Origin of the sequence: Marinobacter oulmenensis, from assembly GCF_014201735.1 — a bacterium.
Taxonomy (GTDB): Bacteria; Pseudomonadota; Gammaproteobacteria; order Pseudomonadales; family Oleiphilaceae; genus Marinobacter; species Marinobacter oulmenensis.
This window is the reverse complement of sequence record NZ_JACHFE010000004.1, coordinates 290,373-348,043: the sequence shown is the minus strand read 5'-3', so window position 1 is coordinate 348,043 and position 57,671 is coordinate 290,373. Positions and strand designations below refer to the sequence as shown.

General features: G+C 60.7%; 51 protein-coding genes (1 of these 51 only partly in view). 32 read left to right on the top strand and 19 right to left on the bottom strand.

What is annotated here, in order from left to right:
- Nucleotides 1-2,489, bottom strand: partial view of an ATP-binding protein gene (locus HNR38_RS09890; RefSeq protein ID WP_183703098.1) — the 5' portion only. 379 nt of this gene lie to the left of the window's left edge; 2,489 of the gene's 2,868 nt are visible here — the first part of the coding sequence; its start codon is at nt 2,487-2,489; its stop codon lies off the left edge, out of view.
- 217 nt (nt 2,490-2,706) lie between these two features.
- On the opposite strand from HNR38_RS09890, the gene cysM reads away from it, so the two are divergent.
- From cysM to HNR38_RS09865, 5 genes are all read left to right on the top strand, one after another.
- A complete protein-coding gene (cysM, locus tag HNR38_RS09885; RefSeq protein ID WP_183703096.1) occupies nt 2,707-3,600 on the top strand; it encodes a cysteine synthase CysM in 894 nt (297 codons plus the stop codon).
- 28 nt (nt 3,601-3,628) lie between these two features.
- Nucleotides 3,629-4,981: a 23S rRNA (uracil(1939)-C(5))-methyltransferase RlmD gene (gene rlmD, locus HNR38_RS09880; protein ID WP_183703093.1), complete on the top strand. Its 1,353-nt coding sequence runs from the start codon at nt 3,629-3,631 to the stop codon at nt 4,979-4,981.
- 20 nt (nt 4,982-5,001) lie between these two features.
- Nucleotides 5,002-7,239 (top strand): GTP diphosphokinase, encoded by a 2,238-nt coding sequence (gene relA, locus HNR38_RS09875; protein ID WP_183703074.1) that lies wholly within the window; start codon nt 5,002-5,004, stop codon nt 7,237-7,239.
- The gene (gene mazG / locus HNR38_RS09870) at nt 7,236-8,075 is read left to right on the top strand and encodes a nucleoside triphosphate pyrophosphohydrolase (protein WP_183703071.1); all 840 of its coding nucleotides are present in this window, start codon (nt 7,236-7,238) and stop codon (nt 8,073-8,075) included. Before relA ends, mazG begins: the two co-directional genes overlap by 4 nt.
- Before the next feature lie 134 nt (nt 8,076-8,209).
- Nucleotides 8,210-8,554: a pilin assembly protein gene (locus HNR38_RS09865; RefSeq protein WP_183703068.1), complete on the top strand. Its 345-nt coding sequence runs from the start codon at nt 8,210-8,212 to the stop codon at nt 8,552-8,554.
- A gap of 90 nt (nt 8,555-8,644) precedes the next feature.
- On the opposite strand, the gene HNR38_RS09860 is transcribed toward HNR38_RS09865, so the two are convergent.
- The gene (locus HNR38_RS09860; RefSeq protein ID WP_183703065.1) at nt 8,645-8,866 is read right to left on the bottom strand and encodes a hypothetical protein; all 222 of its coding nucleotides are present in this window, start codon (nt 8,864-8,866) and stop codon (nt 8,645-8,647) included.
- A gap of 102 nt (nt 8,867-8,968) precedes the next feature.
- Between HNR38_RS09860 and ppc the strand changes: the two genes are divergently transcribed.
- From ppc to HNR38_RS09830, 6 genes are all read left to right on the top strand, one after another.
- Nucleotides 8,969-11,614 carry a phosphoenolpyruvate carboxylase gene (gene ppc, locus HNR38_RS09855; protein ID WP_183703062.1) on the top strand — a complete coding sequence of 882 codons (2,646 nt, stop codon included), beginning with the start codon at nt 8,969-8,971 and terminating at the stop codon, nt 11,612-11,614.
- 66 nt (nt 11,615-11,680) lie between these two features.
- On the top strand, nt 11,681-13,051 hold the full coding sequence (locus HNR38_RS09850; RefSeq protein WP_183703059.1) for an HDOD domain-containing protein: 1,371 nt from the start codon (nt 11,681-11,683) through the stop codon (nt 13,049-13,051).
- A 227-nt stretch (nt 13,052-13,278) separates the two neighbouring features.
- Nucleotides 13,279-13,932: an adenylate kinase gene (adk, locus tag HNR38_RS09845; protein ID WP_183703056.1), complete on the top strand. Its 654-nt coding sequence runs from the start codon at nt 13,279-13,281 to the stop codon at nt 13,930-13,932.
- Between the two features lie 27 nt (nt 13,933-13,959).
- Entirely contained in the window at nt 13,960-14,667 is a 708-nt protein-coding gene (gene tsaB, locus HNR38_RS09840; RefSeq protein ID WP_183703053.1) for a tRNA (adenosine(37)-N6)-threonylcarbamoyltransferase complex dimerization subunit type 1 TsaB, read from the top strand.
- Between the two features lie 86 nt (nt 14,668-14,753).
- A complete protein-coding gene (locus HNR38_RS09835; RefSeq protein WP_183703050.1) occupies nt 14,754-15,128 on the top strand; it encodes a UDP pyrophosphate phosphatase in 375 nt (124 codons plus the stop codon).
- 8 nt (nt 15,129-15,136) lie between these two features.
- On the top strand, nt 15,137-15,946 hold the full coding sequence (locus HNR38_RS09830) for a class I SAM-dependent methyltransferase (RefSeq protein ID WP_343068279.1): 810 nt from the start codon (nt 15,137-15,139) through the stop codon (nt 15,944-15,946).
- A 9-nt stretch (nt 15,947-15,955) separates the two neighbouring features.
- Here the strand turns inward: HNR38_RS09830 and plsB are convergent, their stop codons facing one another.
- Nucleotides 15,956-18,427, bottom strand: a complete 2,472-nt coding sequence (gene plsB, locus HNR38_RS09825; RefSeq protein ID WP_183703047.1) for a glycerol-3-phosphate 1-O-acyltransferase PlsB — start codon at nt 18,425-18,427, stop codon at nt 15,956-15,958.
- 141 nt (nt 18,428-18,568) lie between these two features.
- Between plsB and nudC the strand changes: the two genes are divergently transcribed.
- From nudC to HNR38_RS09805, 4 genes are all read left to right on the top strand, one after another.
- A complete protein-coding gene (nudC, locus tag HNR38_RS09820; protein WP_183703031.1) occupies nt 18,569-19,402 on the top strand; it encodes an NAD(+) diphosphatase in 834 nt (277 codons plus the stop codon).
- A complete protein-coding gene (gene murI / locus HNR38_RS09815) occupies nt 19,395-20,222 on the top strand; it encodes a glutamate racemase (protein ID WP_183703028.1) in 828 nt (275 codons plus the stop codon). The genes nudC and murI overlap by 8 nt, the downstream gene beginning before the upstream one ends.
- A 206-nt stretch (nt 20,223-20,428) precedes the next feature.
- A complete protein-coding gene (acs, locus tag HNR38_RS09810) occupies nt 20,429-22,378 on the top strand; it encodes an acetate--CoA ligase (protein WP_183703024.1) in 1,950 nt (649 codons plus the stop codon).
- A gap of 42 nt (nt 22,379-22,420) precedes the next feature.
- Nucleotides 22,421-23,086, top strand: a complete 666-nt coding sequence (locus tag HNR38_RS09805; RefSeq protein WP_183703021.1) for a LuxR C-terminal-related transcriptional regulator — start codon at nt 22,421-22,423, stop codon at nt 23,084-23,086.
- Between the two features lie 64 nt (nt 23,087-23,150).
- Here HNR38_RS09805 and HNR38_RS09800 read toward each other — a convergent pair whose 3' ends face one another.
- Nucleotides 23,151-24,134: a D-2-hydroxyacid dehydrogenase gene (locus tag HNR38_RS09800; protein WP_183703018.1), complete on the bottom strand. Its 984-nt coding sequence runs from the start codon at nt 24,132-24,134 to the stop codon at nt 23,151-23,153.
- 148 nt (nt 24,135-24,282) lie between these two features.
- On the opposite strand from HNR38_RS09800, the gene HNR38_RS09795 reads away from it, so the two are divergent.
- Together HNR38_RS09795 and HNR38_RS09790 are read left to right on the top strand one after the other, a co-directional pair.
- The gene (locus HNR38_RS09795; RefSeq protein WP_183703015.1) at nt 24,283-25,509 is read left to right on the top strand and encodes a pyridoxal phosphate-dependent aminotransferase; all 1,227 of its coding nucleotides are present in this window, start codon (nt 24,283-24,285) and stop codon (nt 25,507-25,509) included.
- A gap of 45 nt (nt 25,510-25,554) precedes the next feature.
- Entirely contained in the window at nt 25,555-26,130 is a 576-nt protein-coding gene (locus tag HNR38_RS09790; RefSeq protein WP_183703013.1) for a YceB family lipoprotein, read from the top strand.
- 9 nt (nt 26,131-26,139) lie between these two features.
- Here HNR38_RS09790 and HNR38_RS09785 read toward each other — a convergent pair whose 3' ends face one another.
- On the bottom strand, nt 26,140-27,294 hold the full coding sequence (locus tag HNR38_RS09785; protein ID WP_183703008.1) for an isocitrate/isopropylmalate dehydrogenase family protein: 1,155 nt from the start codon (nt 27,292-27,294) through the stop codon (nt 26,140-26,142).
- 186 nt (nt 27,295-27,480) lie between these two features.
- Here HNR38_RS09785 and HNR38_RS09780 point away from each other — a divergent pair, with 186 nt between their 5' ends.
- The gene (locus HNR38_RS09780; protein WP_183703005.1) at nt 27,481-28,245 is read left to right on the top strand and encodes an EAL domain-containing protein; all 765 of its coding nucleotides are present in this window, start codon (nt 27,481-27,483) and stop codon (nt 28,243-28,245) included.
- A gap of 25 nt (nt 28,246-28,270) precedes the next feature.
- Complete coding sequence (locus HNR38_RS09775) at nt 28,271-28,627, top strand: hypothetical protein (protein WP_183703003.1); 357 nt, start codon at nt 28,271-28,273, stop codon at nt 28,625-28,627.
- A gap of 16 nt (nt 28,628-28,643) precedes the next feature.
- Here the strand turns inward: HNR38_RS09775 and HNR38_RS09770 are convergent, their stop codons facing one another.
- Complete coding sequence (locus HNR38_RS09770) at nt 28,644-29,537, bottom strand: LysR family transcriptional regulator (RefSeq protein WP_183703000.1); 894 nt, start codon at nt 29,535-29,537, stop codon at nt 28,644-28,646.
- Between the two features lie 151 nt (nt 29,538-29,688).
- Here HNR38_RS09770 and HNR38_RS09765 point away from each other — a divergent pair, with 151 nt between their 5' ends.
- From HNR38_RS09765 to HNR38_RS09745, 5 genes are read left to right on the top strand one after another with little or no spacing between them, the layout of a single operon-like run.
- The gene (locus HNR38_RS09765; RefSeq protein ID WP_183702997.1) at nt 29,689-30,897 is read left to right on the top strand and encodes an acyl-CoA dehydrogenase family protein; all 1,209 of its coding nucleotides are present in this window, start codon (nt 29,689-29,691) and stop codon (nt 30,895-30,897) included.
- 12 nt (nt 30,898-30,909) lie between these two features.
- Nucleotides 30,910-31,728: an SDR family oxidoreductase gene (locus HNR38_RS09760; protein WP_183702994.1), complete on the top strand. Its 819-nt coding sequence runs from the start codon at nt 30,910-30,912 to the stop codon at nt 31,726-31,728.
- A 42-nt stretch (nt 31,729-31,770) separates the two neighbouring features.
- Nucleotides 31,771-32,835, top strand: coding sequence for a phosphotransferase family protein (locus tag HNR38_RS09755; RefSeq protein ID WP_183702980.1), 1,065 nt, complete (start codon nt 31,771-31,773; stop codon nt 32,833-32,835).
- Nucleotides 32,835-33,524 (top strand): histidine phosphatase family protein, encoded by a 690-nt coding sequence (locus HNR38_RS09750; protein WP_183702977.1) that lies wholly within the window; start codon nt 32,835-32,837, stop codon nt 33,522-33,524. The genes HNR38_RS09755 and HNR38_RS09750 overlap by 1 nt, the downstream gene beginning before the upstream one ends.
- 15 nt (nt 33,525-33,539) lie before the next feature.
- Nucleotides 33,540-34,310: an SDR family oxidoreductase gene (locus HNR38_RS09745; protein ID WP_183702974.1), complete on the top strand. Its 771-nt coding sequence runs from the start codon at nt 33,540-33,542 to the stop codon at nt 34,308-34,310.
- Between the two features lie 11 nt (nt 34,311-34,321).
- On the opposite strand, the gene HNR38_RS09740 is transcribed toward HNR38_RS09745, so the two are convergent.
- Nucleotides 34,322-35,167, bottom strand: coding sequence for a DUF6279 family lipoprotein (locus HNR38_RS09740; RefSeq protein ID WP_183702971.1), 846 nt, complete (start codon nt 35,165-35,167; stop codon nt 34,322-34,324).
- A gap of 114 nt (nt 35,168-35,281) precedes the next feature.
- Here HNR38_RS09740 and HNR38_RS09735 point away from each other — a divergent pair, with 114 nt between their 5' ends.
- A complete protein-coding gene (locus HNR38_RS09735; protein WP_183702968.1) occupies nt 35,282-35,533 on the top strand; it encodes a DUF2798 domain-containing protein in 252 nt (83 codons plus the stop codon).
- Between the two features lie 9 nt (nt 35,534-35,542).
- On the opposite strand, the gene dacB is transcribed toward HNR38_RS09735, so the two are convergent.
- Complete coding sequence (dacB, locus tag HNR38_RS09730; RefSeq protein ID WP_379919141.1) at nt 35,543-37,111, bottom strand: D-alanyl-D-alanine carboxypeptidase/D-alanyl-D-alanine endopeptidase; 1,569 nt, start codon at nt 37,109-37,111, stop codon at nt 35,543-35,545.
- A 196-nt stretch (nt 37,112-37,307) separates the two neighbouring features.
- Between dacB and HNR38_RS09725 the strand changes: the two genes are divergently transcribed.
- A complete protein-coding gene (locus HNR38_RS09725) occupies nt 37,308-37,721 on the top strand; it encodes a GFA family protein (RefSeq protein WP_183702965.1) in 414 nt (137 codons plus the stop codon).
- Between the two features lie 287 nt (nt 37,722-38,008).
- On the opposite strand, the gene HNR38_RS09720 is transcribed toward HNR38_RS09725, so the two are convergent.
- From HNR38_RS09720 to HNR38_RS09695, 6 genes are all read right to left on the bottom strand, one after another.
- Nucleotides 38,009-39,130, bottom strand: coding sequence for a PQQ-dependent sugar dehydrogenase (locus tag HNR38_RS09720; protein ID WP_183702962.1), 1,122 nt, complete (start codon nt 39,128-39,130; stop codon nt 38,009-38,011).
- Between the two features lie 278 nt (nt 39,131-39,408).
- The gene (gene fhuB, locus HNR38_RS09715) at nt 39,409-41,439 is read right to left on the bottom strand and encodes a Fe(3+)-hydroxamate ABC transporter permease FhuB (protein ID WP_183702959.1); all 2,031 of its coding nucleotides are present in this window, start codon (nt 41,437-41,439) and stop codon (nt 39,409-39,411) included.
- Nucleotides 41,429-42,370, bottom strand: coding sequence for an ABC transporter substrate-binding protein (locus HNR38_RS09710; protein WP_183702956.1), 942 nt, complete (start codon nt 42,368-42,370; stop codon nt 41,429-41,431). Before HNR38_RS09710 ends, fhuB begins: the two co-directional genes overlap by 11 nt.
- Complete coding sequence (locus tag HNR38_RS09705) at nt 42,360-43,133, bottom strand: ABC transporter ATP-binding protein (RefSeq protein ID WP_183702953.1); 774 nt, start codon at nt 43,131-43,133, stop codon at nt 42,360-42,362. Before HNR38_RS09705 ends, HNR38_RS09710 begins: the two co-directional genes overlap by 11 nt.
- Nucleotides 43,134-43,220: 87 nt before the next feature.
- Nucleotides 43,221-45,008 carry an ABC transporter ATP-binding protein gene (locus HNR38_RS09700; protein WP_183702937.1) on the bottom strand — a complete coding sequence of 596 codons (1,788 nt, stop codon included), beginning with the start codon at nt 45,006-45,008 and terminating at the stop codon, nt 43,221-43,223.
- Between the two features lie 82 nt (nt 45,009-45,090).
- A complete protein-coding gene (locus HNR38_RS09695; protein ID WP_183702934.1) occupies nt 45,091-45,543 on the bottom strand; it encodes a YaiI/YqxD family protein in 453 nt (150 codons plus the stop codon).
- Between the two features lie 301 nt (nt 45,544-45,844).
- On the opposite strand from HNR38_RS09695, the gene HNR38_RS09690 reads away from it, so the two are divergent.
- The 5 genes from HNR38_RS09690 (at nt 45,845) to HNR38_RS09670 (ending at nt 50,253) form a co-directional block, all read left to right on the top strand.
- A complete protein-coding gene (locus tag HNR38_RS09690) occupies nt 45,845-46,183 on the top strand; it encodes a zinc ribbon domain-containing protein YjdM (RefSeq protein ID WP_183702931.1) in 339 nt (112 codons plus the stop codon).
- A 273-nt stretch (nt 46,184-46,456) separates the two neighbouring features.
- Nucleotides 46,457-47,542: a pyruvate dehydrogenase (acetyl-transferring) E1 component subunit alpha gene (gene pdhA, locus HNR38_RS09685; protein WP_183702928.1), complete on the top strand. Its 1,086-nt coding sequence runs from the start codon at nt 46,457-46,459 to the stop codon at nt 47,540-47,542.
- Nucleotides 47,532-48,524 (top strand): alpha-ketoacid dehydrogenase subunit beta, encoded by a 993-nt coding sequence (locus HNR38_RS09680; RefSeq protein ID WP_183702925.1) that lies wholly within the window; start codon nt 47,532-47,534, stop codon nt 48,522-48,524. The genes pdhA and HNR38_RS09680 overlap by 11 nt, the downstream gene beginning before the upstream one ends.
- 9 nt (nt 48,525-48,533) lie before the next feature.
- Nucleotides 48,534-49,655 (top strand): dihydrolipoamide acetyltransferase family protein, encoded by a 1,122-nt coding sequence (locus HNR38_RS09675; protein ID WP_183702922.1) that lies wholly within the window; start codon nt 48,534-48,536, stop codon nt 49,653-49,655.
- 91 nt (nt 49,656-49,746) lie between these two features.
- Complete coding sequence (locus HNR38_RS09670; protein WP_183702919.1) at nt 49,747-50,253, top strand: copper chaperone PCu(A)C; 507 nt, start codon at nt 49,747-49,749, stop codon at nt 50,251-50,253.
- 64 nt (nt 50,254-50,317) lie between these two features.
- On the opposite strand, the gene HNR38_RS09665 is transcribed toward HNR38_RS09670, so the two are convergent.
- From HNR38_RS09665 to HNR38_RS09645, 5 genes are read right to left on the bottom strand one after another with little or no spacing between them, the layout of a single operon-like run.
- Nucleotides 50,318-50,650: a hypothetical protein gene (locus tag HNR38_RS09665; RefSeq protein ID WP_183702916.1), complete on the bottom strand. Its 333-nt coding sequence runs from the start codon at nt 50,648-50,650 to the stop codon at nt 50,318-50,320.
- A 3-nt stretch (nt 50,651-50,653) separates the two neighbouring features.
- On the bottom strand, nt 50,654-51,307 hold the full coding sequence (locus tag HNR38_RS09660) for a response regulator transcription factor (RefSeq protein ID WP_183702913.1): 654 nt from the start codon (nt 51,305-51,307) through the stop codon (nt 50,654-50,656).
- On the bottom strand, nt 51,304-52,737 hold the full coding sequence (locus HNR38_RS09655) for an HlyD family type I secretion periplasmic adaptor subunit (RefSeq protein ID WP_183702910.1): 1,434 nt from the start codon (nt 52,735-52,737) through the stop codon (nt 51,304-51,306). Before HNR38_RS09655 ends, HNR38_RS09660 begins: the two co-directional genes overlap by 4 nt.
- Nucleotides 52,734-54,887, bottom strand: coding sequence for a type I secretion system permease/ATPase (locus HNR38_RS09650; protein ID WP_343068277.1), 2,154 nt, complete (start codon nt 54,885-54,887; stop codon nt 52,734-52,736). Before HNR38_RS09650 ends, HNR38_RS09655 begins: the two co-directional genes overlap by 4 nt.
- A gap of 49 nt (nt 54,888-54,936) precedes the next feature.
- A complete protein-coding gene (locus HNR38_RS09645) occupies nt 54,937-56,307 on the bottom strand; it encodes a TolC family outer membrane protein (protein WP_183702907.1) in 1,371 nt (456 codons plus the stop codon).
- A gap of 143 nt (nt 56,308-56,450) precedes the next feature.
- On the opposite strand from HNR38_RS09645, the gene HNR38_RS09640 reads away from it, so the two are divergent.
- A partial coding sequence (locus HNR38_RS09640; protein WP_183702904.1) for a retention module-containing protein occupies nt 56,451-57,671 on the top strand: 1,221 nt, incomplete at its 3' end.

Below are 57,671 nucleotides of genomic sequence, written 5' to 3'. Positions count from 1 at the left end.
CTGCGGTTCGAGGGACGGTGGGCCCGGTCCGACTCCCGGTTATTGCCATTGTTATCCCGGCTGTTTTCGCCGGTGACATCAACGCCGGTATGTTCTTGCACCAGTGCGGCCAACTGGGCACTGCTGATGGGCTTGGTGATGTAACCATCGAATCCCTGTCGGCGCAGTTGCTGTTGCTCTTCGGAGAGGGTGTGGGCGGTCAGGGCGATGATTGTGGTCCGATGTTCGGGGGTGTCCAGTTCACGAACACGGGCCGTGGTTTCGACGCCGTCCATGCCGGGCATCTGCAGGTCCATGAAAATCAGGTCGAACGGCTGCTTGCGGACATGGGACAGAGCCTCAAATCCGCTGGTTGCGCCAACCGGATCCAGTCGATAGTCCCGCAGCAGGGTCAGCACCAGCTTGAGATTGGCGTCGTTATCGTCCACCGCCAGTATGCGGGGGGCATTCTGTCTGGACGGTGGCGGCAGTCGCTGGGGCTGAGGGGGCGGCAACGCAGCGCCGCCGGGGCTGCCATGGATCAGCAGCATCAGTTCGCTGTACAGCGGCTCCCGGCACACCGGCTTTACCAGGTGACCACTGGCCAGGCCCGTGAGCGGGATATCCTGGGTTTCCAGGGTAGGGGTCAGCAACAGCGTGCGGCAGTCCCGTTCAACCTCCAGGGTGTGCAGTAACCGGTAATACTGCCGGGACGTCTGCAGGTGCCGGGTGATGCCAATGATGGCCACGGCGTAGCCTCTCCGGTTGCGTTGGGCCTCTTCGACTTTTTCCTGCAGGGCTTCGGGCGAGGCGGCCCGCTCCAGTGAAACGCCCCAATCGCGTAACAGGTGCTCGAGGGCCAGGCCGCTGGTTTTCTGGTTTTCCAGATAGATTACCCGTTCGCCCTGCAGTTCCTCGCGGGCATCGATAGCCTGGGTGCTGACGGTGACCTCTGTTACCAGCGTGAACCAGAAAGTAGACCCTTTGCCCAGCTCGCTTTCCAGGCCGATGCTGCCGCCCATTTCCTCCACCAGACGCTTGGAAATGGCCAGGCCCAGGCCGGTGCCACCGTATTGCCGGGCCGTGGAGGGGTCGGCCTGGCTGAAGGCATTGAACAGGGACTGCTGCTGTGCCCGGGACAGCCCCACGCCGGAGTCTGTGATGCTGAGTCTCAGGGTGACCCGATTGCTTTGTTCATCTTCCTCCTCGAGGCTCGCCCGCAGGACCACTTCGCCCGTCTGGGTGAACTTGATGGCGTTGTTGATCAGGTTGGTGATGACCTGCTTCACCCGCAGGGGATCCCCCATGATGTTGTCCGGGACATCCTGGTAAACCAGTGGCACCAGGTCCAGCCCCTTGGCGTGGGCAGAGGGGGCCAGCATCACCATGACCTCCTCAATGATGGAGCGGAGCTGGAAGGGGGTCCGGTCGAGGATCAGTTTGCCGGCCTCGATCTTGGAGAAGTCGAGAATGTCGTTGATGATGGTGAGCAGGATCTCCGAGGACTTGCGGATGGTGTTCAGGTGATCCTGCTGCTGGCGCGGCAGCGGACTCTTCTGCAGCAGTTCGGTGAAACCGATGATGCCATTGAGCGGGGTGCGGATCTCGTGGGACATGTTGGCCAGGAATTCCGACTTGATACGACTGGCCTCGAGCGCCTCCTTGCGGGCGAAATCCAGCTCAATGTTCTGGATCTCGATGGTTTCCAGGGTTTCGCGCAGGTCCTCGGTGGCCTGATCAATGTTCTGCTGCATTTCCGCCTGGGCTTTGCTCAGCTCCGAGGCCATGTCGTTCAGGCCGGATTCCAGTTGTTCGAACTCGGGGCCGGCGGCGGTGTAGACCCGGGTGTCGAGTTTGCCTTCCCGGAAACGCGCTACGGCCTCGGTCAGCTGGAAAATGGGATCGGTGAAGGAACGGCTCAGGCGCAGGGCGATGGCCAGGCTCAGCAGCACGCCGCCGATCACCAGAAGCAGGGAAATCAGCAGGGCCTTGTAGGTTTCTTTCTGGGTCCGCAGGTGGGACATCTCCACCGCTGTCCAGCCCAGGGGGGCGCTCTGGCTGGTTCCTGAAGAGCGGGCGCCGGGGTCCAGTACCGAATCAATCATCAGGTCCTGGAGGAACACCGGGGTAATGAACAACGTACTGTCGCCCCGGGCAAACCGGACGGCCCGGTCGGCTTTCAGGTCTTCCGGTGGCAGCGTGTCCGCGCGGCTGGGCCCGGTATGCAGCAGACGGTCGCCGTCGCTGGTATAGAAGGTGATGGAGCGCACGTCCTGTTCTTCAAGCAGGGCGTTGGACAGGTTGGTCAGCAGGCTGCGGTTGCCGGTGAACAGCCCATATTCGGAACCGGCAGCCAGTTGGCGTGAAAGCGATTCGCCACGGTCCTTGAGCAGGCTCTCGATGTTGTTGACCCAGCTGTAAGTGAAAAACAGGCCGAGTAAAAGCGTGATCAGCAAAGTGGGAACGAGCGTTACCACCAGGACCTTTTTGCGAATGCCCCAACGCCGCATAAATGTGTTCCTGTCGATCTTCCGGGCTTCCTGGGGAGGTCAAACCTCCGGCTACATCCGTGTCAGGATAGATGATCCGGAACCATATGACTGCATCTATGGTCCCAAGCTCGTTGGGTTATAGCCGGGTGTCATTGTGTTAGCGACAAGCTGTATTGGGACAATCCGGCCATAACGCGTATGATTCGAATCCGAAAGTGTACCACAGGGTTCAACCATGATTTTTCCCACCATTGAAGATTATGTCGGGCACACTCCCCTGGTGCGTCTTCAGCGTCTGCCGGGCGACACGTCCAACGTTATTCTCGCCAAGCTGGAGGGCAATAACCCCGCCGGTTCGGTGAAGGATCGTCCCGCCATGGGCATGATTCAGGAGGCCGAACGCCGAGGCGAGATTGCGCCCGGTGACACCCTGATTGAGGCAACGTCAGGCAATACCGGCATTGCCCTGGCGATGGCTGCCGCCATCAAGGGCTACCGCATGAAGCTGATCATGCCGGCGAACATGAGTGAGGAACGCCGGGCCTCGATGCGTGCCTACGGCGCAGACATCATCACCGTGACCAAAGACGAGGGCATGGAAGGTGCCCGGGATCTGGCGTTGCGTATGCAGGAGAACGGGGAAGGCAAGGTGCTTGACCAGTTCAGCAATCCGGACAACCCGTTGTCCCATTACCGCACCACGGGGCCCGAGATCTGGGAAAAAACCGAGGGCAAGGTGACCCACTTTGTCAGCTCCATGGGAACCACCGGCACCATCATGGGGGTCTCCCGGTATCTCAAGGAGCGCAACCCGGATATCCGGATCATCGGCCTGCAACCGGAAGACGGGGCCTCCATTCCCGGTATCCGGCGCTGGCCCGAGGCCTATCTGCCCGGAATCTATGATGACAGCCGGGTGGACGAGGTGCTGGACATCGGCCAGCAGGAAGCCGAGGAAACCATGCGGGCACTGGCCTCCGAGGAGGGGATTTTCTGCGGTGTGTCTTCCGGTGGCTCCATTGCTGCCGCACTCCGGCTTTCCCGGCAGGTTGAAAACGCCATCATTGTGGCCATCATCTGTGACCGCGGAGATCGTTACCTGTCCACCGGTGTATTCCCGTCCGCGTGATCATTACCAGACAAGAGACATCATCATTATGAGCAAGCGCCGTCGCAAGGCCCTGCCCAAGGAGCCCCTGCGCTGTCACATCGAAACCCTGAGCCATGACGGCCGGGGGATTGCGCGTACCGACGAAGGCAAAACCCAGTTTGTCGATGGAGCCCTGCCGGGCGAAACCGTCATGGCAAAAATGGTGGGTACCCGAAGCCGGTTTGACGAGTTGCGGACACTGGAGGTGCTGGAATCGTCAGCGGAGCGCCAGCAGCCGCCCTGCGAGTTCGCCGATCTGTGTGGCGGCTGCAGTCTGCAGCACATGGGGCCGGATGCCCAGATCCGGTTCAAGGAACAGACCCTCCGGGAGCATTTTGCCCATTTCGGGGGCATTGAGCCTGAAGAGTGGATTGCGCCCATGCGTTCACCGGACGCTCTGGGCTATCGCCGCAAGGCCAGGCTGGGGGTGCGGTTCGTCAAAGCCCGGGATTCGGTACTGGTCGGCTTTCGCGAAAAGCGCAACAGTTTTCTGACCGACATTGACCGCTGCGTGGTACTGGACCCGCGTATCGGCGAGCGGATCGAGCCCTTGCGGGAACTTCTCTACGGGATGGATGCCTACGACCGTATCCCGCAGGTGGAAGTGGCCTGCGGCGATGACAGTGCGGCCATGGTGTTCCGCAATATGGACGAACTCAGCTCCGGAGACCGGGAAAAGCTGGTCGCCTTTGGGCAGGCCCATGACTTGCATATCTATCTTCAGCCCAAGGGGCCGGACACCGTGCATCGAATCTGGCCGGCGTCTGCCGGTCGTGACGAGGAGCGCCTGAGCTACCGGATGGAGAGCCATAACCTGGTCATGCAGTTCCACCCCATGGACTTCACCCAGGTGAACGCGGGAATCAACCGGGACATGGTGGCACGTGCCGTGGACTGGCTGGATGTTCAGCCGGATGAGCGGGTTCTGGACCTGTTCTGTGGTCTGGGCAACTTCACCCTGCCGCTGGCCCGCCGTGGCGGGCAGGTGGTTGGTGTCGAAGGCGATGACGCCATGGTGGTTCGCGGGCGGGAAAACGCCCGGCTGAATGATTTGGACAACGTGGACTTCTTCGGGGCGGATCTGCACGGTGATTTCACCGGCCAGAGCTGGGCCCGGGAAGGCTTTGACAAGATTCTGATCGACCCTCCGCGTTCAGGCGCGGAGGAAATCTGCAAGTACCTGACAGCGTTTGGAGCAGGTCGCATTGTTTATGTGTCCTGCAATCCAGCCACCCTGGCGAGGGATGCCGGGGTTATGGTGCGCAATGGCTACCGGCTGGTCCGGGCGGGTGTGATGGACATGTTCCCGCACACCACCCATGTCGAGTCCATTGCCCTGTTTGTAAGGGACGACCACTGACCACCACATAAGTTTCTGCCATGGTTAAAGTAAGGGAAGATTACGCGGTAAGCGGCGACGGCGAAGTCGATATCGATCGTTGGGTAACCCATATTGCCGAACAGACCTACCTGGAGAACCCGGACGAACTCCGTCGCGCCTGCGAGAAGGCCGCCAGGATCGATCTGGAAGCCTATCGGGCGGATCGTCTCTGGACGGACGGCTCCAGCAGCTTTCTGACCGGCCTGGAGATGGCCCAGATACTGGCTGAGTTGCACCTGGATCAGGCCAGTCTGGTAACCGCGGTACTCTACCGGGCCGTCCGCGAGGAGCGGGTGTCACTCGAGGAGATCCGACTGGAATTCGGTGACGAGGTGGCAGGACTGATCAACGGCGTCCAGCAGATGGCGGCGATCTCTTCCGTGCATCATCCGCTCAAGGGCAATGTGCTTGGTCAGAGTGAGGGCCAGCTCGATAACGTCCGCAAGATGCTGGTAACCATGATTGACGACGTCCGGGTGGCGTTGATCAAGCTGGCCGAACGGACCAGCGCCATTCGAGCGGTCAAGGATGTTTCCGAGGAAAAACGGATGCGGGTGGCCCGGGAGGTGTTCGACATATACGCGCCGCTGGCCCACCGGCTGGGTATTGGCCACATCAAGTGGGAACTGGAAGACCTGTCTTTCCGTTATCTCCACAGTTCCGCCTACAAGAAAATCGCCAAGCTGCTCGATGAAAAACGCCTGGACCGCGAGAGCTACATCCGGCGGGTGATCGATACCCTGCAGACGGAGCTGAAGGCATCCGGGATCAAAGGAGACCTGAGCGGTCGAGCCAAGCATATTTACAGTATCTGGCGTAAGATGCGTCGCAAGGGCATCGATTTTTCCCAGGTCTACGATGTTCGCGCGGTGCGCATCCTGGTTCCGGAGGTGCGCGACTGCTATGCCGCCCTGGGGATTGTGCACAACCTCTGGCGGCACATTCCCAATGAGTTCGATGACTACATCGCCAACCCCAAGGAAAACGGATACCAGTCCCTGCATACGGCGGTGATTGGCCCGGAAGGCAAGGTGATGGAAGTCCAGATCCGCACCCACGCCATGCACGAAGAGGCAGAACTGGGGGTTTGTGCACACTGGCTGTACAAAGGCACGGATACCAAGAACAAGTCGGCAGGCTATGACGCCAAGATCAACTGGTTGCGTCAGGTTCTGGAGTGGCAGGAAGAACTGGGCGACCTGTCCGGCCTGGCGGACCACCTGAAGAGCGACGTGGCCTCCGACCGGGTTTATGTCTTCACGCCCGAAGGTCATGTGGTGGATCTGCCCCAGGGCGCCACACCGGTGGATTTTGCCTATCGGGTACATACCGAAATCGGGCATGCCTGCCGGGGTGCCCGGGTCAACAGCCGGATCGTGCCGTTGACGTACCCGCTCAAGACCGGCGACCAGGTGTTTATCCTCACCTCCAATAACCAGGCGCCCAGCCGTGACTGGCTGAATCCGAGCCTCGGTTACATCCAGACATCGCGGGCCCGGGCCAAGGTGACCCACTGGTTCAAGCTCCAGGACCGGGACCGGAACGTCGCCGACGGGCGAGCCATTCTGGAGGATGAGTTCAAGCGTCTGTCACTGTTTGATATCGACCTGACCAAGCTGGCGGCCAAGGTCAATTACCAGAGTGCGGATGACATGTTCGCGGCTGTCGGCGCCGGTGATCTGCGCCCCACACACGTGGCGAATGTTGCCCAGCAGTTGCTTGAGCCGAAAACCGAGCAGCTCGACCTCAAACTGGCGAGCAGTCGCAAGAAACCCTACGACACCGAATCAGACATCCAGATTCTGGGGGTGGGCAAGCTCAAGACCCAGGTGGCCAAATGCTGTAAACCGCTGCCTGGCGATGCCATCGGCGGTTACATAACGGTCGGCCGTGGAGTGACGGTGCACCGTCAGGACTGCCTGACCTTCCTGAACCTCCAGGAATTCGAGCCGAATCGCATCATCGAGGTGAACTGGGGTGGTAAACCGGCGGCGGTCTATCCGGTGGATATTGAGATCGAAGCCTACGACCGGTCCGGGTTGCTGCGGGATATTACCCAGGTGCTGTCGTCTTCCCGTAGCGACGTGCTGTCGCTCAATACCTTTACCAACAAGGACGACAACAGCGCCACCATGATGGTGACGGTAGAAATTTCCAGCCTGGAGCAACTGGCCAGGCTGCTGGCACAGATTCGGAACCTGCCGAACATCATCGACGTGAGGCGAAAGCGGGGATGACTTACTCCATCGACGACCTGAAATACCTGATGGCCCGCCTGAGGGAGCCGGAAACCGGGTGCCCGTGGGACACCAAACAGACCTACGCCAGCATCGTTCCTCATACCATTGAAGAGGCCTACGAGGTGGCCGATGCCATCGAGCGGTCGGACTATCCCCACCTCAAAGATGAGCTGGGCGACCTGCTTTTCCAGGTGATCTTTTACACCCAACTGGGGCAGGAGGATGGCCATTTCGACTTTGATGCCGTTGTGGACCATCTGGTACGCAAGCTGGTTCGCCGTCACCCCCATGTGTTTCCGGAAGGCACCCTGCAGAGTCGGGTGGATCCGGACAACCGGCCGGATGATGACTGGATCCGTGAGAGCTGGGAGCGCATCAAGGCGGAGGAACGGGCGGAAAAGCCTGAAGACGACGAGCCCCAGAGCCGGCTTGACGGTATCGCCCGGACCCTGCCCGCCATGGCCCGGGCTGAAAAACTCCAGCGCCGCGCCGCCCGGCACGGCTTCGACTGGCCGGATCTGCCGCCCATATTCGACAAGCTGCACGAAGAAATCGACGAACTCCAGGAAGCCTGGCAGGCGGCACAGACCGGTGAGGGTGACGCGGATGCCGTGGAGGACGAACTGGGTGACCTCCTGTTTGTCTGTGTGAACCTGGCACGGTTCATGAAAGTTAATCCGGAGCAGGCCCTCAAACGTACCAATCACAAGTTCGATGCCCGTTTCCGGGCGATTGAACGTGTGCTGGCGGCCGAGGGCCGCGACATGGACGGGGAGTCCCTGGCGTCGCTGGACCGGATCTGGCAGAGGGTTAAAGGCGTCGAGAAAGAGTAGCCAGGAGCGGTGGATAGGTACAATCCGTTACCGAATACACGCAGTCTCTGATGCACTCTTCGTCTACACTTCCGGCGTGGGCGCACTGCTCGGGTGCGTCATGCCGTAGAATAAGATGTAGGGGTCAAGGCACCATGAAAATCAATGAACTGGTCAAGCATTGGGAGAAACACGGTCGGGGACGCCTGACCAGGGACGCTGCTTACCTGAACCTGTCAGACGAGCACCACGAGGTGCTGCAGAAACTGGCAGCCATGTATCCGATGAAGTCTTCCCAGGATCTGATGCGCGATCTGCTGTCCGCTGCCCTGGATGAGCTGGAAACCAGCTTTCCCTATGTGCAGGGCGACAAAGTGGTGGCGTACGATGAGGACGGTTTTGAAATCTACGAGGATCAGGGCCTGACGCCGCAATTTGTGGCCCTGAGCAAGAAGCATATCCAGAAACTCAAGGAACGGCAGCTGGAATCCGTGGCCTGACTGTCCACTCCTTGCTTTGACAGGCAGGGCTGACGGCTCCGGACCTTCAGATTCCGGAGCCGATGGCCTTCCCTCCCTGGCTGATGTTGCCTACTTCAGCCGGTCCTTCAGCGGCCCGCGGCTCACCAGGTCATCCAGCGCCGCCGCAATCATGTCATTGAGTATCTCGCTTTCACTGCGGTCCGGGTAAAGTTCCGCCAGTGCCGCGATGCGTGCGGCATCTTCAAGTGGCAGACGCAGGTTGTACTCGTGGCTGCGTTCAAGGGCCTGTTTTTCCTTTTCCCAGTGCTGGGGCAGGTCGGTTACTTTCATGGCTGCTCCTGGGCGAATTCGCAGAATCGCTCTTGCATGTTGTTGATTGCTCCCTAGTATCGTAAGTTTACTTCGTCTGCGTCAATTGAGAAGGAAGCCAAAGTGTCTGAACTGCATCCTGATCTGCGAGAGAACGTACGTATGCTCGGGGAATTGCTGGGCCAGAATATCCAGCATTATCCGGGGCAGGACTGCTACGAGCGGATTGAAGAAATTCGCGCGGCTGCCAAGGCGGATCGGGAGCACGAGAGTGGCTCAGACCAGCGTCTGGTGAAACTGCTCGGCAGGCTCAGCGATGATGAGCTGCTTCCGGTGACGCGCGCCTTCAACCAGTTTCTGAACCTGGTCAACCTCGCCGAACAGTACCATGGTATCCGCCGTAACCAGGGCCACCCCTCGGACCTGATGGTGGAGTCACTCGGCGACATGTTTGACCGGCTCAAGGATGGCGGTATCGACCCCGACGAACTGCACCGCCGGGTGGCCGATCTGCGTATCGAGTTTGTGCTGACCGCCCATCCGACCGAAGTGGCCCGTCGAACCCTGATCCTCAAGTACGATGAAATGTCGGATTGCCTCGCCCGTCTTGATCATGAAGACCTCCTGCCGGCTGAGCGCGAGGAAATCGTGGACGACCTGTCCCGTCTGATTTCCGAAGCCTGGCATACCGATGAAATCCGTCATGAGCGGCCGACGGCGGTCGATGAGGCCAAGTGGGGTTTCGCCGTTATCGAGAACAGCCTGTGGGAGGCCCTGCCCCGTTTCCTGAGAAGCATGGACACCTCGCTGGAGGGCGCTACGGGCAAGGGCCTGCCTCTGCAGGTGTCACCCATTCGAATCGCCTCCTGGATGGGAGGCGATCGCGATGGCAACCCCAATGTGACCCACGAAGTCACCCGAGAAGTCTTCCTGCTCGGACGCTGGATGGCGGCGGATCTCTACCTCCGTGATATCCGTTCATTGCGGGCAGAACTTTCCATGTGGCAGGCCAATCAGGAGCTCCGCTCCGTGGTTGGCGATGCCCGTGAACCCTATCGGCAGGTATTGGGTGATCTCAGGGAGCGCCTGACCCGAACCCGTGACTGGGCAGAAGCGCGGATCCGGGGTGAGTCCGCCGATGAAACAGACATCCTGTTTGAAAACGAGGATCTGACCAGGCCACTGGAGCTCTGCTACCGGTCACTGGTTGACTGTGGGCTTGAGTCCATCGCCAATGGCCCACTGCTCGATACCATCCGCCGGGCCCATACCTTTGGTCTGCCCCTGATACGGCTGGATATCCGCCAGGAAGCCTCCCGTCATGCTGAAGCGGTGGCTGAGATCGTCGACTACCTGGGCATGGGGGATTATCTGTCGTGGTCCGAGCAGGAACGCCAGGCCTTCCTGATTCGTGAGCTGAAAGGCCGCCGGCCTCTGGTGCCCCGAAACTGGCAAGCATCCGATCCGGTGCGGGAAGTGCTGGCCACTTGCGAGGTGGTTGCCCGGCAGACCCCGGAAGCTCTGGGATCTTATGTCATCTCCATGGCCAGCCAGCCTTCGGATGTGCTCAATGTCATTCTGCTGTTGCGCGAGGCCGGCATGAGCTTCCCGATGCGCGTGGTGCCGCTGTTTGAAACCCTGGACGATCTCCAGGGGGCGCCGGCGGCCATGGAGGCCCTGTATCAGCTGGATTGGTACCGCGATTACTGTGAAGGGCGTCAGGAAGTGATGATCGGCTACTCGGATTCGTCCAAGGACGCCGGTCAGCTGATGGCGGCCTGGGCTCAATACCAGGCCCAGGAAAAACTGACCGCGGTGGCCGCCCGGTATGACGTGCACCTTACCCTCTTCCACGGCCGGGGCGGCACGGTTGGCCGCGGTGGCGGGCCGGCCAACCGCGCGATCCTGTCCCAGCCGCCGGGCTCGGTGAATGGCAGTTTCCGCATCACCGAACAGGGTGAGATGATCCGCTTCAAGTTTGGCTTGCCCCGCTTGGCGGTCAAGAGCCTGACGCTTTATGCCTCTGCCGTTATTGAGGCGACCCTGGCGCCACCACCGGCCCCCCGGGACAACTGGCGGGAAGTGATGGACTGGCTGACCGAGCGCTCACTGAAATCGTACCGTCAGGTGGTTCGGGAGAACCCGGATTTTGTTCCCTATTTCCGCCAGGTGACGCCGGAAACGGCACTGGGCAAGCTGGCCCTGGGCAGCCGGCCGGCACGGCGCAAACCCACCGGCGGGGTGGAGAGTCTGCGGGCGATCCCGTGGATCTTTGCCTGGACCCAGATGCGCCTGATGCTGCCAAGCTGGCTGGGCAGTGATCACGCACTGGAAGAGGCCGCACACCATGAGCGCCTGCCGGAACTGCGGGAGATGATGCAGGAATGGCCTTTCTTCCGGACCTATGTCGATATGCTGGAGATGGTATTGGCCAAGGCTGATTTGCGCATCGCCAGCTATTACGAGCAGACACTGGTGGAAGATGACAGCCTCCGGGCTCTGGGGTCAGAACTTCGCGAGCGGCTCAGTGGCTGCATCCAGCGGGTGCTGGAGCTCAAGGAGCAGCAGGTGCTGCTTGAAGACGAGCCGGTGTTTGCGCATTCCATGAAAGTGCGCAACCCCTATACCGATCCGTTGCACTACTTGCAGGCGGAACTGCTCAAACGGGATCGCCAGAGTGAAGGCAAGGGCGAGGTGCCTGAGCTGGTGGAACGAGCCCTGAAGGTAACCATGGCGGGGATATCCGCTGGTATGCGCAATACCGGCTGATACCGGTGGTTATAGGCCAGGTCGGGGCGGGATAGCCCCGGCCCCATTCACACAGGAGTTGATCCCTTGGCATTGTCAGAGAGGCTGGCCCATTTCCTGGACCGAAAAGGCGTCCATTACCAGCAGATTGATATCGAACCGGTGGCTAACCTGGATGCAGCGGTGATCGCGTCGGGCAAACCCCAGCGGGATTTTGTCCGGGCCACATTGCTGATTGATATCAGTGGGGTGGTGATGGTGGTTCACCGCTTTGACAGTACGCTGGACATGGATGCGATCGGCCACTTTACCGACCGTCGCCTGCAGCCCTTGACGGCCCGCCAGGCCGCACGACTGTTCAGTGATTGTGATGCCGGTTTTGTGCCTCCGGTCGGCGCCCCCTGGGGCGTGCCCGTATTGCTCGATGAGGATCTGGCGGAGGCTGGCCAGGTGGTGTTCTCCGGAGGAACGGATAACAGCCTTGTGGAAATGGATGGTCGGGGGTTCCGTCTGATGCTCGCGGACGCGCGCCGTGGTCATCTGGTGATCCGAGGGCAGGGTACGGGCAGTCGTGATGCACTGACTCTTGAAGATGTGGCAGACCGGCTCCAGCGCCTGTACCGGTTGCCGCCGATGCCGGCGTTGGCCCTGAGGATACTGCGCCTGACCGCCAATAACGATTCCAGCGCCCGGGAGCTGGCAGAACTGATCGAGTTTGATCCCAGCCTGACCGCCCAGATTATGCGCTATGCCCGCTCGGCATTGTTCAACTACGCCGGGCAGATCAATTCGGTACAGGAAGCCGTGACCCGGGTTCTCGGTTTCGATCGGGTGGCCCACATCGCCCTGGGGATCGCCTCCATCCGGGCCTTTGATGTGCCCCGGGAAGGCATGCTGGGCATGGACGCCTTCTGGCGTCACTCGCTTTACTGCGCGTTTCTGAGCCAGAGCCTGGCGGAGTTGTCCGGGCGGGACAAGGGACTGGCCTATCTGTGTGGCCTGCTGCACAACTTTGGACTGCTGCTGATTGGCCACTTGTTTCCCTCCGAGTACGAAGAGCTCAATGCCCTGCGTGAGATCAACCCGGAAGTCAGCATGCATTCACTGGAACAGGAAGTGTTTGGTCACGGTCAGGGACAGGAGATACTGGCCGTCGGGCATGGTGCCATCGGCGGCATTCTGCATCGGTTGTGGCAGTTGCCTGAGCCGGTGATCAAGGCGGCGGCCATGCATCAGAATCCCGGCTATCAGGGCGAGCACGCCGATTATGTTCACCTGGTACAACTGGCCAATGCGTTGCTTAAGGACAAAGGCATTGGCGACGAATTCAATCCCGACGATGTGCCGGCTCTGGCGAAGGAACTGGGGCTGGATATGCCTGCAGTGGAGCGGGCTGAGCGGGAGATGGAGCAGGTTGCGCCCAACCTTGATGTTCTGGCATCCTCACTTGCCTCATGATGTTGGGGGAAGGTCCAAAGGTTGTGGCTCCCGCGGGGCTGGCGACGTCCTGCCATGAGACGGAGGTAGACTTTCTCTGCCCGGACTGACTTCGTATAATGCCGCCTCAAAATCTGAGCAAGCGCGTCATCAGTGCCGGCCGCGAACCAGGGGAGAGGTTGTCGCAAAGGCATGGGTCTTTGCCGCAGCTTTTCTAACGATAATACAATAGTACGGAGCACAACGTTATGCGAATCATCATGTTAGGCGCGCCCGGCGCTGGTAAGGGTACCCAGGCCCAGTTCATTACCGAGCGTTTCGACATTCCCCAGATTTCCACGGGCGATATGCTGCGCGCTGCCGTGAAGGCTGGCACCGAGCTTGGCAAGAAAGTTGAGCAGGTTATGGCTTCCGGCGGGCTGGTGTCTGACGACATCATCATCGCCCTGATAGAAGAGCGTATTCAGGAACCGGACTGCAAGAACGGCTTCCTGCTGGATGGCTTCCCGCGCACCATTCCCCAGGCTGAAGCCCTGAAGGATCAGGGAATTGCTATCGACTATGTGGTCGAGATTGCCGTGGATGACGAGGAAATTGTCAGCCGTCTGTCCGGTCGCCGCGTGCACGAGGGCAGTGGCCGTATCTACCACGTGAAATATGATCCGCCCAAGGTTGAAGGCAAGGATGATGAAACCGGCGAACCGCTGGTTCAGCGTGAAGACGATCAGGAAGCTACCGTCCGCAATCGCCTGAAAGTCTACCATGATCAGACGGCTCCGCTGGTCGGGTTCTATCAGGACTGGGCTGAGAAGACGCCGGCAGACGCCCCGAAATACGTTCGTGTTGAGGGTGTTGGCAGCATGGACAGCATTCGCGACCAGATCCTGTCTGCACTCAAATAAGCTTGCAAAGGCAGCCCCGGAGGCCCTGTGAAGTTACTGGCACTGGATACGTCTTCGGCAGGCTGTTCCGCCGCCCTGTGGCTCGATGGCCGGGTCACAGAGCGGTTTGAGTTGGCCCCCCGGGGCCACACCCGCCTTCTGATGCCCATGGTCCGTGAGCTGCTCGCTGAAGCGGCCGTGACTCCGCAGGATCTTGACGTCCTGGCGTTTGCCTGTGGCCCCGGGTCGTTCACCGGGCTGCGTATTGCCACCGGTGCCATTCAGGGCCTGGCCTGGGGGCTGGACCTGCCGGTTGTGCCCGTGTCCTCTCTGGCAACGGTGGCGTTATGCGCCATGGATACACACCAGATCCCGGAAGGTCAGAACGTGGCAGTGGCGTTCGATGCCCGCATGGGCGAGGTCTACTGGGGCGCGTTCCGCAGCGAGGCGGGCCTGCCGGTGAGCCTGGAAGCCGAGCGTGTCTGTCCGCCCTCCGCTGTATCACTGCCGGCAACCGGAGACGCTGGCGCATTGTGGCTGGGCGCCGGGCAGGGCTGGTCCCTGCAGCAGCAGATGCCGGAAGCCGTGGTTGCGCGGATGCAGACGATTGATGAAACGCTGGTTCCCAGGGCAGCACAGGTTGCCCGGCTGGCTGAGGCTGGCTGGCACCGGGGCGAGGCCGTCAGCGCTGAACAGGCCCAGCCTGTCTATATCCGCGATGAGGTGACCTGGCAGAAACTGCCGGGCCGTGGCTGAGCCGGGACCGGATTCCGGCTTTTCATTCGCCGGTCTTTCTTCCATAATGTCGTTTACCCTGTTTATTATTTGAGCGGTATCTGCCCATGATTGGTGGTATCAATTCGGCCAATGCCTCCCTGATCCAGACCGGTAACAACACGCCGGCCCGGGAGCGTTCGGATGTTGCCAGGGCGCCTGCGGCTTCACCTCAGGCCCGGGACCAGGCCGTTCGTCAGGATCTGGGCGCTCCGCGCCAGCAGCAGGACACCAATACCCCGAACCAGCCGGTGACGCCCGAGGATTCCACTCGGCGTGTTGAAGCCCGTCGGGCGGCAGAAGATGTCCAGCTGGAGCGCTTCCGGGCAGACGAGGTCAATCTGCCAACGGCTCGGGCGCTGTCTACCTTTGCCGGTGTTGCCGCTGCCGGTCAGGAGTACGAAGGCAACGGTCCCGTTGCCGGCATTGATATTCTGGTCTGATCCCTTTCGTGTTTTCCCCGTCTTCCCTCTCTGACTTTCTGGCCGTCGGCTGCGCGCCGCTCGGAGACCAGCATGTGGCCCGTGCCCTGGCGGCGGATCTTGGTCTGTCCTGGCTGGGTGTAGTGGATGCCCGGAAAGTCCGCAGTCATGAACTGATTCTGTTGAGTGATGAACGGGGGCTGGCTCTGCAACAGACCGGCAAGGGTGCTCCGGGCCCGGTCCGTGCCGAATTTGTGACCGGTAAAATGGGGTATCGTCGTGAACATGGCGGGGGTGCGGGTCAACTGGTGTCCCGGGCGGTGGGACTGCAGAAAACCCGATCGCCGCTGCACGTGCTGGATGCCACAGCGGGGCTGGGGCAGGATGCGTTTGTCCTGGCCGGGCTCGGGTGTCGGGTCAGCCTGTTTGAACGCAATCCGGTGATTCACGCGCTGCTGGCGGACGGCCTGGAGCGGGCCGCCCTGAACCCCGACTGTGCACCGGTTGTCGCCCGCATGGCGTTGCAGGCGGGCAGCGCCACTGACTGGCTGGACACTGCCGGGCCGGAGGCTGCTGACGTTATCTATCTTGACCCGATGTTCCCCCACCGTGACAAGTCCGCCAAGGTGAAGAAGGAAATGCAGGTCTTTCGCCAGATCGTGGGGGATGATGATGACGCACCGTCCCTGCTGCAGGCCGCCCTGACACATGCCCGTTACCGGGTTGTGGTGAAACGGCCGCGCAAGGCGCCGGTGATTGAGGGTCCCGAGCCGGCCACCCGGATCGAGGGCAAGAGCAGCCGCTACGACATCTACGCGCTCAAGGCCCTGCCGGCCTGAGCCTGCTGGTCAGGCGTCCAGCATGGTGATCTGCTGGATGGCCTGGCGCTTCTCCACGCTCAGTACCAGACGGGCATCCTCGGCGACGTCATCCAGTCCATCCCCGAAACACAGCAGGCCATTTTCGTCCGTGTGCAGAACGCCATTCTTCTGCATGTTGGCAATGAAGTTGCGGAACAGGGTCTTGTCGAAGAATTCCGGTGCGTTCAGGCCGAACAGGATCGACATGCGCTCGGCCAGCAGGGTGCTCTGTTGCTCCAGTTCGGCGGCGGTCAGTTTGCCGGAGCCGTATTTGCGCAGGATGCCGAGCGTGATGTGGTAGCGCTCCAGGGTCTGGATGATGAAGCGGGAGAGCAGCCGGGTGCGCAGCATGGCTTCGGTGCCTTCCTCGGGCCGGGCGATGCGGCCATCCTTGCGGGTAATCAGCAGGCCCTGGTGAGTGAGAATGTCGATCCAGTGATCAATTACCGTGGCTATCTCGTCCTGGGAATACTGCAGGAACAGCTCGGACTGCAGGTAGGGATAGGCGGTGGTGGCGAGGAAAAGAATCTTCTGGCGGCTCAGGTTGGCCTTGTTTTCAAACAGGCTGGCAATCAGTGACGGTAACGCGAACAGATGCTGGATGTTGTTCCGGTAGTAGGTCATCAGCGTGGCGTTGCTGCCTGTCAGGGCAATGATGTCTCCCAGCTTCTGGGGTTGGCGGATGACAAGCCCCATGCTCTCGCAGTAGGCCAGCCAGTCCCGGCCGTCTCCGGCCGGCAGGGTGACGGTCTGGGCATAAGGGTAGGCCCGCAGAAGGTCGGCGTACTGGTCCATCAGCCGAATGAGCTGGCCTTCGTCCATGGCCATGCGATCGGTGCCCAGGAGCACGGTGGCCGTCATGTTGATCGGGTTGACGGCAACGGCAGCATTGATGCGGCTGGCCACCTGACGGGCCAGAGTATTGACCGCCTCGGGCAGCCATTCCGGCCGGTATTCCGAGTTGTAGGCCTCCTGGCGCCAGCTGTCGTGCACCTGGTCCAGAACATCCGCCAGGGCAATGGGGTCGCCGAAATTCAGCGATACCCGTCCGAAGGATCGGGTCAGTTTGCGGGCGGTCCGGGCCAGGCCGATAACCGATTCTTTCTGTTTTTTCTTGCCGCGCAGTTCGCCCAGATAGGAGCGTCCTTCCATCACTTTTTCGTAGCCGATGTATACCGGTACAAAGACGATGGGTTTGCGATGGTCCCGCAAGAAGCTGCGCACGGTCATGGACAGCATGCCGGGACGCGGTTGCAGCATCCGGCCTGTGCGCGAGCGCCCGCCTTCAACAAAGTACTCCACGGAGTAGCCCCGGGTGAACATGACATGCATGTATTCGTTGAATACGGTGGCGTAAAGCGGGTTATCCCGGAAACTGCGGCGCATGAAGAAGGCACCGCCCCGGCGCAGAATGGGGCCAACAACCGGCATGTTGAGATTGATGCCTGCCGCGATGTGGGGCGGCATCAGGCCGTTGCGGTAGAGCACGTAGGACAGCAGCAGGTAGTCGATGTGCGAGCGATGGCAGGGCACATAAACCACCGCGTTGTCCTGGGCGGCTTCCCGGGCAACCCGGATATTGTTGATGGTGATGCCCTTGTAGATCCGGTTCCAGAGCCAGGACAGGATGCGTTCCAGGAAGCGGATGGTGACCACCGACATGCTGGCCGCGATTTCGTCAGCGTAGCGGTAGGCCCGTGCCCGGACTTTCTCGGGTGCTATGTCATCCCGGGCAGCGGTTTCCCGGATGGCTTCCTTGACCGCCTGGGTGCGGATCAGGCCTTCCACCAGGGTCCGGCGATGGGAGAGGTCCGGTCCCAGCACCGCCTGGCGGACCTTCCGGAAGTGAGTGCGTAGCAGCCGGGCCAGCTTGCGCCGGGCTTTCTCCTCGTTGTCCCGGTATTCCTCGGTGATTTCCTGCAGGGACAGCGGCTGGTTGAACTGCACGTAGGTATTGCGTCCGTGCAGAAGGATAATCAGGAATTTCTGCAGTCGGCCGGCCACGGACCAGGTGTCTGACAGAAGCAGCTTGAGCAGGGACTTTTCCTTGTCGGGTGAGCGCCCCCAGAACAGTGAGACCGGAACAATCTGGACATCTTCGTCCGGGTGTTCAACGCCAAACTGGACCAGATCCGTGAATTCCCTCGTCGGAACCGGCTTGTGTCGGCCGCCCCGGAACAACCCGCCAACACGCTGGTACAGGAAAAAGAAAGAATGCGATGGCCCGTTTTTCACCGGCAGAGCCCTGGACACCCCGGGCAGGCCGGCGCGAATGACTTCCTGCTCCAGTACCAGGCGGCTGGACAGCGAGCTGTATTGCAGGACATAGCAGACCGGCTTCTCCGGATCCAGGTTCAGCGTTTCCAGGGAGTTGCCGCTGACGTTGGTCCGGACCCAGAGGAACAGTATTTTGCGCAAAAGAGTCAGGATCAGGCTGCGAATACCCTGGTAAAGTCGCATAAAATGAAGGCTCCGGTGCAGGAATTAGGCGCCAAGTTTACCGGGTTGGGAGGGCGGCGCAAAGCCGGATACTGATTCTGGCCGCCGCCCTCGTGTGGTACATTCGCAGGCCTACCCAAGTATTGCTGACAGGTCGCAGGTATGGGCGGAAAGGAAAGTGTTTGGCAGCCGGGATGGACAGAAGAGGCCCCTGTGGAAGGGGATCTGCTACTGGCTTTCAGCGGCAACAGTATTCTCAAACCCGGTGATGGCTGGTTCCTGCGCTGGGGCGGGCCGGAAATGGGAGACAGTCGCCCGACCGCCCTCTGTATGGGCAGCTGGGGCAGCCAGCGGGTATACGTGACCCAGTTGCCGGATCCCGGCCTTCCGGGACTGGAGGTGCTGACGTTGCGCGAAGCCCTGCTGGCGACACCGGACGCGCCGCTGGCGCTGATCAACACGGCTTTCCAGGTCTGGCAATGGTGGCGTGATCACCAGTTCTGTGGTCGCTGCGGCGAGCGCACCGGGCCTCACCCGCGGGAACGCGCCCGGTGGTGCCAGCACTGCAATATTCCCTGGTATCCGCGCATCGCTCCCTGCGTGATTATTGTCATCCGCCGGTCGGACCGTTTCCTGCTGGCCAAGTCGGCGCGAACGGGGCGTAACTTCTACAGTCTGATCGCCGGTTTTGTGGAGCCTGGTGAAAGCCTGGAGCAGGCGGTCGCCCGGGAAACGCGAGAAGAGACCGGTCTGGAAGTCGAAAATATCCGTTATCAGGGGTCCCAGCCCTGGCCGTTTCCCCATCAGCTGATGATGGGATTTTATGCGGATTACCGGGCAGGCGATCTGACGCTCCAGGAGGATGAGCTGGCGGATGCCGGCTGGTTTACGCCGGATGATCACCCGCCGATCCCGCCGGAAACCACGATTGCCGGCCGGCTGATCGAGTCGATGAAAGAGCGGATCAGAGCCGGGGGCAAGGGCGACCGTGTCTGAGCGTCGTCCCCGGGTTCTGGTCTTTGATTCGGGGGTGGGTGGTTTCAGCGTGGCTGAATGTATCCATCACCAGCTTCCCGGCGCGGAAATGATCTACCTTGCCGATAATGCCCTGTTCCCCTACGGCGACCAGCCGGCGGAGGTGGTGATAGAGCGTTGCTGTCGCCTGATTGATCGCGTGCTGACCAGTCTGCCCTGCGATGTGGTTGTGGTGGCCTGCAATACCGCCAGCACCGTGGTACTGCCGCGCTTGCGGCAAACGGTGGCGGCGCCTGTGGTTGGGGTAGTGCCCGCGATTAAACCGGCGGTGGCCGTCACGCACAATCACCGTATTGGTTTGCTGGCTACGCCGGCAACGGTTCGTCGTCCGTATCTGGATGATCTTGTCCGGCAGTTTGCTCCCCACTGCGAGGTGGTCCGGGTGGGGCATCCCGCGCTGGTGCGCTGGGCTGAGGAGCTGGTGGCTGGTACCTCGCCGGATCAGGTGGATGTCAATCACCTGCTTGAGCCGCTAAGGGAAGCCGGCGTCGATACCGTGGTGCTCGGCTGTACCCATTACCCGCTGCTGTTGCCATGGCTGCGCGAGGGTCTGCCGGAGCGCACGATCTGGCTGGACTCCGGTGAGGCCATCGCCAGACGTGTGGCCTATCTGTTGGACCAGCAGGGCCGGGGTGTTGCCGCGCGAAGCCCGATGACGGCGCTGCGGCCAGTTGTCAACGAAGCCCTTTTTACCGGTACTGCACCGACGGGCCTGGCGGACTTTCTGGAGGCGTGCTCCATCCCGGTGGGCGTTATCTGTGGAGAGTGGGGCACTGTTTGATGAATTTGTTGTCAGATCAGTGACGGTTCGGCGCATTTTCAAGCCGATCCAGTGGAGTTTCATGCAAGGTTAGTACGTTGGTCTAATTCATTGTGCGGCGGCACCCGTGTTGAACTACGGGTATATGCCTATAGGGCTCAAAAGGTCCGATCACCCTTAACCAATAAACTGACAATGACAACAGACTCTTATTAAAGGGGGAGCACATGAGTGACAAACAGTTGTATCCGGTAGCACCGGAAGTGGCCGAGCGCGCTCTGGTCAGCCGTGAACAGTATGAGGAGATGTACCGCCAGTCCGTTGAGGATCCGGACACCTTCTGGGGCGAACACGGCAAGCGCCTTGACTGGATCAAGCCCTACACCAAGGTCAAGAACACCACTTACGATTACAACAATCTGTCCATCAAGTGGTTCGAGGACGGTGTCCTGAACGCCTCCGCGAACTGCCTGGACCGTCACCTGGACAAGCGCGGTGATCAGGCTGCCATCATCTTTGAAGGTGACGACCCCTCTGTTTCCAAGGAAGTCACTTACCGGGAGCTGTACGAGGAAACCTGCAAGTTTGCCAATGTGCTCAAGGACCAGGGCGTCAAGAAGGGCGATGTGGTGACTATCTACATGCCCATGATCGTCGAGACCGCCGTGGCCATGCTGGCCTGTGCCCGCATTGGCGCGATCCACTCGGTAGTGTTTGGTGGCTTCTCTCCCGAGGCACTCGCGGCGCGTATCGTGAACGGTAAATCCCGCTTTGTGGTCACCGCCGATGAAGGTCGTCGTGGTGGCCGTGCGATTCCGCTCAAGAAAAACGTCGATGCGGCTTTGAAACACGAGGATGACGCCAAGGTCGACAAGGTGGTTGTGGTGACCTGCACGGGCAATGAGCAGGTGCCCTGGGATGACAGCCGTGATGTTCGTTACGAAGATCTGATGAAAGGTGCCTCCACCGAGTGTGAGCCGGAGCCGATGAATGCGGAAGACCCGCTGTTCATGCTGTACACCTCTGGTTCCACCGGTACCCCCAAGGGTGTGCTGCACACCACCGGTGGTTACATGGTCTACACCTCCATGACCCACGAATACGTCTTCGATTACCACGACGGTGATGTCTACTGGTGTACCGCTGACTTTGGCTGGGTCACCGGCCACAGCTACATTCTGTACGGCCCGCTGGCCAATGGCGCCAAGACCCTGCTGTTCGAGGGTGTACCCAATTACCCGGATGCCTCCCGCATGGGGCAGGTGGTCGACAAGCACAAGGTCGACATCCTGTACACCGCGCCGACCGCGATTCGCGCCCTGATGGCCCAGGGTGAGCATGTGATGGACGGCACTTCCCGCGACAGCCTGAAAGTGCTGGGTTCAGTGGGTGAGCCGATCAACCCGGAAGCCTGGGAGTGGTACCACCGTGTCATCGGCAACAGCCAGTGTCCGATCGTTGATACCTGGTGGCAGACTGAAACCGGCGGCATCCTGATTTCTCCGCTGCCGGGTGCTACCGACCTCAAGCCAGGGTCCGCCACCAAACCATTCTTCGGTGTTCAGCCCGCCCTGGTCGACAACGAGGGTAATATTCTCGAAGGCAAGACCGAGGGTAACCTGGTGATCCTGGATAGCTGGCCGGGACAGATGCGGACCATCTACGGGGATCACGAGCGGTTCGCCCAGACCTACTTCAGCACTTACAAGGGCATGTACTTCACCGGTGATGGTGCCCGTCGGGACGAAGACGGTTACTACTGGATCACCGGCCGGGTGGATGACGTTCTGAACGTCTCCGGTCACCGTCTGGGTACCGCTGAAGTCGAAAGCGCCCTGGTGGCCCATGACAAGGTGGCTGAAGCGGCCGTGGTCGGCTATCCGCACGACATCAAGGGTCAGGGCATCTACGTCTATGTCACCCTGGTGGAAGGCGAAGAGCCCTCCGACGAGCTCAAGAAGGAACTGGTCCAGTGGGTTCGCAAGGAGATTGGCCCGATCGCCTCTCCGGACGTGATCCAGTGGGCACCTGGACTGCCCAAGACCCGTTCTGGCAAAATCATGCGCAGGATCCTGCGTAAAATCGCAGCCAATGAGCATGATCAGCTGGGTGATACCTCCACTCTGGCCGATCCGGGCGTCGTGGACGAACTGATCAGCCACCGGGAGTTCAAATAATCCCGGTGTTGGTCAGCTGATAACCTGTAAGGAATCTTCTGAATGGCACAAACAATTATCGTCGCTGATGATCACCCGCTGTTTCGGGCAGCACTGAAGCAGGCGGTCAATCAGGCAGTGCCCGATGCCGAGACGGTCGAAGTCGACAGCATCAAATCACTGCAGGCGGCGGTAGAGTCGCACCCGGATGCCGATCTGATCCTTCTGGATCTGAATATGCCGGGTGCGCACGGCTTTTCGGGGCTGGTCTTCATGAGGGGCCAGTACCCGGGACTGCCGGTGGTGGTTGTGTCCGGTTCGGAAGACCTTCAGGTTATGCGCCGTTCCGTGGATTACGGCGCCTCGGGTTTCATCCCCAAGTCAGCTCCGCTGCCGACCATTACCGAAGCCATTCAGGCGGTACTGGAGGGTGAGGTCTGGCTGCCCGAAGGGGTGGCCGACAAGATCGAGCGTATGCAGGCGGAAGCCACTGACTTTTCCGAGCGCCTGGCGTCACTCACGCCCCAGCAGTTCCGCGTGCTGGGCATGCTGGCTGAGGGGCTTCTGAACAAGCAGATCGCCTACGATCTGGACGTTTCAGAGGCTACCATCAAGGCGCATATCACGGCCGTGTTCCGTAAGCTGGGTGTCCGTAACCGGACCCAGGCCGTGATTGCTATCCAGCAGATGGAGATTGATCCATCGGAACAGTCATTGTCCGGTAGCTGATACTCCGGGCGGATAAAAAAACGGGAGCCACTGGCTCCCGTTTTTTTATGGAGGCAGGGGCGCGTCAGCGGCTGCCGGCATACCCCAGCTTTTTGTCAACCAGGTTAAACAGGTCTTCGTTGCGGCTCCAGAGATCAAGGTTCTCCAGGAACTGATCGGTCAGGGCCCGTTTCCAGCCGATGAAATCGCCGGCCATGTGGGCCGTCATGATCACGTTCTCATAGTCCCACAATGGATGATCGGCCGGGACCGGCTCCTCCTCGAACACATCCAGGGCTGCTCCGGCAATTTCACCGGAATCCAGCGACTTGAGCAGATCATCGGTCCTGACGATCGGACCGCGACCGATGTTGATCAGCCTTGCCGATGGTTTCATGGCGCTGAAGGCCTTCTGGTCAAACAGGCCTTCCGTCTGTGGGGTGAGCGGGGCTGCGATCACCACGTAGTCCGCGTGCCCGAGTTGGTCGAACAGCTGCTCGTTGCTGTGGACAGCGGAGAAATCCGGGTCATCCTGCCGGGCGGTGCGGGCCACCCCGTGAGGATCCATTCCGATGCCTTTGGCAAGGCGGCCGATCTGACGACCGATGGAGCCGGCACCGACCACCAGAACCTGTTTGCCCTCGGCTCTTTCGGTATCGCGGTGTTGCCACTGGTGGTCCCGCTGCAGCCGCAGTGATCTTGGGAAGTCCTTGGCAAACATCAGCAGGGTACAGAGCACATATTCGGCAATGCTGCGGTCAAAAATACCCCGAGCATTGGTGACCGTTACATCACTGTCAATCAGGGCCGGAAACATCAGGGCATCCACGCCGGCACTGGTGGCGTGAATCCATTGCAGCCGGTCTGCTGCGGGCCATGCTGCTTCCAGTGCTTCTGTCCGGAAGTCGGTTACCATCATGATGTCCGTGCCGGGCAGGGTATCCCTGAGCGTTGGCTCGTCACAGGCGAAGCGAACTTCGGCCCGTGCCTTGACCGCGTCGATACCCGGGGGCGCCGATTCTCCGGGCGCGGTCAGTACGGTGACAACCGGTTTGTTGGAAACAGTCATCTGTCCTCCGATGAGAGCTTGAGTGGTGTCAGATTGACTTACAGTCTGGTCGGCGAATGAACGCTGGTCAACCTTGCTTGCTCCCGCCTCTGATACTGGCTAACCTGCACCCGTGGTTCCCAATTTTTCCTGCTGTCAGGAGGTGTATATGGCAGATTCCGTGAGCAAGGACACCGGCCAGGCCAAGCCACGTAAAGTGAAGTACCGCAAAGCGAAAGCGAGCTGGAACCCGGCGATGCAGACCATTCCTGTATCGGGTATCCGTCGCCTGGTGAATATGGCGTCCACGATGAAGGATGTGATTCATCTTTCCATCGGGCAACCGGACCTGCCGACACCCAAGCATGTGATCGATGCCTATGTGGATGCCCTGAACGCGGGGCAGACAGGTTACACCATGGATGCCGGGCTGCCGGAACTCCTGGTGGCCCTGCGCGACTATTACGGCAAGCGCTACAATCGCAAGCTCACCCGCGACAACATCCTGATTACCAGCGGCGCGACCGAGGCCATGTACCTGGCCATTTCGGCGACGTCGGCTCCCGGCCGACAGTTTCTGGTCACAGACCCGTCGTTCCTGCTGTATGCCCCGTTGATCCGTATGAACGGGGGTGAGGTGAAGTACATCCCGACGCGGGCCGAGAATGATCACCAGCTGGATCCGGATGAGGTTATCCGGGCCATGGGATCGCGCACCTTTGCCCTGATCCTGAACAACCCGAACAACCCCACCGGGGCGGTATACCCGCGCAGCACGGTGGAGACCATTCTGGAGGAATGCGCCTATCGCGGTATCCAGGTCTATGCCGATGAGGTCTACGACCACCTGCTGTTTGACGATGATGACTTTGCCAGTGTGCTGAGCTGTTCCATGGATCTGGACAACATCATGTGCATCAGCAGTTTCTCCAAGACCTACAGCATGGCCGGTCTGCGGGTTGGCTGGGTGATTTCCAGTCAGGCAGCGATCAAATCCCTGCGTCGGTACCACATGTTCACCACCTCGGTAGCCAATACCCCGGCGCAGTTCGCTGGTGTGGCGGCCCTGACCGGAGATCAGCAGTGCGTGAAGGATATGGTGGACATCTACCGGGAGCGCCGTGACAAAGTGGTTGATCTGGTCGATCAGACGCCTTATCTGAGCGGCTACAAGCCAGGCGGCGCGTTCTTCTCGTTCCCGAGTCTGCCGCCCCATGTGGATGGCTCTGACCTGGCCCTGCGCATGCTCAAGGAGACCGGTGTCTGTGTCGTACCGGGGGATGCCTTTGGCGAGAGTTGTACCAACGCCATCCGTATCAGTTTCTCCACCAGTTGCGAACGTCTGGATGAGGCCTTTGACCGGATCATCCCCTGGATGGCCAAACAGCAGTACTGACAGCGGCCGGCCAGAGCCGGAGCGGGACCTTCAGAGGACGCACATATGACCCGATTGACAGGCTCCGCCCCCTGGCTGGTGCTGGTGTCGATGGTCATGATGCTGGCTGGCTGTGCCAGCATCATGACGCCTTACAGTATTTCCGAGGCAGAGATCGAGCGGCATCTGACCGATGCCGTCGAAGCCTTTGATCGCCAGCAACTGCAGAGCGGCTCGCCGCTGAGCCTGAGTCTGGACGATGCCGATATCACGCTGGGGCCCGATGGCCGCGATGTGGCGGTGATTGATGTCCGGGGGCAGGTGGCTCTCAATGCCTTGATGACCCGACTGCCGGTGGACCTGGCCCTGAAAGTGGAAGGGGCTCCGGTTTACGACAGCGAAGAAAAGGCCGTTTACATTCGCAGGCTTCGTTTGCTGGAGAGCTCTGTGGAGTCGCCCTTCTTCCGGGGCGACCTGGCGCCGGTGACCGAGGCAGTCATGCGTTCGGTGGCGCAGATGCTGGAAACCATGCCGGTTTACCGGCTGGATGAAAGTGATTTCAGCCAGCGGATGTTCGGCATGGTCCCCATGGACATCCGGGTGGCGCCCGGCCGGCTCGAGTTCGTCATGGCCGACCGGTAGTGCGCCGGGTCAGGCCTTAAGACGACGACAAACTTCCTCGCCGATTTCCCGGGTGGCGCGGCGTTCTCCGCCGTGCTCCGCCAGGTCTGCCGCCACCGCATCGAACAGCTCTTTGCCGGCCAGCGCCAGGGCTTCATCTTTCTGTCCCAGCCAGTCCAGCATCCGCGCAGTGGTGAACAACATGGCGGTGGGGTCGGCAATGCCCTGGCCAGCAATATCCGGCGCGCTGCCATGGGTGGGCTCGAACATGGAGGGCATATCCGGGTCGGTCGGGTTCAGGTTGCAGGATGGTGCCACGCCCATGCCGCCCGAGAGTACGGCGGCCAGGTCGGTCAGAATGTCCCCCTGGAGGTTGCTGGCCACGACTACATCAAATGCCCAGGGGCTCTGGACGAACTTCATGCAGGCAGCGTCCACCAGTTCGTGGTGGGTTGCCACGTCCGGGTATTCCTGGCTGATCTCCTCAAAGGCTTCGGTATACATGTCACCCCAGTGACGCAAAGCGTTACGCTTGGTGATCACGCACACCTGGCTTTCACAGGTGCGGCCGTCGAGGGTCCGGAAACTGCGGGTTCGGCCCTGCTGAACCCGTTCCTCCGCCCGCTTGCGGGCCTGCTCGAAACCGTAACGGATAATCCGCTCGGTGGCTTTGCGGGTAAACACTTCCATCTGGGTGGCCACTTCGTCCTGGGTTCCCTTGCGCAGCCGGCCCCCCTGACTGACGTATTCCCCTTCACTGTTCTCGCGGATAACCAGCATGTCGATGTCTTTGGCGCGGTCATCCTTCAGGTACTGGCGGGCACCGGGCAGCAGTCGGGCCGGGCGCTCGCAGACCCACTGGTCGAAGCCCTTGCGCATGTCCAGCAAGGGCGCCAGTGAGATGCTGTCCGGCAGGAGATAGCGCTCACTGTCGTCCATGGGGCCCGGGTCACCCAGGGCGCCTAGCAGTATGGCGTCGTAGCCCGCGAGTTGTTCGAGGGCGTCCTCCGGCCAGGATTCACCGTGCTCTTCATGCCAGGCGTGGGATGGCCAGGGGAACCGGGTCCATTCCAGGGCCAGGCCGTGTTTTTCCCGCAGCACCTGCAGGCAGCGAACAGCTTCCGCGACCACCTCCGGGCCGACACCATCGCCGGGTGTGATTGCAACGTGTGTGCTCTGGGCCATTCGATTACCTCCTGACTGGGTGTTGGATGCCTGTGTCCAGTGTAGCTTCGGGCCAACCAGATGCCAGCCCCCTATACGTCTGATAGTGAAGGGATGTTTTACCCGGTTGGGGTTCGCCGCTATAGTGAATACAGATCAGTGTTTTACTATGACGGCAATGCTCGTTGCCAGCGTACGGGAGTCTTCGTGGACAGACCAGAAGTATTGTTTGACGAATCACACTGTGATCAGTGTGCGTGTGGGGAAGGGCTCGATTTCGCCTTCAGCTTCGCCTTCCAGCCGATCGTGGATGCCGCTGACAGGAGCGTTTATGCCTACGAAGCCCTGGTGCGTGGGCCGGAGGGCGAAGGTGCCATGAGCGTGCTGTCCCGGGTGAACGAGCGCAATCGCTACGCGTTTGACCAGATCTGCCGGGTAAAGGCCGTGAAACTGGCGGCCAAGCTGGATATGCAGGCACTGTTGAGCATCAATTTCATGCCCAATGCGGTGTATCAGGCCGAATACTGTATCCGCACCACGCTGGCGGCGGCCAAGACATACAACTTTGATACCAACAAGATCATCTTCGAGGTCACCGAAGGTGAAAAGATGACCTCGGTGGATCATCTGGCCTCCATTATCAAGGCCTACCACTCCATGGGGTTCCATACAGCCATTGATGATTTCGGTGCCGGCTATTCCCGGTACCAGATCATGATGGCCAGCCCTCCCGACCTGCTGAAGCTGGATATGGACTTGATCCGGGATATCCACAAGCAGCCCAACAAGCAGGCCGTGGTGGCCGGCATACTGACCATGATGCGTCAGCTTGGCGGTCGTATTGTGGCGGAAGGCGTGGAAACGCCCGAAGAATACTTCTGGCTGCGGGATCAGGGCATCACCCTGTACCAGGGCTTCCTGTTTGCCCGACCGGGGTTCGAGTGTCTGCCCGAACCGGTCTGGCCGGACTGAATTACGACCCTCAGGGAGACCTTGTGTGTTCTATCGTCTGATTACACTGGTGGGTGGTCTGGTTTTTGTGGCGGCCCTGTTCGGGCTGATCTGGCTGTTCTGCCGGAAGTTCCTCGAACGCCAGGGCGTGACTGACCAGTTGCCTGATCGTGCCACTGTGCTGGCCACCTGGACGTTCGCCGGCGTCGCCGTCGGGCTGGTGTTTGCCGTTTTCGGTGCTTTTGTGCTGGGTCCCTGGGCCTTCTACCGCACCCTGAGGGGGCACGATGTGGACATTTCCGATGCCGCTGCCATCGGGTGGGGGCTGGCTATCGTTGTGCTCGCCCTTGGCATTACCGGCGCCGGCTTCTTCGGGTTTCTGATGGCTGTTGGCGCCTATTGAGGCCTTCCCTGAATCATCACGCAATCCGGCGCAACTGTTCCCGCAACCAGGCCAGCGCCGGCTCCTGTTCATAGGCCTGATGCCAATAAAGATGCACATCAATGGATGGCATCTCCACCGGCGGTGAGAGTACGGTAATGCCGGCCCGCTCGGCGATGATGCGGGCGTAGGTTTCCGGCATGGTCAGCAGCAGGTCGGAACGCTCCACCACCCGGCAGGCAGCGTAGTAGTGCTGGCAGCGCAGGCGGATATCGCGCCGGGCACCCTGTCGGGACAGTTCGAAATCTTCAATGCCCGGGCCCTCACTCCGGGAAGACACCAGGATATGCTGGGCCTGGAGGTAGTCATCCAGCGTCACCCCCTGACTCGCCAGTGGATGGTCCTGTCTGGCCAGCACCACCAGCCGGTCCTGGCGCAACAGTTCGTGACTGGTCTGGCCGCTGACAGGCAGCAGCACGTCAATGGCGAAGTCGAGCCTGCCCGACGCCAGATGGCTCTCCATGTCCTTGCGCGGCACCCTTATGCTGTTGATCTCCAGGTCCGGGTAGGGCGCCAGACCGTTCATCAACTGGGGCAGAAACGTGGACTCCAGAACATCCCTCAGTCCGAGGGCAAAAGTTTTGCGCTGGCGGCCGGGATCAAAGTCGTGGAACTGATTAACGGCGGACTGGATCTGGTTCAGGCCCGGGCGCATGGACTCCACAAACCGTCTGGCCAGGGGCGTGGGGATCATCCGGTTGCCCTGCCGGGTGAACAGCGGGTCGTTGAAATGCTCCCGCAGCCGGGACAGTGAGTGGCTGACTGCCGGCTGGGTAAGGTTCAGGGTCTGGGCCGCCCGGGTGAGGCTGCCTTCCCGGTAGATGGTGTCGAAGACAGTGAGCAGGTTCAGATCCAGGCGGGTGGCAGACATGTCGGCTCCGATAGTGAATAAACAGCTCTAATGGTAAAGCATTAGTATAATTCAGTCGCGTAATAGCAGGTCGCTCCCTACACTGGACGCCATCGGATTCAGCACACGGACCCGGATCAGGGGCGTGGCCGCGTTGGCAGAGGAGCCGCAGATGGACTTCAATATTTCAGACAAAGGGCAGGATTATCTCCGCCGTGTAAAGCAGTTCATGGAGGATGAGGTATACCCTGTCGAAGGGCATTACCACCGGGAGTTGGCCTCCCGGGAGAATCGCTGGGTGGAACTGCCGGTCATCAGGGAACTGAAAGAAAAGGCCCGGGCCCAGGGACTGTGGAACATGTTCTTTCCGGATGAGACGCACGGTTGTGGCCTGCTGAACTCGGATTACGCATTGATTGCCGAGGACACCGGGCGCAGTTTCATTGCCCCGGAAATCTTTAACTGCAATGCGCCGGACACCGGCAACATGGAGGTGTTGATTCACTATGGTTCCGACCAGCAGAAAGCCGAGTGGCTGACGCCGCTGCTCGAAGGCCGGATCCGTTCCGCGTTCTGCATGACCGAGCCCGCGGTGGCGTCCTCGGATGCCACCAACATGGAAGCTACGGCAACCGTCGAGGGGGGCGAGGTTGTTCTCAATGGTCGCAAGTGGTGGAGTACAGGCATTGGCCACCCGGACTGCAAGGTGGGGATCTTCATGGGCGTGACCGACCCGGAAGCACACAAGCATCGTCGTCATTCCATGGTGCTGGTTCCGCTGGATACGCCGGGCATTACCGTCGAGCGCATGCTGCCGGTTTTCGGTGCCTATGATGAGCCCTACGGCCACGGCCAGGTTCTGTTTGATAACGTGAGGCTGCCCAAAAGTGCCATCATCGCCGGGCCCGGCCGCGGCTTCGAAATCGCCCAGGGCCGCCTCGGACCGGGCCGGGTCCATCACTGCATGCGTGCCATCGGTGCCGCCGAACGCACCCTGGAGCTGATGATCCGCCGGGCCACCTCACGGGAGGCGTTCGGCCGGCCTCTGGCCAAGCTGGGAGCCAACCCGGACATCATTGCCAATGCCCGGATGGCCATCGAGCAGGCGCGCCTGCTGACCCTGAAATGCGCCTGGGCTCTGGATACCAAAGGCATTGCCGGGGCCCTTCAGGAAGTGTCGATGATCAAGGCGGTGATTCCCTCGATGTTGCAGAAAATCGTGGATGATGCGATCCAGATCCATGGTGGCGCTGGTGTCAGCGATGATGACTTCCCGCTCACCGCCCTGTTTGGCTACGCCCGCGTCCTGCGTCTGGCCGACGGCCCGGACGAGGTGCACCGGGCGATGGTGGCGAGACTTGAGCTTCGTAAATACAAATAACGGACAACAACAATGACAACACGTGTATTCATAACCGGCGGCGCCAGTGGCCTGGGCCGGGCCCTGGCCCTGACCTACGCCCGGCAGGGCGCCCGGGTCTGTATTGGTGACATCAACCCGGAACAGGGTCTGTCCGTCGAGCAGGAAATCAACCAGAACGGCGGCGAGGGCCTGTTCGTCGAGTGTGATGTGCGACGCCTGCCGGATTTTGACAAAGCCCGGGAGACCCTGGTGTCAAAGTGGGGCGGCGTGGACGTTGTGGTAAACAACGCCGGTGTGGCTTCCGCCGGTTCCATCGAGGACACCACCCTGGGGGACTGGGAGTGGATTCTGGACATCAATGTGCTCGGCGTGGTGCGGGGCTGCAAAGCCTTTACACCGCTGTTCCGGGAGCAGGGTGGTGGAGCTTTTGTGAATGTGGCCTCCATGGCCGGGCTCATGCTGGCTCCGTTGATGGACAGTTACAACGTATCCAAGGCCGGGGTCATTGCCCTGTCGGAAACCCTCAGTCAGGAACTCCGGGGTGGTGGCATTCATGTCAGTTGCGTGTGCCCCGCCTTTTTCCAGACCAACCTCACCAGCTCCATGCGCTCGGATATTCCCGGCATCCAGCAGAACGTGAACAAACTGATGAAACGGTCCGGAGTGACCGCCGAGGATGTGGCGGAGGCCATTGTCCGCAGTGTCGACAAGCGCAGCTTCTGGGTGCTGCCCCATGCTCGCGAACGCCGCATGTGGGTGCTCAAACGCTACCTGCCCAAACTGTTTGACTGGCTGATGTACCAGGAGAGCAAACGCTGGATGAGCAAAATGGGTGGCAAGAAGGCGTAATCGCCGCCACCCGGCCATGTGATTATCAGAGGAGACTCGTGAATGACCCAGATCGATCAGGCTGCGGCCATTCGTGAAGGCGAAGAACTGGATGCCCCCGCCGTGGACCGGTTCATGAAACAGGCCCTGCCAGAGCTGACCGGCGAGCCGGAAATCCGGCAGTATCCGGGGGGCGCCTCCAACCTGACCTATCAGGTGGATTACGGTGACCGCTCATTTGTCCTGCGCCGGCCGCCCATGGGCAAAATCGCCCGTTCGGCCCACGACATGCTGCGTGAGGCGCGGGTCATGGATGCCCTCCGGCCGGTCTACCCCTACGTCCCCGGGATTGTCGCCATCTGCGACGATCACAGCGTACTGGGGTGCGATTTCTATGTGATGGAGCGCCTGAAAGGCATCATTCTTCGCCAGGATTTCCCGAAAGGGTTTGAACTGGACGAAGGCGATACCCGCAAGCTGTGCCTGAACGTCATCGACAAACTGGTAGACCTGCACCGGGTGGACGCCAAAGCGGCGGGGCTGGACACCCTGGGCAAGGGCGCCGGCTACGTGCAGCGCCAGATTGGCGGCTGGAGTGACCGGTTCCGCAAGGCCAGAACCGAAGACGTGGGAGATTTCGAGGCGGTCATGGCCTGGCTGGATGACAAGATGCCGGATGACATTGCCCAGGTGGTGATTCACAACGACTACCGGTTCGACAACGTGGTGCTCAATCCGGACAACCCCTTTGAGGTGACCGGGGTGCTGGACTGGGAAATGGCCACCATCGGTGATCCGCTTATGGATCTTGGTAACAGTCTCGCCTACTGGATCCAGGCGGATGATGAGGGGCCTTTTCAGATGCTTCGGCGCCAGCCCACCCATCGGCCGGGCATGCTGACCCGCCAGGAAGTGGTGGACTATTACATGGAGCAGTCAGGCTTCCGGGCTGACAATTTCGATTTCTACGAGATATACGGACTGTTCCGCCTTGCCGTGATCATCCAGCAGATCTACTACCGCTATTACCACGGCCAGACCAGGGACAAGCGGTTTGCCATGTTTGGGCAGGCTGCCAATTACCTGGAGAAGCGATGCCAGCGTCTGATCAGTGAGAGTGCCCTGTAATGGCGACGATCTATCTGGTACGGCACGGCCAGGCAAGTTTCGGCAAAGACAATTACGACCAGCTTTCAGCCAATGGCTGGGAGCAGGGGCGGGTGCTGGGCCGCTGGCTGGCGGACCAGTTCCACCCGGGCGCCATTTTCGGGGGCAATCTGCAGCGACACCGGGAAACCGTGGAGGCCATCGCCACCGGCTATGGCGCCACCCTGCCGGATATGCAGGTGCTCGAGGGCCTGAACGAGTTTGATCACCTGGAAGTGGTTGAGCGTCTGCGCCCGGAGTGGTCCGACAAGCAGGTCATGGCCCGGGATCTTGGCAGTTTCCCGAAACCCGCGCGGGCTTTCCAGCAGGTGTTCGAGGAGGCGGTGGCCCGCTGGATTAGCGGCGACTATGATGCCGAGTACACCGAATCCTGGCGGGATTTCCGGTATCGGGTGGTGGCGGCGCTGGATGCCCTGATTGAGGTGGCCGGCGGTGCAGATATTCTGGTTTCCACGTCCGGCGGCCCGATTTCGGTGATTGCCCAGCATCTGCTGGAGCTGTCGGACCGCAAGGCGCTGGAGCTCAATAACGTCATCGCCAACACCAGTGTCTCACGCATCCTGTATTCCGGCGCGCGACGCAGCCTGGCCGTTTTCAACAATTACAGCCACCTGGAGGCGGGCGATTCCGCTCCGGTGACATTCCGATAACAATGAGAGGATTCCATGAGCAAGACCAACCTGTTTGACCTGACCGGCAAGGTTGCACTGGTTACCGGTGCCAGCCGTGGTATTGGCGAAAGCATTGCCCGGACCCTGGCCCAGTATGGTGCCCACGTGATCGTCAGCAGCCGCAAGATTGATGGCTGTGAAGCGGTGGCGGGCAGTATCCGCGAGGACGGAGGCAGTGCCGAAGCGTTTGCCTGTCACATCGGGGAAATGGATCAGATCGACGCCATCTGGGAGCACATTGCCAGCACCCATGGCAAACTGGATATCCTGGTCAATAACGCGGCGGCCAACCCCTATTTCGGTCCGATTGAAGACACCGACCTCAATGCCTTCCAGAAAACCGTGGACGTGAATATCCGCGGCTATTTCTTCATGTGCGCCAACGGCGCACGGATGATGAAAGACAACGGCGGTGGGGCCATCGTCAACGTGGCTTCCGTTAACGGTGTGAATCCTGGCCATTTCCAGGGTATCTATTCGGTCACCAAGGCGGCGGTTATCTCCATGACCAAGTCCTTCGCTATGGAGCTGGGTCAGCGCAATGTGCGGGTCAACGCCCTGTTGCCGGGGCTGACCGACACCCGCTTTGCCAGTGCCCTGACGTCCAATGAGGCGATCAAGAAGCAGGCCATGGCCCATATTCCCATGAAGCGGGTGGCTGACCCGGACGAGATGGCTGGGACCGTGCTCTATCTGGTCTCTGGCGCCTCAAGCTACACCACCGGTGCCTGCATTAACGCGGACGGCGGTTACCTGACGGTCTGAGGCTTGTCCGGTTACTGGCAGGTCAGTGCGACAAAATCACTGTTCAGGTCCCGGGCTTTGGCGAGTATGTGCTCCCGGTGCTCGGGGCCGCCGGCCTGGATCAGGTCGTGGATCAGTACGGCCATGGCCGCTCGGCTTTCTTCCGACATGCGCCGGTAGGCTTCGCCCCGGGCCTGCTCCGAGTGGACCAGCAAGTCCCGGACAGCGTCGTCAAAACCCGGCTGTTTACGGTGGTCAAGCTCAGCGAGCAGGGCGTTCTGCCAGTTTCTGCGACCTTCCAGCCAGATCTGCGTTTGTTGGGCCCGGTCGGCCGACCAGGCCTGCACCAGCGCCCATTGCTGTTCGTTGAGATCGCCCAGCCAGCCCTCGATCCGCTCCCGGGTGCGTTCAGCCCTGGCCCGCGCAGTCTCCTCAGGGGAGCCTGCGAGCATTTCCTCCTCCAATTCCTCCTGCTTGCTGGCCATGTTGTCGGCCAGTTCCCGGACCTGTTCATCGCTCAGGCTTTCCAGCAGGTTCTGCGCGGCCGGGGTGCCCCGCTCCAGTAGTTGTGGCACAAACCCGAGCAACTGCTGCTGGTGATAGCGGATGGTCTCAACGTCGGGCGTTCCCGACAGGATGTCCGTTTCCAGTTCCCTCAGCCAGGTGCTGTAGCGGGGAAGCTCATCAGAGCAATGCCATTGCTGGAGGCTGTCAAGATCCTGCTCAAGCTGTTCTTCCTGTGCTGAGGTGAGGGTGACATAGTCCTCGACCCACCAGATAATGCCCTGGTCCGCGTAGTTGTAGGCGATTCTGGTTGAACTGCAGCCGGAGAGTACCAGCAGCAGGCATCCGGTCAGCAGTGCAGCGGTTTTTCGCATGGGCACACCCTCTTGGCGTAAAGCCGTATGGCAACGCATCGCTTGCTTATTAAACTGTATGGCCTCAAACAAGAACTGACAGGCCATCAGGCCAGACTGATTCAGGGAGAATGAATGTCAAGTTACAGAGTTACGCGCATTCGCCGGTTGGTGTTTGCCTTCTATATGTCCGGCATCATGTCCCTGCTGATGTCCGGGATCATCACGCTGATCAATACCGGTCTGACCGAGGGGTTCTTCTCGCGCTGGGGGCCGGCCTTCCTGGTGGCCTGGGTGGTGGCGTTCCCTCTGGTCACGTTTATTGCGCCGTTTGCCAGTGATCTGGCCGACCGGACCATGATCCGTCTGTTCGGGGAAGACGGGTAAGTCTCCGGACTACTGAACGACCTGGTTGCTTGGTTTGGTCGGCGACTGGGAGATCTGGGTTCCGGTCGGCGGGCGGTAATGCAGGGAGTAGAGCACCCGGTCGAGTACGGCCTTGCCATTCCAGGCAGGGTCGTTGTTCACCATGCCGACAATGGCCCAGGTGGTTTCCTGATCGTCCCGCGCGAAACCGGCAATGGAGCGCACATTGGCGAGCAGTCCGGTCTTGATCCGGCCGGAACCGTCCATCCCCGTGTTTTTCAGGCGCCGGGCCATGGTCCCATCCATACCGATAATCGGCATGGAGGTCATCAGGTCCGGAGCAAAGGGGCTGTTCCAGGCGTGCTGCAGAATCTGCACCCCCTGGCGGGCGGTGATCCGGCCATGCCGGGTCAGGCCGGAGCCGTTATCCATGACCATACCGGCAGTATTGATGCCTTTGTCTTCCAGCCAGTCATAGATGGTGCGGATGCCGGTTACCCGGTCATCCGGTGCGTCGTCCTCCCGAAACTCGGCACCAATCGCCAGCAGGATCTGGCGGGCCATGACATTGCTGCTCCACTTGTTGGTGTCGCGCACCATGGTGACCAGATCCGGGGACACCGTGGTGGCCACCAGCCGGGCTTCATCCGGAGTGGCTTCCAGACGGTTGCCACCGGTGATGGTGACGCCGGTTTCCGACAGGATCGAGCGGATCAGGGCCGCAGAATACTGATCATGGGGCAGCAGTGAGAGGTAGGTTGTGGTCCGGCAGCCCTCGGGCAGTGAGCCGGTCACATGGACCGTCACACTCTGGTCTGCATGAAACTCCGGCGTCCACTCGAACCGGCTGCGGGCCGGGCAGGGGCCTTCCGGCGTGGAGGTGACCCGGTTGTCGATTGTCACCTGTTGAAGGTCCGGCGTGCTCCAGGCGCGGGTGCCGCGTTCATCGGAACGCACCTGCAGGTGCTGCAGATTGAGATTGGTCAGGTAAGGCGAAGGCTCGACCAGAAAGGGGGCATGGGGATTGTCGCCGTCGTCCGCAAAGGCCGGAAAACCGCCGTCAATCCGGTAATAGCTGCCATCCAGAACCAGATCCCCGTTAATGCGAGTGATGCCCATGGCCCGGAGTTCTCTGAGCGTGCCCCAGAGCCGTTCAATGGTCAGTTTCGGATCGCCACCGAACCGGACGTAAAGGTTGCCGTCCAGTTCATTGCCGCTCATGGTGCCGTCGGTGAGGAAGTCAGTATGCCACCGGTAGGTCGGACCCAGCAGTTCCAGAGCCGCGTAAGTGGTAATGACCTTCATGATGGAGCCTGGGCTCATCCGTCGGTCAGCGTTTACATACTGCTCAATGCCCGGTCCGTTCAGGGGAACGGCGGCAACGCTGAGGCCATCAACCGAGCCAAGGGAATCTGAGGCATAGTCCCGGATGTGGTTGGCCCACAGGTGGGAGGAGCCGGAGAAGGTTTCAACCGATGCCTTCCCGGCCGCATGGACCTGCGGCAGCATAAAAGACGCCGCCAATGCCAGGGCCGGCATCATCGCTCTGCGGTAGCGCGTCCAGGCGGAGCGCGGTGTCTGAGGGCCCTGATTCAGCATGACCATTATCCTTCGATGTCACCAGATTCAACGATAGCGCATCCACTGTTTTGGCGCTACGGCGTTGGCTTACATTTCACGTTAAAAGTTAGTTTCAGCTGTCTGGTTTGTAAAGGGTTTTTGAGTATTGATGAGTTTCGTTACAGAACGGCGTATCATGCTCGGCTCCGGTTTTTGAAGGATATCGGGAGGTTGCATGTATACGGGTCGGTGCCTGTGCGGTGATATTTCCTACGAATACGACGGTCCCCTTGGGCCTGTTGCCTTGTGTCATTGCCAGCAGTGTCGTCGGGCCCACGGCAGTGCCTTTTCAGCCAGCGCTCCGGTTCAGCGGGTGCATTTCCGGTATCTGAGTGGTGAGGATCTGGTCCGTGAATACCCGTCTTCTCCTGGCAAACACCGGGGTTTCTGTCCTCGTTGCGGCAGTCAGCTATACAGCCGCTCGGATGCCATTCCCGGTATCCTCCGGCTGCGGGTCGGGGCGATCAATGAGCCACTGGGAAGGGGCGCCGCTCGCCATGTCTATGTCGGGTCCGCCTCGGACTGGTTCGAGATTACCGACGATCTGCCCCAGTACGAGAAAACAGAAAGGACCAATGATCCTCATTGACTGTGGAGTGAAGCAGACGTTCCGGGGTGATGGGGAGACTCCTGAAAAACGCTCCTTCGGCACGTCCATGTGACGCTTCGGCTCCGCCATCCATGGCTCCGCAGATTTTCAGGAGTCTCCCCATCACCCCGGGACATGACTTCCGCAGGTTTGCAGGAGCCTCCCCGCCATTCGGGAACATGGCTCCACAGATTTTCAGGTGTCTCCCCATCACCCCGGAACCTGATTCCGTAGATTTGCCGCAACACCGTCGGCCAATCCGGGCATACCGGTTCACCGGTGCAGACCTAGTTGACTGGAACCACCCGATAGACCTTGCCATTGGCGGAGTCGGTCAGTAGCCAGAGTGCGCCATCCGGGCCCATCCGGACATCGCGGATGCGCTGGTTCAGGTCTGTCAGCAGATCCTCTTCCTCGACCACTTCGCCGTCCTCAATCTTCAGGCGCACCAGTTTGCGCATGGCCAGGGCGCCGACAAACAGATCCCCCTGCCACTCGGGGACGGCTTCTCCGGTGTAGAACGCCATGCCCGAAGGTGCAATGGAAGGGTCCCAGTAGTGTAACGGCTGGGCCATGCCCGGTTTTGCGGTCTTCGTGGTGATGGGCAGGCCGCTGTAGTCGATGCCGTAAGTGATCTCCGGCCAGCCGTAGTTGGTGCCGGCGGAGAGGATGTTGATTTCGTCCCCGCCCCTGGGGCCGTGCTCGTGGGTCCAGATCTCGCCGGTCTCAGGATGGCGGGTCATCCCCTGGATGTTCCGGTTGCCCCAGGTGTACAGGGTGTCATTGGCCCCGGGCTGGCCCAGGAACGGGTTACCCGGTGCCGGTTCGCCTTCCACAGTGATCCGGTGCACGCCGCCGGCGTCGTCCTCCCGGTCCTGGGCACGTCGCATGGCGCCCCGATCACCCACCGACACATACAGGTTGCCTTGCGGGTCGAAGGTCAGCCGACTGCCGAAATGCCGGGAGGTATCAGAGCGGGGCAGTGCCTCGAAAATAACCTCCACATGGGTCAGTGTGTCGTTGCGATAGGTGGCCCTGGCGACCCGGGTGGTCATGCCCTCCGCATTTTTGTGCGCATAGCTCAGAAACAGCCGCCGGTTAGCAGGAAACTCCGGGTGCAGCGCCACGTCCAGCAGGCCGCCCTGGCCGGAGACCACCAGTTCCGGAAGGCCGTCGATGGGAGCCGCCTGTAGTGTCCCGTTACGAATACGCCGCAGCCTGCCTTCTCTTTCGGTCACCAACAGGTCGCCATCGGGAAGAAACGCCAGGCTCCAGGGGTGAGCCAGTCCGTCAGCCACGGTTTCAAGGCGGAAATCCGTTTTGTCAGAACGGAAGGTGCTGTCTGCGTGCCCGGCTTGAGCGAACCCAAGGCCGGCAAGCAGGGCGAGGGTGATGCCGACATGTTTCATGATGCCTCCGGAACGGTCTGGCGTCAGATGATTCTCCAACCATAGTCAGTGTTTGAAGGCCTGAAAAGCGGCTTGCCGGGAAGATAATAAATGTTAATGAAAAACATTATTATTTACAGCGTGTGCGGTGCTCCACTATAGTAGTCAGACATTCTTTTAGTGAAGGGGCGTGTCATGGAACAGGAAGTGATCGAAGGCCTCAAAATCGCCGTCGTGGCCACCGGCCTGATTGCGCTTGCCGGCCTCAGTCTGCTGCTGGGAGCCTGAACGAGGTTCGTTCAGGCCCGGCCGTGGCGGCTCAGTCCCCACAGGAAGTAAATCCCGCCCACCAGCGCTGCCAGCAGTCCCGCCGGCAGTTGATTCGGGTACATCACCACCCGCGACAGATAATCCGCCAGTGCCAGCAGGAAACCACCGGCCAGCGCGGCCACCACCAGTTGTCGGCCAACCGTCTGTTGTCCCAGAACCCGGGCCAGGTGAGGCGCGATCAGCCCGACAAAGCTCATGGGGCCGATGACCACCGTCGCTGCGGCGGTCAGCACGGATGCCAGCAAAAGCAGCAGCAGACGGGCACGGGGCACGGCCAGCCCCAGGGAGGAAGCTGAGGCGCTGCCCAGTGGCAGCAGCATCAGCGGGCGTAGGGTCAGAACCAGCAAAACCCCGAAACCGAGCACCAGCGCCATCAGCCCCAATGCCTCAGTTTCCGACACCAGCCAGGTGGAGCCATACATCCAGTTCAGCAGTCGGGAGGCCACTGTGCCGCCGGACGCCATGACCAGGCGCAAGCCGGCATCCATGAACACCGACAGCGCCAGGCCGCCCAGTAGCAACTGATTACCGGCAAACTGGTGGCGACGGGCCAGCAGGATTAGCAGTCCCAGGGCTATGGCGGCTCCCAGCGTTGCCACGGCCAACTGGCCGAACCGACCGATCTCAAGTCCTGAAATCACCACGATCACCATCATCAGCGCCGCCCCGCCGCTGATCCCCAGCAGTTCCGGGCTGCCCATGGGGTTGCCGGTCATGCGCTGGATCAGTGTCCCTGCCATGCCCAAAGCCATGCCCGCCAGGATGGCGGCCAGGAGTCGTGGGCCGCGCCATACCCAGGCATCCGCCCATTGCCAGGGCGGTGTCCAGTTCCAGCCTTCCAGGCCGGGTGACCAGGCCATGGATATGAAGGTGGTGACCAGCAGCAGTCCACCAAGGGCGATGGCCACGGTGTTGAGTGAACGACGTTTGGGCAGGAAGCTGCCGGGGTTGGTATCCTGTCCCGGCATGTGATGGGTATTGCGGATGCTTTGCAGTGCCATGAGGATGATGGGGCCGCCGATCAGGGCGGTGGCGGTTCCGGTTGGTACCAGCGAGCTGCCACCCCAGGCGGTGGCCCAATGGGCCAGAGTGTCAGCCAGCAGAAGGAACCCGCCGCCCATCACGGTACTCCAAAGCAGTCTCTGGCCCAGAGTCCGGGCGCCCAGCAGCCGGGCCATAACCGGTGCGGCTAGGCCAACAAAGGCCACCATGCCAACCCGGCTGACCACGGTGGCACTCATCAGAACCACCAGAAACAGGGCCAGGGCGCGGACCAGTGCAACCCGGCCGCCCAGCGAGCTGGCGGAAGCCTGGCCGAGTTGCAGTAACTGAAGAGGGCGCATCAGTGCCAGCATGAGCACGGCAATCGTCAGCACCCGGGGCAGCAGGTCGAGGAAGGGCTGCCAGTTGTTCTGCACCAGAGAACCCGCCCCCCAGATGTAGAGGTTGCCCAGCCATTCCCCCTTGAGCAGCAGGAAGGCCATGTTGATGGCGCCCAGGAAAAAACTCACCACCAGGCCTGCGAGTATGACCGTCACCGGGGAGAAGCCCAGCCGCCAGGTCAGAGCGATGACCAGGCCAATAGCCAGAAGGCCGCCGCCAACGGCGGCGATATCCGGACTGAAGGCCAGCAGGCCCGGTGCAAACAGCGTGGCCAGGGTAATGCCGAACTGGCTGCCGGCGGCGACCCCCAGCGTGGTGGGGGAGGCCAGGGGATTGCCCAGAATCTGCTGGGTGATGGCCCCGGCCAGACCAAGGCCGCAGCCGATCAGCACGGCGATGGCCACTCGGGGGGCCCAGCTGTAGTGGGCCAGGACGGTGCTGTAATTGGCGCCGTCATAACTCCAGAAAGCGCTGAGCAGTTCCGGCAGACTCAGGCCCGAAAGCAGGGGCGCGGCGCTGGCCGTGAGGGCGATCAGCCAGAGTAGCATGGCAACGAAAGGCAGCCGGGCCGGCAGCGCCGGTTGTTGCTGCGAAGGGGCTGCGGAATCAGTGGACATTGTTGCTGCCGCCCTCCAGAAGTGCTTGTGTCAGTGACGTCGCCAGGCGTTTGACCGCATGGACACCGCCGAAGGGCCAGGCTGGCGGAATCTGGTACACCTGATCGCGTTGTACCGGCGGCAGGTAGGTCCAGAAAGGGCTGTTGGCGAGGCTGTCAGAGAGGCCGGGGACAAAGGGTTCCAGTGCCACCAGCCGGGCGTTGGTGACATCGGCCATGGCCTCCAGGCCAATGACTGAAAAGCCCCAGTAACTGCCGTCGGTGTCCCAGGCGTTTTTCAGCCCCAGGCCATCCAGGGCTTTCTGGAAGAGCCCGTTGCGGGTATAGATCCGGACATGACGCTGGTCCAGAAAACTGACCAGGGCCACCGGGCGCTCTGTCAGCCCGGCGTTTTCGAGTTGCTCGCGCTGACGTTTCAGGGTCTGCTCCAGATCGGCCAGCACCTGGCGGGCCCGGTCTTCGCGGCCCATCATTTCTCCCAGGGTCAGCAGCATCCCGCGGGCTTTTTCGAACGGGGTGGAGCCTTCCTTGTAGACACTGACAACGTAGGTGGGGGCGATGCGTTCGAGCAGGTCCGCGGCGGGGGCCATTTCGGTGCTGGTGACGATCAGGTCTGGTTCGAGCTGGGCAACGGCTTCCAGGCTTGGCGCGACCCGTGTTCCCACATTCGCCACGCCTTCTTCCGGCATGGCCGGTTCCTGGACCCAGTAACCGTAGCCATCCCGGTCGGCCACGCCGACGGGGGTGATGCCCAGCAGCAGCAGCGCCTCGGTGGCGGCCCAGTTCAGGGCGACGATCCGCTTGGGTGTCTGGTTGAGGGTGAGGGTGCCGGTCTCGTGCTGCCAGCTTTTAGCCTGGGCCGGGCCGGCCATCACTATGGCGGTGAGCAACACAGCGAGCCATTGAACGACCCCGCGCCGCTCAGTGGACATAGGAGACCCACTGGCCCGGTGCGCGCTCCATGACCCCCATGGGCACACTATAGATGGATTCGAGCACCTTGCTGTCCATGATGTTGGCCGGGCTGCCATCGGCAACCACCGCGCCGGACTTGAGGGCGACCAGGCGGTCGCAGAACCGTGCCGCCAGGTCGACATCGTGCAGGACCACCACCACGGTCAGTTCCCGTTGCTGGGCCAGTCGATGCACCAGACGCAGCGTTTCAACCTGGTGTTTCACGTCCAGGGCCGAGATGGGTTCGTCCAGAAGCAGGCACTGGGTCTGCTGGGCCAGCAGCATGGCAATCCATGCCCTCTGGCGTTCACCGCCGGAGAGGGTGTCGACCGAGCGATGCTGGAATGGCACCAGGTCGGTATCCGTAAGGGCCTGGTCAATGAGCTGCTGGTCTTCGGAGGTGTAGCGCCCGAGCGGGCCACGCCAGGGGTATCGGCCCAGAGCCACCAGTTCCCGCACCGTCAGCCCGTCGGTTGCCGGTGGATGCTGGGGCAGATAGCCAACCACCCGGGCAAAAGCGCGGGCGCCGAGGCTGTCAACGGCATCGCCCTGCAGTTTTACCTTGCCCTGACTGGCCGGAATCTGCCGCGCAAGGGTCTTGAGCAGGGTGGACTTGCCGGAGCCATTGTGGCCCAGCAGTGCCGTCACTTCGCCTTCCTCGAAGGTCAGGTCCAGCGAATGCAGTATGGTGTTTTCGCCAATCCGGACGGCGAGCTCATCGACCTCAAAGAACGCAGGCATGGGGCTTTCCCTTTTCAAGTGCGGGCGGCAGCATAATTTAAATGCGAATGACTATCAATATATGATTTTTGCAGGCGATCTGAATCCTCAGGCCTGTCCCGTCTGCACCCGCCACTGGGCGGCGTAGGCGCCGTCCTGTTCGAGCAGTTGGCTGTGGCTTCCCTGCTCAACCACCGAACCGTCGGCGACAACCGCGATGGTGTCGGCATCGACAATGGTGGACAGCCGATGAGCGATCATGATCACGGTCCGGTTGTGGCCGATGCGGCGCAGGGAGCGCTGGATAGCGGCTTCGGTTTCGTTGTCGACGGCACTGGTAGCCTCATCCAGGACCAGAATGGGTGGGTCCTTGAGCAGCGCGCGGGCCAGTGACAGGCGCTGTCGCTGGCCGCCGGACAGGCGCACGCCACGTTCGCCCACGGCGGTGTCAAGCCCGTCAGGCAGGTTGCTGATAAATGACCAGGCCTCGGCGGTCCGGGCGGCCTCGATGATCTGTTCATCGGTGGCCTGCGGGTTGCCGTAGGCCAGGTTGTCCCGGATGCTGCCATCAAACAGGTAGACGTCCTGGCTGACCAGGCCAATGGCATCTCTCAGGGATTTCAGGCTGACCTCGCGGATGGGCTGGCCATCGATGCGGATCTGTCCCTGTTCCGGGTCGTAGAAGCGCAGCATCAGTTTGACCAGGGTGGATTTGCCCGATCCTGTTGCCCCAACCAGCGCCAGGGTGTTGCCAGCCGGGACGTCGAGATTGATGTCCCGGACACCGGCACCGCTGCTGCCATACCGGAAGTGGAGGTTGTCGAATTCAACCCGGCCCTGAACCGGCTGTGCCAGTGCTTTCCCGGCCTGATCGTGGACATGGACCGGTTCGGCCAGCAGGTCGAGGATCCGGCGGGTACTGGCCATGGCCCGTTCAAACAGGTCGATGACTTCCGCCATGCCCGTGAGTGGCCAGAGCAGGCGCTGGGTCAGGAAGACCAGTACACCATAGGCGCCGACATTCAGGGACCCTTCCAGGGCCATCATGCCACCCACGGTGAAGGTGGCCAGAAAACCGGCCAGAATGGCCATGCGGATGATGGGGATAAAGGCAGAGCTGATGCGAATGGCCTGGCGATTGGCTTCCACATAGGCTTCGCTCGCCTGTTTCAGACGTTCCGCCTCCCGCTTCTCGGCGGTAAAGCTCTTGATGGTGGCAATACCACCGAGATTGTTGGCCAGCCGGCTGGAGAGATCGCCCACTTTCTGGCGGACATCGGCGTACAGGGGGCCTGCCTTGCGTTGGAAGTAGAACGCGCCCCAGATGATCAGGGGGATCGGTGTGAAGGCCAGCAGGGCGACCAGAGGCGAAAGCACAAAGAACACCGCGCCCACGGCGACGACGGTTACCGCCACCTGGATCATGGCGTTGGCGCCGCCATCCAGGAAGCGTTCAAGCTGGTTGACGTCGTCATTCATGGTGGCCACCAGCTGGCCCGAGCTGGTGGCTTCGAAGAAGCTCATGTCCAGTCGCTGGGCATGCTCGTAGGCATCCTGGCGGAGATCGGACTGCAGGCGTTGGGCCAGGTTGCGCCACAGCACCTGAAACAGGTACTCGAACAGGGATTCCCCGGCCCAGATAAAGAAGGTGAGGGCGGCCAGCACGGTGATCTGTTCCTGGGCGGTCTCGAAGCCAAGACTGGCAACAAAGCTCTCTTCCTGGTTGACGACCACATCAATCGCCACGCCGATCAGGATTTCCGGAGCGATATCAAAGAGTTTATTGATGATTGAACAGGTGGTGGCGGTGATAATCCGGCGGCGGTAGCCGCGGGCGTAGCGAAGCAGTCGGCCCAGGGCGGCAAAGCTGCTGTCGTGCTGGCGGTGTGAAGTCATGATCCGCTTCCTTTTACTGGGCTCTTTGGGTCAAGGCCGGCAAGGGTAGCGGATTCCGGAAATATTTAAAACTGAATCATTATCACTTGCGGGCGTTTCGCTGTAACCAGCGATCAAGCTGGTCCGCAAATTCCTTGCGATCCCCCTGGCTGAAGGGCGCCGGGCCGCCGGTGACCTGGCCCGCATTGCGCATTTCCTCCATGAAATTTCTCATGGCCAGGCGCTGGCGGATGTTGTCCGGGGTAAAGGCCTGGCCGCGGGGATTAAACACATCCGCCCCTTTTTCGATGGCTTCGGCGGCCAGGGGAATGTCCTGGGTGATGACCAGGTCGCCTTTGGTCATCTGGTCCATGATTTCGTTGTCAGCCACGTCAAAGCCATGGGCCACCTGCCGGCGTTTGATAAACGGGCTGGGGGGCAGGCTGATTGCGTGATTGGCGATGAAGGTGGTCTGGATCTGCCAGCGGGTGGCCGCGCGGCAGAGGATTTCCCGGATGGGGACGGGGCAGGCGTCGGCGTCGACCCAGATTGGCATTTGGGGGTTCCTTCGGTTCGTTTTCGTGCTTTGGAGTTTAACCGATGCCGGCGGCGACCGCTTTCCGGATTTCCCGGTTCGGTGGTTGGCAGGTACGGGTACGGCTTCCAAAAACCGCTACGAGCACGTCCATGTGCGCTTATTTCGGGCCATCCCTGGCCCTCAATATTTTTGGAAGCCGTACCCGTACCTGCGCCATGCCAGCAAGTGAAATGCCTCGAACATCCAGTGAGCGGCGTTGAGAAATCTGCACTCAGGAAGTGGTATAATCCAGTTCTCATTCAGTTAACAGGAAATGATAATGTCCCAGCTCCCACCTTGCCCCCAATGTAACTCTGAATACACCTACGAAGACGGTGTCCAGCTTGTGTGCCCCGAATGTGGCCATGAATGGAGCGAAGCCGAACAGGCCGAGGCGGAGTCCGGCAAGGTGGTGCGTGATGCCAATGGCAACGAACTGGCGGATGGCGACACGGTCACTGTGATCAAAGACCTGAAGGTGAAAGGCTCGAGTTCCGTGGTGAAGGTGGGTACCAAGGTGAAGAACATCCGGCTGGTGGACGGCGACCACGACATCGACTGCAAAATCGATGGTGTCGGCGCCATGAAACTGAAGTCGGAGTTTGTGAAAAAAGCCTGACCGGGCCCCGGACTCGGGCCAGGGCGCGTCCCTGGTCCGGTCTGACTGGCTCTTCCCCTCGTAAGCGATTCCCTGCCGCGTTCATTGATCATCCTTGCCGTATCGTCTAAACAGTAAACAGAGAGCTTTCGTGCCTCGATGACTATCCCAGCGACGCGAGATCCGTGTCCGAAACAACAAGAACACTGCCCTAAAAGGGCCCCGCGACTGCCACAAGCGGTGCGGTAGGCTCCGGACGTCTTCACCGGAAGACGCAAGGGTAAGGAGGATAGGATGAGAAAACGCCACGAATTTCACGTGGACAGTACCCGCTATCTGGATGATAACGGCAGCCCCCTGGGCGAGCTTCCCTCACAGGCCGCAGAGACCGAAAGGGTCCTGGCCGCCTACCGCAACATGGTGCTGACCCGCACCTTTGACGCCAAAGCCATCGCCCTGCAACGAACCGGAAAATGCGGTACCTACCCCTCGGTGCTCGGTCACGAGGTAGTGGGCACAGCCATTGGTCAGGCCATGATGGCCACTGATGTGTTCGTACCCTACTACCGGGACCAGGCCACCCACATTCTGCGCGGTGTCCGGCTGGAGGATATGCTGCTTTACTGGGGCGGCGATGAGCGAGGAAGCGTCTGGCCTGCCTGTCCGGAAGACCTGCCCATTGCCGTTCCCATTGCCACCCAGTGCTGCCACGCGGTGGGTGTGGCGTCGGCCATGCGGGTGCGTGCCGAAAACCGGGCGGTGGTGTGCTGTGTGGGCGACGGGGGAACGTCCAAGGGCGACTTCCTGGAGAGTATCAACCTGGCGGGGGCCTGGCATCTGCCGGTGGTCTTCGTTGCCATCAATAACCAGTGGGCGATCTCCACACCGCGCGGTCTGCAGAGTGGCGCCGAAACCATTGCCCAGAAAGCGATCGGTGCCGGTATTCCCGGCCATGTCGTGGATGGCAACGACTACTTTGCCACGGTGGAAGCGCTGGATACGGCTCTGGAGCGTGCCCATGGCGGCAAGGGGGCCACGTTGATCGAGGCGGTGACCTATCGTTTGGGGGATCACACCACGGCCGATGACGCCACCCGTTACCGCAGCGCGGAAGAACTGAAGCATGCCTGGGAGAAAGACGGCATCAAGCGGCTGCAGAACTGGCTCCACGACCATGGCCATTGGCGACCCGATCAGGAAAAAGCATTGCAGGAAGAGTGTCGTGAAACGGTGGATGCCGCTGTTCAGGCCTATCTTTCGACGGAATCCGAGCCTCCGACCGCGATGCTGGATTATCTGTTTGAAACCCTGCCCGATGCACTGAAAGAACAGCGGGAACGGCTGGCCCAGCGGTCAACGGAGGTGCGTCATGACGGATAATACCCTCCGGAAAGTGACTCTGGTCGAAGCGATCAATATGGCGCTGCACTGGGAAATGGCCCATGACGACAGCGTGGTGGTGCTGGGTGAAGACATCGCCACCAACGGCGGCGTCTTCCGGGCGACAGTGGGGCTCAAGGAAACCTTCGGGTTCCGGCGGGTGATGGACACGCCACTGGCGGAGAATCTGATCGCCGGCACGGCGGTGGGGATGGCGACCCAGGGGTTGAAGCCGGTGGCGGAGTTCCAGTTTCTTGGATTCATCTATGCCGGCATGGAGCATATCGTCAGCCACGCCTCGCGGATGCGTAACCGGACGCGAGGCCGCCTGCACTGCCCGCTGGTTTATCGCGCCCCCTTCGGCGGTGGCATTCATGCGCCCGAACATCACTCGGAGAGTACCGAGGCCCTGTTCGCCCATGTGCCCGGCCTGCGCGTGGTGATTCCGAGCTCCCCGCAACGGGCTTATGGCCTGTTGCTGGCGGCAATCCGTAACCCGGATCCGGTGGTCTTTCTCGAACCCAAACGGTTATATCGGGCGGTCACCCAGAGTGTGGCTGATGACGGCCAGGCGCTGCCTTTGGATACCTGTTTCACCCTGCTGGAAGGAGAGGACGTCACGCTGATTACCTGGGGGCCCTGTGTTCAGGAGACCCTGCAGGCGGCGGAGCAACTGGCCGAGCAGGGCGTTGGCTGTGAGGTGATCGACGTGGCGACGGTGGCGCCGTTGGACCGGGAAACGCTGCTGTGTTCGGTGGCGAAAACCGGCCGTGCGGTGATTGTGCACGAAGCCTGCCGTAACGGTGGCGTCGGGGCGGAAATTGCCGCCTCGCTGGCGGAACGAGCGTTTCTGGATCTGCAGGCCCCGGTCGTGCGGGTAAGCGGTTACGACACGGTGATGCCCTATTACCGTAATGAGGCGTTCTATCTGCCCCGGGTGGAGGACATTGTTTCAGCCGTTGAACAGGTGATTTCACTGTAGGAGCTGACCATGAAGAATTTCAGATTACCGGATCTGGGCGAAGGGCTGCCGGAAGCGGAAATTGTCGAGTGGCAGGTGGCTGTGGGAGATCAGGTGGCGGCGGACCAGGTACTGGTCAGTGTGGAAACCGCCAAGGCCATTGTTGAAGTGCCGTCGCCCCAGGCGGGGATCATCGCCAAATTGTACGGCCAGCCTGGCGACATCATTCACACGGGCGAGCCGCTGCTGGCGTTTGAAGGCGAGGACGAGGATTCGGGAACCGTTGTCGGTAAGCTTAAAGCCTCGGCCGCAAATGGTGATTCTTCTGTTGCTGAGGATTCGTTCATCGTGGGGGCCGCTGCTTCCAGTCGTCGCGCCCGGTCAAACCGGGCCACGCCCGGGGTTCGCGCACTGGCTGAACGTCTGGGCGTCAGTCTTGAGCAGATCAGTGGCAGCGGTCCCGGTGGCCTGATCACCAACGACGATGTGCATCAGCAGGCCAGTCATCAGAGGCAGTTGGGGGATGCCGAGCCTCTGCGGGGCACCCGCCGTACCATGGCCAAAAACATGGCCCTGTCTCATGCCGAGGTGGTGCCGGTGTCCATTTTCGAGGATGTGGATATTGGCGACTGGAAACCGGGCACCGATATCACCATGGGCCTGGTTCAGGCGATCGGCGCGGCCTGTAAGGCCGAGCCTGTGCTTAATTGCTGGTTTGATGGTGACAACCTGTCCCGTCGATTGCTCAGTGAAGTTCATGTGGGGATTGCGGTTGATACCCCGGAAGGATTGTTTGTGCCGGTGCTGCGTGACATTACCCACCGCAAACTGAAGGACCTTCGACAGGGCCTGGAAAACCTTCGGGAGGCTGTGGCCACGCGCAAGATTCCGCCGTCTGAAATGCAGGGGGCGACCATCACGCTCTCCAACTTCGGGACCATGACGGGGCAATACGCCAACCCCATTGTCACGCCGCCTCAGGTGGCGATTATCGGGGCCGGCAGAGCGCGGGACAAAGTCGTACCGGTGAATGGCGAGCCCGCGGTTCGGCGGATTCTGCCCTTGTCCCTGACGTTCGATCACCGGGCGGCTACCGGAGGTGAGGCATCGCGTTTTCTCGGCGCCCTGGTTAGTGCTCTTGGCAAGAGCTAGGCCTGTTGCGACTATCGGTCGCAATCATCCGCTTTGAAGTTGCCACGTACCTGGCTTAAGTTACCGCCATCAATGGAACAGGACGTATTCTATGAAATTACCTTTTATTGCGATGGCACTGGCGGCCCTGATTGCTGCGCCGCTGGCCTGGAGTCACGACTACCACATGGCCGATCTGATGATCGATCATCCCTGGAGCCGGCCGACGCCTCCGGGTACGCCGATGGGCGTGGGTTATATGGCAATCACCAACAATGCAGACAGCAAGGCCACGTTGGTGGGGGCCAGCAGCCCCCGGGCCGGCCACGTTTCCCTGCACCAGACCATTATGGATGATGGGGTAATGCGCATGCAGCCGTTGGACAACGGGCTGGAGATTGCACCTGGCCAGACGGTGAAGCTTGAGCCTAACGGTTATCATCTGATGCTGGAAAAACTGGCTTCACCCTTGAAAGCCGGGGAGCGGGTTCCGGTCACCCTTCGGTTCCGGAAGCGGGACCCGATCAACATCGAACTGTCGGTGCAGTCGCTGGATGATGCGCCCGGAATGATGAAAGAAAACGGAGCCATGGGCCATTCCGGCCATTCCATGGAGTGAACCTTCCTTCGTTCATTGGGCCGGGCGTCGGCTTATTCGTTTGACGCCTGCGGCCCGGGGGGCGTCACGGCCAGGGCATGTCGTCCGGATTGTCGTCCAACAGGTCCAGACTGTTTTGGTTGCTACGAAGGGCTTTGCGGGAGTTGAGTTTCTGGCGGACTTGCAGCGGTAGCTCGGTGTATTGGAACACCCCTTTGGCGGTAAGAATGTCCACCAGATCCTCGATAACCCGTATCAGCTCGGCGTCGGACTTTCGGAACAGGTTTTCCGGATCGTCCTCCGATGAAAGGAAAGCCAGCAGTTCTTCGTTGTCTGTGGGCAACTGTTCATCAAAGCCGCTTTGTTCAACTTTGCTGACGGCGATGATCCGGCCCTGACTGTCACGCTTGATGAACACGGGTCAGCCCCCTCCTGTCACGCTTTCGGCAAGTTCGAGTTTACCGTTCATGTAGAGCATCAGTTGTACACGATCCCGGATGCCGAGTTTACTGAACACCCGGCTGAGGTGTTCCTTCACGGTACGCTCGGTGATGCCGAGGTTACGCGCAATCACTTTGTTGGCGTTTCCGCTTTTGACCTCCTGACACACTTCCCGTTCGCGGGGGGTCAGCCGATCCAGTTCGTCGGTTGCGATGTCAGTATGGCTGTCGGGCGTGCCACTGAGCAGCCCGTCAAAGGTGCCAATCATCTGAAGCATCATGGTTTCGGGCAGCCAGTAGCCCCCGGCCTGGACCGCCGTGGTCACCTGGTCAAGCAGGGGAGCACCGGCAAGGGCATGGATGTAGGCCCGGGCGCCCAGAGCAAAGGCTTCCCTCGCTTCCTGCGGGGTCGGGGCCATGGCCATGACCACAACACCGGCACTGCCGGTGCTCTGGATGTCCTGCAGAACCTGCCGCCAGTCCTTCACGGCCGTGCACAGCCAGATCAGCGTTGCTCCCCGCGTATAGTCGGCGACCGGTTCCGCGCCCAGTTGGATAACCGAGTCGAAATACCCCGGCCAGGCGGGTGCCGTAAACGTCGGGCTGGTCAACACTCGATGATGATCAAGGCTCATCTTTCCCTCATAGCCTCACTCGTGGCCCGGAGAACCGGCTTGAGCAGATACTCCAGAACGGTTTTTTGTCCGGTAATGATGTCAACCTGGGCGGTCATGCCCGGAATAATGGCCAGGTCATTGGTGGACTCATGGCTCTGGGTTTTCAGCCTCACCAGATAGAAGGTGTTGTTCTCTTCGTCGGTGATGGTATCGGCACTGATGTGTTCAACTTCAGCATCCAGGCCGCCGAAGATGTTGAAGTCGTAGGCTGTCAGCTTGATGGTCGCCGGCAGGCCCGGACGAAGGAAGGCGATGTCCACTGGCGATACGCGGGCTTCGACGATGAGCTGGTCTTCCACCGGGACAATCTCAATCAGTTCCCGCCCCGGCAGTACCACGCCGCCCACAGTATTGGTGTGTATCCGTTTGACGATGCCGTTGACCGGCGATTTGATCTGGGTTTGCTGGACCCGGTCGGCCAGGCCGGCCTCTTCCTGCTGCAGTGAGCTCAGTCGCACCTGGACCTCCGCCAGTTCACTGCGCCACCGGTTCTGGAATGTCAGGGTGGCTTCCTGAATCCGGTTTTCGATTTCACGTATGGCGGCCTGGGCGCGTTCAATAGCAGCTTGTGCCCGCTTGAAGTCCCCTTCGGCCTGGGAAATCTCCCGCTCCAGCCGGAGCACTTCCACTTCGGAGACAGCGCCGGATTTCAGAAGCGGGCGGGTTGCCTCCAGTTCCTGTTGTGCAAGATCCCGGACCTTGCGGGACTGGCGCAGGGTGGCCTGGGCTTCGAGCAGGTCCTGGCGGCGCTGGATTTTCTGTTCTTCCAGGGAGCCTAGTTGCTGGTCCAGTTCGGCCAGGTTACTGGTATACAGTGCCCTCTGATCGCTGATCAGTTGTGGCGCTGATGACTTCAGTTCGCTGCTGAATTCCGGCGGCTCACGGTTGATCTGGGCCCGAAGCCTGACGGTTTCGGCACGAAGGTTCAGGATCCGGGCCTGCAGCTCACCGACATCGGCCAGGGATCGGGTCTGGTCCAGGGTCATCAGTATCTGGCCCTGCTCAACCCGTTGGCCTTCCCGGATATCGATCGTTTTGACGATGCCGCCATCCAGACTTTGCAGGACTTTGAGCTGGGATGAGGGAATCACGCGGCCCTGGCCGCGGGTCACCTCATCAAGCGGGGCGAAATACGCCCAGACAATCAGTGCCAAAATGGTGAACGCCGCCATGTAAAGCAGTCCGCGGGCTTTCAGTGGCTCCTGCTGGAGCTCGGCCCAGGATGCGTCTTCTTCCCAGTTGGTGAGCTTTGGTTGTGAGGTCCAGCGATTGAACAGCCGGGTGAACACCGACGTACTGTGGGTCACCCGGTCAGAGAAAGTGCCGACGGACTCGAAGCGGCGCTGTTCCCGGGTTTTCTTCAACCGTTTGTCGGCAGGGTCTGTCATAGCCTGCCTCCCGAAACCCGGCCGCTTCGAAGGGCTTCGACGACTTCGTTCTTGGGTCCATCTGCCACGATCTGGCCGTTGTCCACGACAATAATACGCGTGGCCAGTTCCAGCAGCAGTGATCGGTGGGTGATCATCACCATGGTCCGGTCCTGTCCCACACGCTTGAGATTCCTGCACAGGCTGGATTCTGCGGAGTGATCCAGTGACCCGGTGGGCTCATCCAGCACCATCATTGCCGGGTCACTCACCAGGGCCCGGGCAACAGCAACCGTCTGCCGCTGTCCCCCGGACAGCCCCTGACCGTTTTCCCCGATCATCAGGTCAAAACCGGCCGGGTGCTGACTGACCAGAGCGTCCAGACCACTGAGTTCGGCGGCCTTGAGCAACTGGTCACTGCTGGCAGCCTCATTCCCCAGCAGGACGTTGTTCTTGAGCGAGCCGTACATCAGGTTGATGTCCTGGGGCACATAGCCGATCTGGTTGCGCAGGAAGGCCGGGTCCAGTTGCCGGCTATCGACGTCGTCGTAGAGAATGGAGCCGGTTTCCGGCGCGAACAGTCCCAGCATCAGGCGCTGTATGGTGGTTTTGCCGGAGCCGTTTTTGCCCAGGATAACCACATGTTCGCCGGGCTGGATGACAAAACTGGCATTGGACAGGGCGTAACGCTCGTCTTCCGGATACCGGAAGCTGACATTGCGGAACTCAATCTTGCCACGCAGGGCTGGCCGGGTGACCCATTCCCGACCCTCCGGGCGTTCCTGCGGCAGGTCCATAAGGTTGTCCAGATTTTCCATGGAGGTGGCCGAGTTGTGGTACTGGGCCAGCAGGCCGGCGGTCTGGCTGATCGGGGCCATGACGCGGGATGACAGCAGATAGGCGGCAATCAGTCCGCCCTGGCTGAGGTCACCTTCGATCAACAGGTAAACGCCGAGGATGATGATGGACATGGCTACCGTCTGTTGTACCAGGGTTGCGCCCTGAGTGACGGAGCCGGAGAACAGACGCATGGCGGCGCTCTGTTTGGAAACCTGCAATGAGCTGTTTTCAAAACTTTTCTGGATACCGCTTTCGCCATTGAAGCTTTTCACGGTTTCCAGGTTGTTGATACCTTCCACCAGTACCGCATTGCGCTGGGCGCTGGCTTTCATGGATTCATCAGACATGGTCTTGAGCTGGCGCTGGACCGCTACGCCGTAGGCCAGGATCAGCAAGGCCCCGATCAGGATCGGAAACACCAGTGGCCAGCCGATCCAGGCAATGATGATCATGAACAGGATGCTGAAGGGCAGGTCGACCAGGGCGAGAATGGTCAGCGAGGAGATAAAACCGCGGACGCTCTCGAAACTCTGGATATTGGTGGCAAAGGCACCGGTTGAGGCCGGCTTGTGGGCCAGGTTCAGTCCGAGCACGTGGTGCATGATCCGGGCGGAGACCTCGACATCCGTGCGCAGTGCTGCCAGGTCGACAAACCAGGTTCGCATCAGCCGCAGGCCGAAATCGGCCAGCAGGACCACCAGCAACCCGGCGCCCAGCACCCAGAGTGTGCTGGTGGCGTGGTTGGGCACCACCCGGTCATAGACGTTCATGACGAACAGGGGCATGCCCAGGGCCAGAATATTGATCAGCAGTGACGCGGTGATGACATCCCGGTACAGGCGACGGCTCTTCGAGAGCACGCTCCAGAACCAGTGGCCGGTTAATGATCGGTCCACAATGTGCGCGCGTTTTTCGGTCCGGAACGACGGCTTGCAGTAGGCCGCATGGCCGAGGTAGTGCTGCTCGAGTTTTTCGGTGGCAACCGTGGTTTCCGCATCCGGGAGTTCCGGATAGATCACCCGGGCCTGGTTGTCCTCGTCAAAGCCGGTCAGGACGCAGGCTTTCTGGCCTTTCATCAGAAGGATGGCGGGTAATAGATGACGATTGATGCCGTGAAGAGGTGTACGGGTCTGATTGCAGCTCAAACCGAGTCTCGATGCGGCCCGTTCCATATTGGAAGGCGAAAGGTGGCCATTGGCCAGTGGTAAACCGCTGGTCAGATGTTCGGGGGTACTGGAAAGCTGGTAGTGCCTGCCGACAATCAGAAGGCAGTCTACCAATGGGTCGGACTTGACTGTGATATTGCTTACCTCGGGTTGGCCCTGTTTCACCGGCGCCTGGTGCTCCGAGCGGCCGGTGAATCTGATGGTTGCACGTTACTCAGTAGTCGCGAAAGCCCGGGGTGCCACTGGGGCAGGCATTTTCGCCCTCAATGAATAGTGGATCCGCGCCCAGCTTGTTAAGGGTCGGAATTCCCTCCGGCATGACGCCTACTGTGGCCAGCCAGTCGCCGGTGGCCGCCAGTGTTCGGGCAACGGCAATCTTCTTGTCGTGGACGGCGTTCACATAAGCGATGCTGGCCTGGAAGGCTTCATTTTCTGCGTCCAGAACATCAAGGAGTGTCCGGTTACCGATATCAAACTGATCACGGTACGCTGCCACAACCCGTTCGGATGACAGGCGGTGCTGGTTCAGGTTCGGCAACTGGCTGTTAATCGACTGGATATCCTCGTAGGCAACCTGGATGTTCTGGCGAAGGACGCGGCATTCCTGATCTCTCTGGTTTTTCGCCACGTTGACCTGCTGATAGGCTTCCCGGACCACTGCCTGATCCTGTCCGCCCCGGTAGAGGTTGTAGCGGACCTCCAGCCCGATGCGGGCGTCGGACTGGCTGTTGTCCCGGCCAATATCGTCGTAGGTCTGGGTGTTGTAGCTGGCGGTCAGATTCAGACGCGGCTTCATGGCGGACTTGCGGTAGTCCACGGTGGATTCGGCGGCCCGGATGTTCCGGACGGCGGCATGAAAAGCGGGGTTGTTTTCGTAGGCGCGGTAAAGGATGCCGTCCAGGGAATTGGGGAGCGCGGACTCATCCAGAGCGAAGGGCTCCAGCTCGTTTGCCGGCAGGTGCCCGACAATTCTCAGGTAGCGGCTTTTGACATCGTGCAGGTTCGCCTGTTCGGTGATCAGGTTCGCTTTCGCCAGCGCCAGACGGCCACTGATCTGTTCCAGATCTGCCGCCCGACCGATGCCGGCGGATACAGTTTCAATGATCTTGTCGTAAACCTCCTCGTGCCTGGCCAGATTTTCCTCGGCGAGATCAACGAGTTCACGGCGACGGATCACGTCGGTGTAGGCCTGGTAGGCCTCAAGCGCAGTCTGTTGCACACTGCTGAGCAGTTCGTGGTATCGAACCAGTTCGAGCCCGGAGAAACGCTGGACGTCATTCCGGGTCTCGAACCCATCATAGAGTTGTTGCACGAGGCTGATGCTGGCATCCGCACCATCGTAATTCTCACGGCCATCGGCGTCCTGCCAGTCATAGCCGTACCGGGCACTGACATCGACGGTCGGCCGGTAACCGGATTCGGCGGCCCTGACATCCTGTCCGGAAGCCAGGAACTGGTGCCAGCTTGCCTGAACCTCCGGGTTCCCCTCCACCGCTTCCCGGACCGTTTGCTGTAGTGATCCGTCTGCAAAAGCGGAATTGCTTGCAATGAGCAAACAAGCGGTGACGAGAGTAGGTTTCATCATGTTAGAGCCTTTCCGGGGTTGGCAGTGTGTCTGCAGTGACAATGTATAGGGGCAGTACTGTACGCCAGTCCAATAGCCACGATGGGCATAATAAGCTTGAATGCTATTTGTAAGAAAGTGTAACAAGTTAAATGGTGTAAAATATGGCCAATGCCCGCATCCAGATCATTAATGCCGAAGGTTCCGTCACGCTCGTGAGTGCCGAAGGGGAGCAGTCCCTCGCCTCGGGAGACGTTGTTCAGATTGATGGTCAGGAAGCCAGGATCGTCACCGGAGAGAACGGTCAGGTGACGCTGCTTCTGAATGGAGACCCTCTGGAGCTTGGGCCAGATGTCGCCCTGAGTCTTCCGGAAGGCGAAGAAGTAGAAGGGGATGCGGGGAGCCAGTTTTTTGCGGCGGAATCCACCGACGCCGTGGTTGATGCCCTGTCTTCAGATCAGGACCTTCTCGATGTGCTGGAAGCGCCTGCGGCAGGGACCGCTGGCGGTGCAGCAGGAGGGGGGCATGACTTTGTCCGGCTGCTGCGGGTTTCTGAAATTGCGCAGACTGGCAGTCCCGATTTTGCCCAGCAATTCGGTTTTGCTGACCCCGCAGGGATTCCCCCTGCAGGCGCTGCCGGTTCAGATAGTGCCACTGGCGGAGCCAGCCAGGGCGGGACAGCCATTGATCCGGGAGGTTCCGCAGACACCACACCCCCGACCCTGACGCTGGATGTTCCGGGTCCCACCAATGACACCACACCAACGATTAATGGTACGTCCGATGAAATCGGCGGCACCGTGACAGTCGTGATCACCGATGCCAATGGCCAAACCCAGGAGCTTGAAGCGACCGTTGATGCCGACGGCAATTGGAGCGTTGATGCCGATGATCTGCCGGAAGGCGGCTACGACGTGGATGCCAGCATCACCGATGCGGCCGGTAACGAGGCCACTGCAAGCGGTACAGGTACTGTGGACACCACAGCACCCGGAGAGTCCGGCGGCAGTGACGGCAACGCCATTGAGTTTGATGACGCCGATGGCGAGATCAACGCGACAGAACAGAGCAACGTCACCTTTACCGGTGCGGTGGAAGATGGCGCCACTGTCAACGGCATCGTGATCACCGATGGCCAGGGTGGCAGTGTGACGGTAGACCCGTCTGATATCAGCGTAGGCAATGATGGCACGGTTACTGTGTCCGGCCAGGACCTCAGTGGCCTGACCGACGGCGAACTGACCGTGACCATGACCGTGACAGACGCGGCTGGTAACCAGGGGCAGGTAGATGACACCGCGACGCTGGATGCGACCGCGGGCGATCTGAGCGTCAGCGGCACCGTGGATAACGCGGCGCAAACCGTGGACATCAGCGGTAGCAGC

Bases quoted from the DNA above. Each gene is read 5' to 3' on its own strand.
- cysM (WP_183703096.1), top strand. From the start codon at position 2,707: ATGATTTTTCCCACCATTGAAGATTATGTCGGGCACACTCCCCTGGTG.
- rlmD (WP_183703093.1), top strand. From the start codon at position 3,629: ATGAGCAAGCGCCGTCGCAAGGCCCTGCCCAAGGAGCCCCTGCGCTGT.
- relA (WP_183703074.1), top strand. From the start codon at position 5,002: ATGGTTAAAGTAAGGGAAGATTACGCGGTAAGCGGCGACGGCGAAGTC.
- mazG (WP_183703071.1), top strand. From the start codon at position 7,236: ATGACTTACTCCATCGACGACCTGAAATACCTGATGGCCCGCCTGAGG.
- HNR38_RS09865 (WP_183703068.1), top strand. From the start codon at position 8,210: ATGAAAATCAATGAACTGGTCAAGCATTGGGAGAAACACGGTCGGGGA.
- HNR38_RS09860 (WP_183703065.1), bottom strand. From the start codon at position 8,866: ATGAAAGTAACCGACCTGCCCCAGCACTGGGAAAAGGAAAAACAGGCC.
- adk (WP_183703056.1), top strand. From the start codon at position 13,279: ATGCGAATCATCATGTTAGGCGCGCCCGGCGCTGGTAAGGGTACCCAG.
- HNR38_RS09835 (WP_183703050.1), top strand. From the start codon at position 14,754: ATGATTGGTGGTATCAATTCGGCCAATGCCTCCCTGATCCAGACCGGT.
- plsB (WP_183703047.1), bottom strand. From the start codon at position 18,427: ATGCGACTTTACCAGGGTATTCGCAGCCTGATCCTGACTCTTTTGCGC.
- nudC (WP_183703031.1), top strand. From the start codon at position 18,569: ATGGGCGGAAAGGAAAGTGTTTGGCAGCCGGGATGGACAGAAGAGGCC.
- acs (WP_183703024.1), top strand. From the start codon at position 20,429: ATGAGTGACAAACAGTTGTATCCGGTAGCACCGGAAGTGGCCGAGCGC.
- HNR38_RS09805 (WP_183703021.1), top strand. From the start codon at position 22,421: ATGGCACAAACAATTATCGTCGCTGATGATCACCCGCTGTTTCGGGCA.
- HNR38_RS09800 (WP_183703018.1), bottom strand. From the start codon at position 24,134: ATGACTGTTTCCAACAAACCGGTTGTCACCGTACTGACCGCGCCCGGA.
- HNR38_RS09795 (WP_183703015.1), top strand. From the start codon at position 24,283: ATGGCAGATTCCGTGAGCAAGGACACCGGCCAGGCCAAGCCACGTAAA.
- HNR38_RS09790 (WP_183703013.1), top strand. From the start codon at position 25,555: ATGACCCGATTGACAGGCTCCGCCCCCTGGCTGGTGCTGGTGTCGATG.
- HNR38_RS09785 (WP_183703008.1), bottom strand. From the start codon at position 27,294: ATGGCCCAGAGCACACACGTTGCAATCACACCCGGCGATGGTGTCGGC.
- HNR38_RS09770 (WP_183703000.1), bottom strand. From the start codon at position 29,537: ATGTCTGCCACCCGCCTGGATCTGAACCTGCTCACTGTCTTCGACACC.
- HNR38_RS09765 (WP_183702997.1), top strand. From the start codon at position 29,689: ATGGACTTCAATATTTCAGACAAAGGGCAGGATTATCTCCGCCGTGTA.
- HNR38_RS09760 (WP_183702994.1), top strand. From the start codon at position 30,910: ATGACAACACGTGTATTCATAACCGGCGGCGCCAGTGGCCTGGGCCGG.
- HNR38_RS09755 (WP_183702980.1), top strand. From the start codon at position 31,771: ATGACCCAGATCGATCAGGCTGCGGCCATTCGTGAAGGCGAAGAACTG.
- HNR38_RS09750 (WP_183702977.1), top strand. From the start codon at position 32,835: ATGGCGACGATCTATCTGGTACGGCACGGCCAGGCAAGTTTCGGCAAA.
- HNR38_RS09745 (WP_183702974.1), top strand. From the start codon at position 33,540: ATGAGCAAGACCAACCTGTTTGACCTGACCGGCAAGGTTGCACTGGTT.
- HNR38_RS09740 (WP_183702971.1), bottom strand. From the start codon at position 35,167: ATGCGAAAAACCGCTGCACTGCTGACCGGATGCCTGCTGCTGGTACTC.
- HNR38_RS09735 (WP_183702968.1), top strand. From the start codon at position 35,282: ATGTCAAGTTACAGAGTTACGCGCATTCGCCGGTTGGTGTTTGCCTTC.
- dacB (WP_379919141.1), bottom strand. From the start codon at position 37,111: ATGCTGAATCAGGGCCCTCAGACACCGCGCTCCGCCTGGACGCGCTAC.
- HNR38_RS09725 (WP_183702965.1), top strand. From the start codon at position 37,308: ATGTATACGGGTCGGTGCCTGTGCGGTGATATTTCCTACGAATACGAC.
- HNR38_RS09720 (WP_183702962.1), bottom strand. From the start codon at position 39,130: ATGAAACATGTCGGCATCACCCTCGCCCTGCTTGCCGGCCTTGGGTTC.
- fhuB (WP_183702959.1), bottom strand. From the start codon at position 41,439: ATGTCCACTGATTCCGCAGCCCCTTCGCAGCAACAACCGGCGCTGCCG.
- HNR38_RS09710 (WP_183702956.1), bottom strand. From the start codon at position 42,370: ATGTCCACTGAGCGGCGCGGGGTCGTTCAATGGCTCGCTGTGTTGCTC.
- HNR38_RS09705 (WP_183702953.1), bottom strand. From the start codon at position 43,133: ATGCCTGCGTTCTTTGAGGTCGATGAGCTCGCCGTCCGGATTGGCGAA.
- HNR38_RS09700 (WP_183702937.1), bottom strand. From the start codon at position 45,008: ATGACTTCACACCGCCAGCACGACAGCAGCTTTGCCGCCCTGGGCCGA.
- HNR38_RS09695 (WP_183702934.1), bottom strand. From the start codon at position 45,543: ATGCCAATCTGGGTCGACGCCGACGCCTGCCCCGTCCCCATCCGGGAA.
- HNR38_RS09690 (WP_183702931.1), top strand. From the start codon at position 45,845: ATGTCCCAGCTCCCACCTTGCCCCCAATGTAACTCTGAATACACCTAC.
- pdhA (WP_183702928.1), top strand. From the start codon at position 46,457: ATGAGAAAACGCCACGAATTTCACGTGGACAGTACCCGCTATCTGGAT.
- HNR38_RS09680 (WP_183702925.1), top strand. From the start codon at position 47,532: ATGACGGATAATACCCTCCGGAAAGTGACTCTGGTCGAAGCGATCAAT.
- HNR38_RS09675 (WP_183702922.1), top strand. From the start codon at position 48,534: ATGAAGAATTTCAGATTACCGGATCTGGGCGAAGGGCTGCCGGAAGCG.
- HNR38_RS09670 (WP_183702919.1), top strand. From the start codon at position 49,747: ATGAAATTACCTTTTATTGCGATGGCACTGGCGGCCCTGATTGCTGCG.
- HNR38_RS09660 (WP_183702913.1), bottom strand. From the start codon at position 51,307: ATGAGCCTTGATCATCATCGAGTGTTGACCAGCCCGACGTTTACGGCA.
- HNR38_RS09655 (WP_183702910.1), bottom strand. From the start codon at position 52,737: ATGACAGACCCTGCCGACAAACGGTTGAAGAAAACCCGGGAACAGCGC.
- HNR38_RS09645 (WP_183702907.1), bottom strand. From the start codon at position 56,307: ATGATGAAACCTACTCTCGTCACCGCTTGTTTGCTCATTGCAAGCAAT.